57 protein-coding genes and 1 tRNA gene (1 of these 58 cut by a window edge) are annotated in these 55486 nt (G+C 72.8%); 27 read left to right on the plus strand and 31 right to left on the minus strand.

Going from position 1 to position 55486, the window contains the following annotated elements; all coding sequences use genetic code 11:
- Window positions 1–223 precede the first annotated feature (223 nt).
- The 5 genes from acs (at window position 224) to E4U92_RS36840 (ending at window position 5701) form a co-directional block, all read left to right on the plus strand.
- The gene (gene acs, locus E4U92_RS28560; protein WP_137303308.1) at window positions 224–2179 is read left to right on the plus strand and encodes an acetate--CoA ligase; all 1956 of its coding nucleotides are present in this window, start codon (window positions 224–226) and stop codon (window positions 2177–2179) included.
- Between the two features lie 246 nt (window positions 2180–2425).
- The gene (nhaA, locus tag E4U92_RS28565; protein ID WP_137303309.1) at window positions 2426–3877 is read left to right on the plus strand and encodes a Na+/H+ antiporter NhaA; all 1452 of its coding nucleotides are present in this window, start codon (window positions 2426–2428) and stop codon (window positions 3875–3877) included.
- An 89-nt stretch (window positions 3878–3966) separates the two neighbouring features.
- The gene (locus tag E4U92_RS28570; RefSeq protein WP_137303310.1) at window positions 3967–4455 is read left to right on the plus strand and encodes a phage holin family protein; all 489 of its coding nucleotides are present in this window, start codon (window positions 3967–3969) and stop codon (window positions 4453–4455) included.
- A complete protein-coding gene (locus E4U92_RS28575; protein WP_137303311.1) occupies window positions 4452–5393 on the plus strand; it encodes an alpha/beta fold hydrolase in 942 nt (313 codons plus the stop codon). The genes E4U92_RS28570 and E4U92_RS28575 overlap by 4 nt, the downstream gene beginning before the upstream one ends.
- Before the next feature lie 128 nt (window positions 5394–5521).
- On the plus strand, window positions 5522–5701 hold the full coding sequence (locus E4U92_RS36840) for a hypothetical protein (RefSeq protein WP_137303312.1): 180 nt from the start codon (window positions 5522–5524) through the stop codon (window positions 5699–5701).
- Window positions 5702–5718: 17 nt separating this feature from the next.
- On the opposite strand, the gene E4U92_RS28585 is transcribed toward E4U92_RS36840, so the two are convergent.
- The 3 genes from E4U92_RS28585 to nth form a co-directional block, all read right to left on the minus strand.
- A complete protein-coding gene (locus tag E4U92_RS28585; protein ID WP_137303313.1) occupies window positions 5719–6918 on the minus strand; it encodes a MarP family serine protease in 1200 nt (399 codons plus the stop codon).
- Between the two features lie 96 nt (window positions 6919–7014).
- Window positions 7015–7704: an NUDIX hydrolase gene (locus tag E4U92_RS28590; RefSeq protein WP_137303314.1), complete on the minus strand. Its 690-nt coding sequence runs from the start codon at window positions 7702–7704 to the stop codon at window positions 7015–7017.
- 57 nt (window positions 7705–7761) lie between these two features.
- Window positions 7762–8724 carry an endonuclease III gene (gene nth / locus E4U92_RS28595; RefSeq protein WP_373311674.1) on the minus strand — a complete coding sequence of 321 codons (963 nt, stop codon included), beginning with the start codon at window positions 8722–8724 and terminating at the stop codon, window positions 7762–7764.
- 282 nt (window positions 8725–9006) lie between these two features.
- Here nth and E4U92_RS28600 point away from each other — a divergent pair, with 282 nt between their 5' ends.
- Both E4U92_RS28600 and E4U92_RS28605 read left to right on the plus strand, forming a co-directional pair.
- Window positions 9007–9681, plus strand: coding sequence for a Crp/Fnr family transcriptional regulator (locus tag E4U92_RS28600; protein WP_029382547.1), 675 nt, complete (start codon window positions 9007–9009; stop codon window positions 9679–9681).
- Window positions 9682–9717: 36 nt separating this feature from the next.
- Complete coding sequence (locus E4U92_RS28605; RefSeq protein WP_137303316.1) at window positions 9718–10551, plus strand: nucleotidyltransferase domain-containing protein; 834 nt, start codon at window positions 9718–9720, stop codon at window positions 10549–10551.
- Between the two features lie 28 nt (window positions 10552–10579).
- Here the strand turns inward: E4U92_RS28605 and E4U92_RS28610 are convergent, their stop codons facing one another.
- The 4 genes from E4U92_RS28610 to E4U92_RS28625 all read right to left on the minus strand — a co-directional run bounded on the left by E4U92_RS28610 (window position 10580) and on the right by E4U92_RS28625 (window position 13111).
- Window positions 10580–11410, minus strand: coding sequence for an MBL fold metallo-hydrolase (locus E4U92_RS28610; RefSeq protein ID WP_137303317.1), 831 nt, complete (start codon window positions 11408–11410; stop codon window positions 10580–10582).
- A gap of 85 nt (window positions 11411–11495) precedes the next feature.
- Window positions 11496–12374 (minus strand): NUDIX hydrolase, encoded by an 879-nt coding sequence (locus E4U92_RS28615; protein WP_137303318.1) that lies wholly within the window; start codon window positions 12372–12374, stop codon window positions 11496–11498.
- Window positions 12375–12491: 117 nt separating this feature from the next.
- Window positions 12492–12953, minus strand: coding sequence for a RidA family protein (locus E4U92_RS28620; RefSeq protein ID WP_137303319.1), 462 nt, complete (start codon window positions 12951–12953; stop codon window positions 12492–12494).
- Window positions 12950–13111, minus strand: a complete 162-nt coding sequence (locus tag E4U92_RS28625; RefSeq protein ID WP_003975360.1) for a Sp36 family protein — start codon at window positions 13109–13111, stop codon at window positions 12950–12952. The genes E4U92_RS28620 and E4U92_RS28625 overlap by 4 nt, the downstream gene beginning before the upstream one ends.
- 127 nt (window positions 13112–13238) lie before the next feature.
- Between E4U92_RS28625 and bagA the strand changes: the two genes are divergently transcribed.
- Window positions 13239–14216 (plus strand): ATPase BagA, encoded by a 978-nt coding sequence (gene bagA / locus E4U92_RS28630; protein ID WP_137303320.1) that lies wholly within the window; start codon window positions 13239–13241, stop codon window positions 14214–14216.
- Window positions 14213–15640 carry an ATPase BagB gene (gene bagB, locus E4U92_RS28635; protein WP_137303321.1) on the plus strand — a complete coding sequence of 476 codons (1428 nt, stop codon included), beginning with the start codon at window positions 14213–14215 and terminating at the stop codon, window positions 15638–15640. The genes bagA and bagB overlap by 4 nt, the downstream gene beginning before the upstream one ends.
- Before the next feature lie 294 nt (window positions 15641–15934).
- Here the strand turns inward: bagB and wblA are convergent, their stop codons facing one another.
- Entirely contained in the window at window positions 15935–16273 is a 339-nt protein-coding gene (gene wblA / locus E4U92_RS28640; RefSeq protein ID WP_137303403.1) for a transcriptional regulator WblA, read from the minus strand.
- Window positions 16274–16681: 408 nt separating this feature from the next.
- Between wblA and E4U92_RS28650 the strand changes: the two genes are divergently transcribed.
- A complete protein-coding gene (locus E4U92_RS28650) occupies window positions 16682–19015 on the plus strand; it encodes a transglycosylase domain-containing protein (RefSeq protein ID WP_137303322.1) in 2334 nt (777 codons plus the stop codon).
- Between the two features lie 243 nt (window positions 19016–19258).
- Here the strand turns inward: E4U92_RS28650 and E4U92_RS28655 are convergent, their stop codons facing one another.
- Window positions 19259–19723 (minus strand): GatB/YqeY domain-containing protein, encoded by a 465-nt coding sequence (locus E4U92_RS28655; RefSeq protein WP_137303323.1) that lies wholly within the window; start codon window positions 19721–19723, stop codon window positions 19259–19261.
- A gap of 175 nt (window positions 19724–19898) precedes the next feature.
- Between E4U92_RS28655 and E4U92_RS28660 the strand changes: the two genes are divergently transcribed.
- From E4U92_RS28660 to E4U92_RS28685, 6 genes are all read left to right on the plus strand, one after another.
- Window positions 19899–20825 (plus strand): metallophosphoesterase, encoded by a 927-nt coding sequence (locus E4U92_RS28660; RefSeq protein ID WP_137303324.1) that lies wholly within the window; start codon window positions 19899–19901, stop codon window positions 20823–20825.
- A 147-nt stretch (window positions 20826–20972) separates the two neighbouring features.
- Window positions 20973–21782: a Pr6Pr family membrane protein gene (locus E4U92_RS28665; protein WP_137303325.1), complete on the plus strand. Its 810-nt coding sequence runs from the start codon at window positions 20973–20975 to the stop codon at window positions 21780–21782.
- A 33-nt stretch (window positions 21783–21815) separates the two neighbouring features.
- Window positions 21816–21889 (plus strand) — tRNA-Pro (locus E4U92_RS28670).
- Window positions 21890–22047: 158 nt separating this feature from the next.
- Complete coding sequence (locus tag E4U92_RS28675) at window positions 22048–22467, plus strand: hypothetical protein (protein WP_137303326.1); 420 nt, start codon at window positions 22048–22050, stop codon at window positions 22465–22467.
- A gap of 237 nt (window positions 22468–22704) precedes the next feature.
- A complete protein-coding gene (locus tag E4U92_RS28680; protein WP_168725218.1) occupies window positions 22705–24960 on the plus strand; it encodes a tetratricopeptide repeat protein in 2256 nt (751 codons plus the stop codon).
- A gap of 223 nt (window positions 24961–25183) precedes the next feature.
- Entirely contained in the window at window positions 25184–26017 is an 834-nt protein-coding gene (locus E4U92_RS28685; protein ID WP_137303328.1) for a PIG-L family deacetylase, read from the plus strand.
- 67 nt (window positions 26018–26084) lie between these two features.
- Here E4U92_RS28685 and E4U92_RS28690 read toward each other — a convergent pair whose 3' ends face one another.
- Both E4U92_RS28690 and E4U92_RS28695 read right to left on the minus strand, forming a co-directional pair.
- Window positions 26085–27242: a hypothetical protein gene (locus tag E4U92_RS28690; protein WP_137303329.1), complete on the minus strand. Its 1158-nt coding sequence runs from the start codon at window positions 27240–27242 to the stop codon at window positions 26085–26087.
- Entirely contained in the window at window positions 27235–27618 is a 384-nt protein-coding gene (locus tag E4U92_RS28695; protein WP_174864046.1) for a hypothetical protein, read from the minus strand. Before E4U92_RS28695 ends, E4U92_RS28690 begins: the two co-directional genes overlap by 8 nt.
- Before the next feature lie 134 nt (window positions 27619–27752).
- Here E4U92_RS28695 and E4U92_RS28700 point away from each other — a divergent pair, with 134 nt between their 5' ends.
- Entirely contained in the window at window positions 27753–28079 is a 327-nt protein-coding gene (locus tag E4U92_RS28700) for a hypothetical protein (RefSeq protein ID WP_137303330.1), read from the plus strand.
- A gap of 91 nt (window positions 28080–28170) precedes the next feature.
- On the plus strand, window positions 28171–28611 hold the full coding sequence (locus E4U92_RS28705; protein WP_137303331.1) for a VOC family protein: 441 nt from the start codon (window positions 28171–28173) through the stop codon (window positions 28609–28611).
- 22 nt (window positions 28612–28633) lie between these two features.
- On the opposite strand, the gene E4U92_RS28710 is transcribed toward E4U92_RS28705, so the two are convergent.
- A complete protein-coding gene (locus tag E4U92_RS28710) occupies window positions 28634–29770 on the minus strand; it encodes an MFS transporter (RefSeq protein WP_137303404.1) in 1137 nt (378 codons plus the stop codon).
- Window positions 29771–30030: 260 nt separating this feature from the next.
- Here E4U92_RS28710 and E4U92_RS28715 point away from each other — a divergent pair, with 260 nt between their 5' ends.
- A complete protein-coding gene (locus E4U92_RS28715) occupies window positions 30031–30411 on the plus strand; it encodes a hypothetical protein (protein WP_137303332.1) in 381 nt (126 codons plus the stop codon).
- Between the two features lie 51 nt (window positions 30412–30462).
- Here E4U92_RS28715 and E4U92_RS28720 read toward each other — a convergent pair whose 3' ends face one another.
- Together E4U92_RS28720 and E4U92_RS28725 are read right to left on the minus strand one after the other, a co-directional pair.
- The gene (locus E4U92_RS28720) at window positions 30463–31302 is read right to left on the minus strand and encodes a TIGR03943 family putative permease subunit (RefSeq protein WP_137303333.1); all 840 of its coding nucleotides are present in this window, start codon (window positions 31300–31302) and stop codon (window positions 30463–30465) included.
- Complete coding sequence (locus tag E4U92_RS28725; protein ID WP_137303334.1) at window positions 31299–32324, minus strand: permease; 1026 nt, start codon at window positions 32322–32324, stop codon at window positions 31299–31301. The genes E4U92_RS28720 and E4U92_RS28725 overlap by 4 nt, the downstream gene beginning before the upstream one ends.
- Window positions 32325–32504: 180 nt before the next feature.
- Between E4U92_RS28725 and E4U92_RS28730 the strand changes: the two genes are divergently transcribed.
- Window positions 32505–34493 carry an NAD-binding protein gene (locus tag E4U92_RS28730; protein WP_137303405.1) on the plus strand — a complete coding sequence of 663 codons (1989 nt, stop codon included), beginning with the start codon at window positions 32505–32507 and terminating at the stop codon, window positions 34491–34493.
- Window positions 34494–34536: 43 nt separating this feature from the next.
- Here the strand turns inward: E4U92_RS28730 and E4U92_RS28735 are convergent, their stop codons facing one another.
- On the minus strand, window positions 34537–36354 hold the full coding sequence (locus E4U92_RS28735; RefSeq protein ID WP_137303335.1) for a S9 family peptidase: 1818 nt from the start codon (window positions 36352–36354) through the stop codon (window positions 34537–34539).
- A 155-nt stretch (window positions 36355–36509) separates the two neighbouring features.
- On the opposite strand from E4U92_RS28735, the gene E4U92_RS28740 reads away from it, so the two are divergent.
- Window positions 36510–37376 (plus strand): SURF1 family protein, encoded by an 867-nt coding sequence (locus E4U92_RS28740; RefSeq protein ID WP_137303336.1) that lies wholly within the window; start codon window positions 36510–36512, stop codon window positions 37374–37376.
- Here the strand turns inward: E4U92_RS28740 and E4U92_RS28745 are convergent.
- The 6 genes from E4U92_RS28745 to E4U92_RS28770 all read right to left on the minus strand — a co-directional run bounded on the left by E4U92_RS28745 (window position 37346) and on the right by E4U92_RS28770 (window position 43050).
- The gene (locus E4U92_RS28745; protein WP_137303337.1) at window positions 37346–38395 is read right to left on the minus strand and encodes a hypothetical protein; all 1050 of its coding nucleotides are present in this window, start codon (window positions 38393–38395) and stop codon (window positions 37346–37348) included. The two genes, E4U92_RS28740 and E4U92_RS28745, sit on opposite strands and share 31 nt — an antisense overlap.
- A 110-nt stretch (window positions 38396–38505) precedes the next feature.
- Window positions 38506–39180, minus strand: a complete 675-nt coding sequence (locus E4U92_RS28750) for a SigE family RNA polymerase sigma factor (protein ID WP_266805422.1) — start codon at window positions 39178–39180, stop codon at window positions 38506–38508.
- A gap of 385 nt (window positions 39181–39565) precedes the next feature.
- Window positions 39566–40624 carry an aspartate-semialdehyde dehydrogenase gene (locus E4U92_RS28755; protein WP_137303338.1) on the minus strand — a complete coding sequence of 353 codons (1059 nt, stop codon included), beginning with the start codon at window positions 40622–40624 and terminating at the stop codon, window positions 39566–39568.
- A gap of 15 nt (window positions 40625–40639) precedes the next feature.
- Window positions 40640–41911, minus strand: coding sequence for an aspartate kinase (locus tag E4U92_RS28760; protein ID WP_067240939.1), 1272 nt, complete (start codon window positions 41909–41911; stop codon window positions 40640–40642).
- A 177-nt stretch (window positions 41912–42088) separates the two neighbouring features.
- On the minus strand, window positions 42089–42277 hold the full coding sequence (locus E4U92_RS28765) for a DUF397 domain-containing protein (RefSeq protein WP_137303339.1): 189 nt from the start codon (window positions 42275–42277) through the stop codon (window positions 42089–42091).
- A complete protein-coding gene (locus E4U92_RS28770; RefSeq protein ID WP_137303406.1) occupies window positions 42274–43050 on the minus strand; it encodes a helix-turn-helix domain-containing protein in 777 nt (258 codons plus the stop codon). The genes E4U92_RS28765 and E4U92_RS28770 overlap by 4 nt, the downstream gene beginning before the upstream one ends.
- Window positions 43051–43152: 102 nt before the next feature.
- Between E4U92_RS28770 and E4U92_RS28775 the strand changes: the two genes are divergently transcribed.
- Entirely contained in the window at window positions 43153–43599 is a 447-nt protein-coding gene (locus tag E4U92_RS28775) for a hypothetical protein (protein WP_373311670.1), read from the plus strand.
- Here E4U92_RS28775 and E4U92_RS28780 read toward each other — a convergent pair.
- From E4U92_RS28780 to E4U92_RS28790, 3 genes are all read right to left on the minus strand, one after another.
- Window positions 43547–44212 carry a DUF5063 domain-containing protein gene (locus E4U92_RS28780; protein WP_137303341.1) on the minus strand — a complete coding sequence of 222 codons (666 nt, stop codon included), beginning with the start codon at window positions 44210–44212 and terminating at the stop codon, window positions 43547–43549. The genes E4U92_RS28775 and E4U92_RS28780 overlap by 53 nt on opposite strands.
- Complete coding sequence (gene recR, locus E4U92_RS28785) at window positions 44205–44804, minus strand: recombination mediator RecR (protein ID WP_067240942.1); 600 nt, start codon at window positions 44802–44804, stop codon at window positions 44205–44207. The genes E4U92_RS28780 and recR overlap by 8 nt, the downstream gene beginning before the upstream one ends.
- Before the next feature lie 112 nt (window positions 44805–44916).
- Window positions 44917–45261, minus strand: coding sequence for a YbaB/EbfC family nucleoid-associated protein (locus E4U92_RS28790; RefSeq protein WP_137303342.1), 345 nt, complete (start codon window positions 45259–45261; stop codon window positions 44917–44919).
- Between the two features lie 224 nt (window positions 45262–45485).
- On the opposite strand from E4U92_RS28790, the gene E4U92_RS28795 reads away from it, so the two are divergent.
- Window positions 45486–46232, plus strand: a complete 747-nt coding sequence (locus E4U92_RS28795; protein ID WP_137303343.1) for an SLATT domain-containing protein — start codon at window positions 45486–45488, stop codon at window positions 46230–46232.
- 15 nt (window positions 46233–46247) lie between these two features.
- Here E4U92_RS28795 and E4U92_RS28800 read toward each other — a convergent pair whose 3' ends face one another.
- The 3 genes from E4U92_RS28800 to E4U92_RS28810 form a co-directional block, all read right to left on the minus strand.
- Window positions 46248–48065 carry a serine/threonine-protein kinase gene (locus E4U92_RS28800; protein ID WP_137303344.1) on the minus strand — a complete coding sequence of 606 codons (1818 nt, stop codon included), beginning with the start codon at window positions 48063–48065 and terminating at the stop codon, window positions 46248–46250.
- 80 nt (window positions 48066–48145) lie between these two features.
- Window positions 48146–48604 carry a MarR family winged helix-turn-helix transcriptional regulator gene (locus E4U92_RS28805; protein WP_137303345.1) on the minus strand — a complete coding sequence of 153 codons (459 nt, stop codon included), beginning with the start codon at window positions 48602–48604 and terminating at the stop codon, window positions 48146–48148.
- A complete protein-coding gene (locus E4U92_RS28810) occupies window positions 48601–49206 on the minus strand; it encodes a DJ-1/PfpI family protein (protein ID WP_137303346.1) in 606 nt (201 codons plus the stop codon). Before E4U92_RS28810 ends, E4U92_RS28805 begins: the two co-directional genes overlap by 4 nt.
- Window positions 49207–49407: 201 nt before the next feature.
- On the opposite strand from E4U92_RS28810, the gene E4U92_RS28815 reads away from it, so the two are divergent.
- From E4U92_RS28815 to E4U92_RS28825, 3 genes are all read left to right on the plus strand, one after another.
- On the plus strand, window positions 49408–50766 hold the full coding sequence (locus E4U92_RS28815) for an aspartate aminotransferase family protein (protein WP_137303347.1): 1359 nt from the start codon (window positions 49408–49410) through the stop codon (window positions 50764–50766).
- A 124-nt stretch (window positions 50767–50890) separates the two neighbouring features.
- The gene (locus E4U92_RS28820) at window positions 50891–51592 is read left to right on the plus strand and encodes a GntR family transcriptional regulator (RefSeq protein WP_137303348.1); all 702 of its coding nucleotides are present in this window, start codon (window positions 50891–50893) and stop codon (window positions 51590–51592) included.
- A 129-nt stretch (window positions 51593–51721) separates the two neighbouring features.
- Window positions 51722–52372: a hypothetical protein gene (locus E4U92_RS28825; RefSeq protein ID WP_137303349.1), complete on the plus strand. Its 651-nt coding sequence runs from the start codon at window positions 51722–51724 to the stop codon at window positions 52370–52372.
- Window positions 52373–52384: 12 nt separating this feature from the next.
- Here E4U92_RS28825 and E4U92_RS28830 read toward each other — a convergent pair whose 3' ends face one another.
- From E4U92_RS28830 to E4U92_RS28840, 3 genes are all read right to left on the minus strand, one after another.
- Window positions 52385–52675, minus strand: a complete 291-nt coding sequence (locus tag E4U92_RS28830; protein ID WP_137303350.1) for a hypothetical protein — start codon at window positions 52673–52675, stop codon at window positions 52385–52387.
- Window positions 52676–52785: 110 nt separating this feature from the next.
- The gene (locus E4U92_RS28835; RefSeq protein ID WP_137303351.1) at window positions 52786–52998 is read right to left on the minus strand and encodes a hypothetical protein; all 213 of its coding nucleotides are present in this window, start codon (window positions 52996–52998) and stop codon (window positions 52786–52788) included.
- A 67-nt stretch (window positions 52999–53065) separates the two neighbouring features.
- Window positions 53066–54349 carry an adenylosuccinate synthase gene (locus E4U92_RS28840; protein ID WP_137303352.1) on the minus strand — a complete coding sequence of 428 codons (1284 nt, stop codon included), beginning with the start codon at window positions 54347–54349 and terminating at the stop codon, window positions 53066–53068.
- Between the two features lie 212 nt (window positions 54350–54561).
- Between E4U92_RS28840 and E4U92_RS28845 the strand changes: the two genes are divergently transcribed.
- Complete coding sequence (locus E4U92_RS28845; protein ID WP_137303353.1) at window positions 54562–55395, plus strand: diacylglycerol kinase family protein; 834 nt, start codon at window positions 54562–54564, stop codon at window positions 55393–55395.
- Window positions 55396–55422: 27 nt separating this feature from the next.
- Here E4U92_RS28845 and E4U92_RS28850 read toward each other — a convergent pair whose 3' ends face one another.
- Window positions 55423–55486, minus strand: partial view of a Uma2 family endonuclease gene (locus E4U92_RS28850; RefSeq protein ID WP_137303354.1) — the 3' portion only. It continues 539 nt past the right edge of the window; only the last 64 of its 603 coding nucleotides appear in the window; its start codon lies off the right edge, out of view — the gene reads right to left on this strand; its stop codon occupies window positions 55423–55425.

The following is a 55486-nucleotide window of genomic DNA, read 5'->3' on the forward strand; positions in this document are numbered from 1 at the left end:
CCGGCGCCGCGCAGGAGCGACCGGGCAGTGCGTGTGAGCGGGGTTACACCCACTGAACTGCTGAACTCTCCCCCACTGGGGTCCGTGCCTACCGACGACGGCCCGGCCGTCGCCACTCGACCCACAGGTCTAAACCAATTCCCGGGCGGCCCTTGTCACCGGCCCCCGGGTCTGATGAGCTGTGGCCCGGGACACAACGGACACCCTGAGAAAGGGAGATGTCGTGAGCAACGAAAGCCTGGCCAACCTCTTGAAGGAGGAGCGACGCTTCGCGCCGCCCGCTGACCTGGCCGCGAACGCCAACGTCACGGCAGAGGCGTACGAGCAGGCCAAGGCTGACAGGCTCGGTTTCTGGGCCGAGCAGGCCCGCCGACTGACCTGGGCCAAGGAACCGACCGAGACGCTCGACTGGTCGAACCCGCCGTTCGCCAAGTGGTTCGCGGACGGCGAGCTGAACGTCGCGTACAACTGCGTCGACCGCCATGTGGAGGCCGGACACGGCGACCGCGTGGCGATCCACTTCGAGGGCGAGCCCGGCGACAGCCGCTCCCTCACCTACGCCGAGCTGAAGGACGAGGTCTCCCGGGCCGCGAACGCCCTGCTGGAGCTGGGTGTGCAGAAGGGCGACCGGGTCGCCGTCTACATGCCGATGATCCCCGAGACGGCCATCGCCATGCTGGCCTGCGCCCGGATCGGCGCCGCGCACTCCGTCGTCTTCGGCGGCTTCTCCGCGGACGCCCTCGCCACCCGCATCCAGGACGCCGACGCACGCGTCGTGATCACCTCCGACGGCGGCTACCGGCGCGGCAAGCCGTCCGCGCTCAAGCCGGCCGTCGACGAGGCGGTGGCCAAGGCCGACAACGTCGAGCACGTGCTGGTGGTCCGCCGTACCGGGCAGGACGTGGCGTGGAGCGACGAGCGGGACGTGTGGTGGCACGACCTGGTCGGGCGGCAGTCGGCCGAGCACACCCCGGAGGCGTTCGGCGCGGAGCACCCGCTGTTCATCCTCTACACCTCGGGGACGACCGGGAAGCCGAAGGGCATCCTGCACACCTCCGGCGGCTACCTCACCCAGACCGCGTACACCCACCACGCGGTCTTCGACCTCAAGCCGGAGACCGACGTCTACTGGTGCACGGCCGACGTCGGCTGGGTGACCGGCCACTCGTACATCGTGTACGGGCCGCTGGCCAACGGCGCCACCCAGGTGATGTACGAGGGCACCCCGGACACCCCGCACCAGGGCCGGTTCTGGGAGATCGTGCAGAAGTACGGGGTCACGATCCTCTACACGGCGCCGACGGCGATCCGGACGTTCATGAAGTGGGGCGACGACATCCCCGCCAAGTTCGACCTGTCGAGCCTGCGTGTCCTCGGCTCGGTCGGCGAGCCGATCAACCCCGAGGCGTGGATCTGGTACCGCAAGAACATCGGCGCCGACCGCACCCCGGTCGTGGACACCTGGTGGCAGACCGAGACCGGCGCCATGATGATCTCCCCGCTGCCGGGCGTCACGGAGGCGAAGCCGGGTTCGGCGCAGCGTCCGCTCCCGGGCATCTCCGCCACGGTCGTCGACGACGAGGCGAACGAGGTCCCGAACGGCGGGGGCGGCTACCTGGTGCTCACCGAGCCGTGGCCGTCGATGCTGCGCACCATCTGGGGCGACGACCAGCGGTTCCTCGACACGTACTGGTCGCGCTTCGAGGGCAAGTACTTCGCGGGTGACGGCGCGAAGAAGGACGACGACGGCGACATCTGGCTGCTGGGCCGGGTCGACGACGTCATGCTCGTCTCCGGCCACAACATCTCGACCACCGAGGTGGAGTCCGCGCTGGTGTCCCACCCGTCCGTCGCCGAGGCGGCGGTCGTGGGCGCGGCGGACGAGACGACCGGCCAGGCGATCGTGGCGTTCGTCATCCTGCGCGGTTCGGCGGCGGAGAGCGAGGGGCTGGTCGACGAGCTGCGCAACCACGTCGGCGCGACGCTCGGCCCGATCGCCAAGCCCAAGCGGATCCTTCCGGTGGCGGAGCTGCCGAAGACCCGCTCCGGCAAGATCATGCGGCGCCTCCTGCGGGACGTCGCGGAGAACCGGCAGCTCGGCGACGTCACGACCCTCACCGACTCCACGGTGATGGACCTGATCCAGGCGAAGCTGCCCGCGGCGCCCTCCGAGGACTGACGGCCGGCCGAGGAGGACCGAGGAGCGGCGCTCCGGGTGCGGGGGCCCCGCGTCCCCGCACCCGGAGCGCCGCCCGCACCTGCACCGGACATGCACCCGGCTCGTCGGGTGTAGGGCGGCCCGCTCGGGTAAAACTGAACGAAGCGACACGCAACACGCGAAGACCGCAACACGAGAAGACCACGGTGTGCCGGGAAGTCTGGTCGGCAGGTGCTCTGTCCTGCCCACCGACCGGAGGTTCCCCCCGTGGCCGCGCCCCGCTCCACCGCCCCCCGCCCGAGCTCGCCCCGCAAGCTCTTCGGCCGGCTGTCCCTGCCGGAGCGCACCCTCGTCGGGGACGCCCTGCGCACGGAGACGGTCGGCGGCGTGCTGCTCCTGCTGGCCGCCGTCGCGGCGCTCGTGTGGGCGAACGTCCCCGCGCTGCACGACAGTTACGAGAGCGTCAGCGACTTCCACTTCGGCCCGGAAGCCCTCGGCCTGCACCTGTCGGTCGCCCACTGGGCGGCGGACGGCCTGCTCGCGATCTTCTTCTTCGTGGCCGGCATCGAGCTCAAGCGGGAACTGGTCGCCGGTGACCTCCGCGACCCGAGGGCGGCCGCCCTGCCCGTCGTGGCGGCGCTGTGCGGGATGGCCGTACCGGCGCTGGTGTACACACTGACCAACACGGCCGAGGCGGGTTCCCTGGCGGGCTGGGCGGTGCCCACCGCCACCGACATCGCCTTCGCGCTGGCGGTGCTCGCCGTGATCGGCACCTCGCTGCCGAGCGCGCTGCGCGCCTTCCTGCTCACCCTCGCCGTCGTCGACGACCTGTTCGCGATCCTGATCATCGCGGTCTTCTTCACGGACACGATCAACTTCGCGGCCCTCGGCGGTGCCGTCGTCGGCCTCGGCGTGTTCTGGCTGCTCCTGCGCACGGGCGTGCGCGGCTGGTACGTCCACGTCCCGCTCGGGGTCGTGATCTGGGCGCTGATGTACAACAGCGGCGTCCACGCCACCATCGCCGGCGTCGCGATGGGGCTCATGCTGCGCTGCACCACCCGCGAGGGCGAGCGGTGCTCCCCCGGTGAGCGCGTCGAGCACCGGGTGCGCCCCCTGTCGGCGGGACTCGCGGTGCCGCTGTTCGCGCTGTTCAGCGCGGGTGTCACCGTCTCCGGCGGGGCGCTCGGCGACATCTTCACCCGGCCGGAGACCCTCGGCGTGGTGCTCGGTCTGGTCGTCGGCAAGACGATCGGCATCTTCGGCGGCACCTGGCTGACCGCCCGCTTCACCCGCGCCTCGCTCAGCGACGACCTGGCGTGGCCGGACGTCTTCGCGGTCGCCTCGCTGGCCGGCATCGGCTTCACCGTGTCGCTGCTCATCGGCGAGCTCGCCTTCGAGGGCGACGCGGTCATGACCGACGAGGTGAAGGCGGCCGTGCTCGTCGGCTCGCTGATCGCGGCGAGCTGGTCGACGGTGCTGTTGAAGATACGGAACGCCAGGTACCGCAGGCTCTGCGAGGCGGAGGAGCGCGACGACGACGGGGACGGCATCCCGGACGTCTACGAGGAGGACGACCCGGAGTACCACCTGCGGATGGCCGCGATCCACGACCGCAAGGCCGCCGAGCACCGCAAGATCGCCGCCGAGATGGCCGCGGCGCGGCGCGCACGCGCCGAAGTGCCGGGCGGGGCGGGCGAGGAGGGCGGCCGTCCGGCATGATCTGACGGGACGGTACAAAAGACGGGACCGTACGTGGTCCGGCCGAACGGCCGGGCGGCGCACCCCCGAGGAGAACGAGGGAGACCGCGATGAGCGCACCCGACGGCAGCCCGGTCGGCGCGGAACGCAGCATCGGCCAGCTGTTCGCCTCGGCGACGACCGAGATGTCGGCGCTGGTGCACGACGAGATCGCGCTGGCGAAGGCGCAGCTGAAGCAGGACGTCAAGCGCGGGGCGACGAGCGGCGGCGCGTTCTCGCTGGCCGGGGCGCTGCTGGTGTTCTCCCTGCCGATGCTCAACTTCGCGCTGGCGTACGGCATCCGCACCTGGAGCCACTGGAACCTGGCGGTCTGCTTCCTGCTGTCCTTCGCGGCGAACGTCCTGGTCGCGGGCGTGCTCGGGCTGATCGGCGTGGTGTTCGCGAAGAAGGCCAAGCAGGGCAAGGGCCCGCAGAAGGTCGCCGCGTCGGTGAAGGAGACGGCGGGCGTGCTGCAGAACGCCAAGCCGCACCCGCGGCCGGAGCTGGACGTGGACCGGACCCCGGAGGCCATCGAGGCTGTGGCACGCTCGTCCTCATGACGGACCCGGCCCCCACCCCTTCGGCGCAACCCGCTTCGGTCGTACGACCCGACGGTCCCTGGACCCACCGGGACGTGGCGGCCAACGGCGCCCGCTTCCACATCGCGGAGGCCGGCGACGGGCCGCTGGTCCTGCTGGTGCACGGCTTCCCGCAGTTCTGGTGGACGTGGCGGGAGCAGCTCACCGCGCTCGCCGACGCCGGTTTCCGCGCGGTCGCCGTCGACCTGCGGGGCGTCGGCGGCAGCGACCGCACCCCGCGCGGCTACGACCCGGCGAACCTCGCCCTCGACATCACCGGCGTGATCCGCTCGCTGGGCGAGCCGGACGCCGCGCTGGTCGGTCACGACCTGGGCGGCTACCTGGCGTGGACGGCGGCCGTGATGCGCCCCAAGCTGGTCCGGCGGCTCGTGGTGGCCTCGATGCCGCACCCGCGGCGCTGGCGCTCGGCGATGCTCGCCGACTACCGGCAGTCGGCGGCGAGCTCCCACATCTGGGGCTTCCAGCGGCCGTGGATCCCGGAGCGCCGGCTCACCGCGGACGACGGCGCACTGGTCGGCGAGCTGATCCGGCAGTGGTCCGGCCCTAACCCGCCGGACGACAAGGCGATCGAGACGTACCAGCGGGCGATGTGCATCCCCTCCACCGCGCACTGCTCGGTCGAGCCGTACCGGTGGCTGGTGCGCTCGCTGGCCCGGCCGGACGGCGTCCAGTTCTACCGCCGGATGAAGCGCCCGCTGCGGGTGCCGACGCTGCACCTGCACGGTTCACTCGACCCGGTGAGCCGTACGCGCAGCGCGGCCGGCTCCGGGGAGTACGTCGAGGCCCCGTACCGGTGGCGGCTGTTCGACGGGCTGGGGCACTTCCCGCACGAGGAGGACCCGGTCGCCTTCTCCTCCGAACTGGTCAATTGGCTGAAGGATCCCGAACCCGACCGGTGACCGTTCGAAAGCGCCCGGTACCCGGAGCCGGACCTACTGTCCTATGAACGGCCACATGCCTGCCGCATAGGCCAATTGGCTGTCTCCCAGGCGGTTATGGACCTTGGGGCGGGGGCAGACGTCGAGGTATGGGCTGGACGCACGACTACAGTGACGCAGCACGCAACCGTCGCTCGGCCTCGGGCCTGAGCACCCACCAGCGGGACGGCTCCCCGCAGTCGGGCAGCGACCTCCGGGTGGGCATTCCGGGCATCCTGCGCCGCCGGGCCCGCTGGGTCTCGGTACGCCTGCGTCACCCCCGCCCCTGACACCTGCGCGGACCGCGCTACAGGGCGCAGCTGTCGCTGTCCACCTGCTGGTTCGCGGTGCGGCCCTTGGTGATGTCCCGCTGGATCTCGTCCGCGGTGAGCGCGTACCCGGTGTCCGCGTCGTCGAGCGACTTCGCGAAGACCACGCCGTACACCCGGCCGTCGGGCGTCAGCAGCGGGCCGCCGGAGTTGCCCTGGCGGACGGTCGTGTACAGCGAGTACACATCGCGGCGCACGGTGCCGCGGTGGTAGATGTCGGGGCCGTTGGCCGTGATCCGGCCGCGCACCCGGGCGGCGCGCACGTCGTACGCGCCGTTCTCCGGGAAGCCGGCGACGATCGCGCTGTCCCCGCTGGAGGCGTCCTTGGCCGCGAAGTGGAGCACCGGCGCGTGGAGGTCGGGCACGTCCAGGACGGCGATGTCGCGCTTCCAGTCGTAGAGGACGACGGTCGCGTCGTAGCGCCGGCCCTCGCCGCCTATCTGGACGGTGGGCTCGTCGACGCCGCCGACCACGTGCGCGTTGGTCATCACGCGGCGCTCGCCGAAGACGAAGCCGGTGCCCTCCAGGACCTTGCCGCAGCTCTCGGCGGTGCCCATCACCTTGACGATGGAGCGCTGCGCGCGGGTGGCCACCGGGCTGCCCGCGAGGGCGGGGTCGGGCGGCTGGACGTCGGTGATCGGCTCGTTGGAGAACGGGCTGAAGACCTGCGGGAAGCCGTTCTGCGCGAGGACGGAGGAGAAGTCGGCGAACCAGGTGTCGGCCTGGTCGGGCAGCGCCCGGGAGACCCCCAGCAGCACCTTGGAGCTGCGGACCTCCTTGCCCAGGGTGGGCAGCGTGGTGCCGGCGAGGGCGGACCCGATCAGCCAGGCCACCAGCAGCATCGCGACCACGTTGACGAGGGCGCCGCCGGTGGCGTCCAGGGCGCGGGCCGGGGACCAGGTGATGTAGCGGCGCAGCTTGTTGCCCAGGTGGGTGGTCAGGGCCTGGCCGACGGAGGCGCAGACGATCACGATGACGACCGCGACGACGGCGGCGGTCGTGCTCACCTCGGAGTTGTCGGTGAGGGCGTCCCAGGCGACCGGCAGCAGGTAGACGGCGACGAGTCCGCCGCCGAGGAAGCCGATGACCGACAGGATGCCGACGACGAAGCCCTGGCGATAGCCGACGACCGCGAACCACACGGCAGCGACCAGCAACAGGATGTCCAGCACGTTCACCGCTTGGGGCCTCGCCTCGTCGTCTCGCCGTCGGAACCGGTCGGCCGGCAGCTCCGGGGGCGCCCCCCGGGCTGACACGGCACGGGGGACACCCTGTCATGACCTCCAGTCGAGCGGGACCTGCTTGTCCCGGTCCCAGGGCAGCTCCCAGCCCGCGTAGTGCAGCAGGCGGTCGATGAGGCCGGCCGTGAAGCCCCACACGAGGGCCGATTCGACCAGGAATGCCGGACCGCGGTGGCCGCTGGGGTGCACGGTGGTGGCGCGGTGGGCGGGGTCCGTGAGATCCGCCACGGGCACGGTGAAGACCCGCGCGGTCTCGTTGGGGTCCACCACCCCGACCGGGCTCGGCTCCCGCCACCAGCCGAGCACCGGGGTGACCACGAACCGGCTCACCGGGATGTACAGCTTCGGCAGCACGCCGAAGAGCTGGACGCCGGACGGGTCGAGGCCGGTCTCCTCCTCGGCCTCGCGCAGGGCCGCCCGCAGCGGCCCGTCGCCCTCCGGGTCGCCGTCCTCCGGGTCGAGCGCGCCGCCCGGGAACGACGGCTGGCCCGCGTGCGAGCGCAGCGAGCTCGCCCGCTCCATCAGCAGCAGCTCGGGCCCCCGCGCGCCCTCGCCGAACAGGATCAGCACCGCCGACTGCCGTCCGGTGCCGTCGCGCGGCGGCAGGAAACGGCTGAGCTGGAGCGGTTCGACCGTCTCCACGGCCCGCACCACCGGGTCCAGCCAGTCCGGCAGGCCCTCCTTGCTCAGCGTCACGTCCTGGATGTCACTCGCCCGCGTCATCCGCGCACCACCCCCCGCTCACCCAGCACAACGCCCGACGCCCCCGAGATCGTTCCGTCATCCGGCCCCCAGCGGCGGGGCCGGCCGGCCGCCCGCGTCCAGGTACGCCTGGGGCGGGTTCAGCCGCTGGCCGGGGAAGCCGCCCTTCTCGTACTTCAGCAGCTTCTTCGCCTTCTCCGGGTCGGTCTCGCCCTCGCCGTAGGCCGGGCAGAGCGGGGCGATGGGGCAGGCGCCGCAGGCCGGCTTGCGGGCGTGGCAGATGCGGCGGCCGTGCCAGATGACGTGGTGGGACAGGTCCGTCCAGTCGCTCTTGGGGAACAGCGCGCCGATCGCGGCCTCGATCTTGTCGGGGTCGGTCTCGTCGGTCCACCGGAAGCGGCGCACCAGCCGCTGGAAGTGGGTGTCCACGGTGATCCCGGGGCGCCCGAAGGCGTTGCCGAGGACGACGAACGCGGTCTTGCGGCCGACGCCCGGGAGCTTGACCAGGTCCTCCAGCCGGCCGGGCACCTCGCCGCCGAAGTCCTCCACGAGGGCCTTGGACAGCCCGATCACCGACTTCGTCTTGGCCCGGAAGAACCCGGTGGGGCGGAGGATCTCTTCCACCTCCTCGGGATTCGCCGCGGCCAGGTCCTCGGGGGTGGGGTACTTGGCGAAGAGCGCGGGCGTCGTCTGGTTCACCCGCAGGTCGGTGGTCTGTGCGGACAGCACGGTGGCGACGATGAGCTGGAAGGGGCTGTCGAAGTCCAGCTCCGGATGGGCGTACGGGTACACCTCGGCGAGCTCGCGGTCGATGCGCCGGGCGCGGCGGACCAGAGCCGTGCGGGACTCACCGCCGAGCGGGCGCACCTCCACCGTCCTGGCGGCACCGGCCTTCTTCACCGGGGCGGCCGCCTTCGCCGGAGCGGCCTTCTTCGCTGCGGCCTTCACCTTCTTGGCGGCCGCCTTCTTGACCGGAGCAGCCTTCGCCGCTTTCGTTGCTTTTGTCGTTTTTTCATCACCGCCCGGGGCTTGTTCGCCCACAGCGGAATCACGACGTGCAACCACCCGCCCAGCCCCCTTGGCCTGTGCTCTCACCGGCGATTTGGACACCCGGCCAGCCTAAAGCCCGGCACCGACATCCGCCGTGGGGCCGAAGGATCGGCCCCCGATTGGACCCCTGCCGCGTACCCCCGGACACGTGTACGGCATCCTTGTGACAGATCACACTGTTTGGACCGTCCGGCAAAATGGGCACCACGGACCCCTGGTACACGGGTACACGGGGGGCAAGATCCCCTGAGCAGGTCGACAAGGAGAGAACTCGTGGACGACGTTCTGCGGCGCAACCCGCTCTTCGCGGCTCTCGACGACGAGCAGGCCGCGGAGCTGCGCGCCTCCATGAGTGAGGTGACCCTCGCGCGTGGCGACTCCCTGTTCCACGAGGGAGACCCGGGTGACCGGCTCTACGTCGTCACCGAGGGCAAGGTCAAGCTCCACCGCACGTCCCCGGACGGCCGCGAGAACATGCTGGCCGTCGTGGGCCCCGGCGAGCTGATCGGCGAGCTGTCGCTGTTCGACCCGGGCCCCCGTACGGCGACGGCGACCGCCCTCACCGAGGTCAAGCTGCTCGGCCTCGGCCACGGCGACCTCCAGCCCTGGCTGAACGCCCGTCCCGAGGTGGCCGCCGCGCTGCTGCGCGCCGTCGCCCGGCGCCTGCGCAAGACCAACGACGCCATGTCCGACCTGGTCTTCTCGGACGTCCCCGGCCGCGTGGCCCGCGCCCTGCTGGACCTGTCGCGCCGCTTCGGCGTGCAGTCCGAGGAGGGCATCCACGTCGTCCACGACCTCACCCAGGAGGAGCTGGCCCAGCTCGTCGGCGCCTCCCGCGAGACGGTCAACAAGGCCCTCGCCGACTTCGCCCAGCGCGGCTGGCTGCGCCTGGAGGCCCGCGCGGTGATCCTCCTGGACGTGGAACGCCTGGCCAAGCGGTCGCGCTAGCGCGCGCAGGGGGCCGGGCAACCGGCCCCCATCCGCATGTCCGAGACACCGCACCGGACCGCCCGCGGTCTGGATCCCCAGGGTCACATCGCTCGCGAAGGCGCTCTGACGCGGGTGCCACCCGCCTTCCGCCCGGTGGTCGCCGCGGCCCGCGAGCGGCTGCGCGACGTCCTCGGCGCGCGGCTGCACAGCGCGTACCTCTACGGGTCGGTCCCCCGCGGCACCGCACGCGTGGGACGCAGCGACCTGGACCTGCTCGTCGCCCTCCACGAGGAGCCGACGGACGCGGACCGGGAGGACGTGCGGGAGTTCGAGCGGACCCTCGACGCGGAGTTCGAGCAGGTCGAGGGCGTGGCGACGCTCCTCTACAGCCGGGCACGAGTGCTCAGCGAGCCGGAACGGTACGACCTGGCGTGGTTCGTCGCGTGCCTGTGCACACCGCTGCTCGGTGACGACCTCGCCGCGTACCTCCCGCGCTACCGGCCCGACAGCCTCCTCGCCCGCGAGACCAACGGCGACCTGGCGGCGCTGCTGCCGCGCTGGCGGGAGCGCGTCGCCGGCGTCGCGGACACGGAGGAGGCGCGGCGGCCCCTGGTCCGTTTCCTGTCGCGTCATCTCGTGCGCACCGCCTTCACCCTGGTCATGCCCCGCTGGAACGGCTGGACCAGCGACCTGCACGAGATGGCGGAGGCGTTCGCGGGGTACTACCCCGAGCGCGCCGACGAGGTCCGTGCCGCGGCGGAACGGGGACGGGAGCCGATGGGCGATCCGGACGTGCTGCGCTCCTACGTCGATGATCTCGGCCCCTGGCTGGCCGACGAGTACGCGCGCGTGCACGGGGTGAAGGCGCCCCGGCCCGACGGTCCGTGACGTCCCGGCCGGCCGGAACGGCAGGGGTTCAGATCAGGCCGTGTTCCTGCAGGTACTCGAGCTGGGCCCGGACCGAGAGTTCCGCCGCGGGCCACAGGGAGCGGTCGACGTCGGCGTAGACGTGGGCGACGACCTGCTCCGGGGTGCGGAAGCCGTCCTCGACGGCCGTCTCGACCTGGGCGAGGCGGTGGGCGCGGTGCGCGAGGTAGAACTCGACGGCGCCCTGCGCGTCCTCCAGGACGGGGCCGTGGCCCGGCAGCACCGTGTGCACGCCGTCGTCCACGGTCAGCGACCTCAGGCGGCGCAGCGAGTCCAGGTAGTCGCCCAGGCGGCCGTCGGGGTGCGCCACGACCGTCGTGCCGCGCCCGAGGATCGTGTCCCCGGTCAGCACCGCCCGGTCGGCCGGGAGGTGGAAGCACAGCGAGTCGGCCGTGTGGCCCGGCGTCGGCACGACCCGCAGCTCCAGGCCGCCCACCTCGACCACGTTCCCGGCGGCCAGCCCCTCGTCCCCGAGCCGCAGCGCCGGGTCCAGCGCCCGCACTGCGGTGCCGGTCAGCCCGGCGAAGCGGGCGGCGCCCTCGGCGTGGTCGGGGTGGCCGTGCGTCAGCAGCGTCAGGGCGACGCGCTTGCCGGCCTCCTCCGCGGTGTCGATCACCCGGCGCAGGTGGCCGTCGTCCAGCGGGCCGGGGTCGACGACCACGGCGAGCGCGGAGTCCGGCTCGGACAGGATCCACGTGTTGGTGCCGTCCAGCGTCATCGCGGACGCGTTGGGCGCGAGGACGTTGACCGCGCGGGACGTGGCGGGGCCCGACAGCACCGCGCCGCGCGGCTGACCGGGCAGGGCGGCTGCTTCCGTCATCGGAGGGCTCCTTCCGGACGCGGGCGGACCCGGGCGGCGCGGCCGGCGGGCGGCCGCCCCGTACGGGTACGCGCGTGTGCGTCGCTCATGCGGACGCCCCACCGGTCGGCGCGGCCGGGACGTGCCGCGTGAACTCGTCGTGGCCCGGCCAGCTCAGCACGACCTCGTCGCCGTCCAGGCGGGCGCGGGCCAGCACGGGTGTGAGGTCACGCGCGGGTGCCGCCGCGAGCGCCTCGGCCGCGGAGCCGTACGGCGCGAGCTGGCGCAGCGTCGCGATCGTGGGCGGCATCATCACCAGCTCGCCCCGGTCGTACGACGCGGCCGCCTCCGCCGGGCGGATCCACACCGTGCGGTCCGCCTCCGTGGAGGCGTTGCGGGTGCGCTGGCCCTCGGGCAGCGCGGCCACGAAGAACCAGGTGTCGTAGCGGCGGCTCTCGAACTCGGGCGTGATCCAGCGCGTCCACGCGCCCAGCAGGTCGGAGCGCAGCACCAGGCCGCGGCGCTCCAGGAACTGCGCGAAGGACAGCTCCCGGGCGACCAGCGCGGCCCGGTCGGCCTCCCAGTCGGGGCCCGTCGTGTCGCCGACGACCGTCCCGGCGGTCGGCCCGGCGAGCAGGACGCCGGCCTCCTCGTACGTCTCCCGCACGGCCGCGCAGACGATCGCCTGGGCGGCCGCCTCGTCGACCCCGAGCCGCTCGGCCCACCACGCGCGCGTGGGGCCCGCCCAGGCCACGTGGTGCTCGTCGTCGCGCGGGTCGACGCCGCCGCCCGGGTACGCGTACGCGCCCGCGGCGAAGGCCATGGAGGCGCGCCGGCGCAGCATGTGCACGACGGGACCCGCGCCGGTGTCCTTCAGGAGCATGACGGTGGCGGCGCGTCTGGGCACGACCGGCTCGAGCGTGCCGTCCGCGAGCGCGCGGATGCGTTCCGGCCAGTCCGGGGGGAACCACTGCCCATTCGCCATGGCCGGAGGCTATCCCGTGGTGCGCGAATGTTCGAGAGGGGCCCGCGACCCGGGGCCGGGCGGCCGGAGACAGCTCTCAGCCGCGCGCCCGGGCCCGCCGGCCCCTCCCGGTACGCCTCAGGCCAGCTCCACCTGGATCTCGACCTCCACCGGCGCGTCCAGCGGCAGCACGGCCACGCCGACGGCGCTGCGCGCGTGCACGCCCTTGTCGCCGAGGACCTCGCCGAGCAGCTCGCTCGCTCCGTTGACCACGGCCGGCTGGCCGGTGAAGTCCGAAGCAGAGGCGACGAAGCCGACGACCTTCACCACGCGCGCGATGCGGTCCAGGTCACCGGCGACCGACTTCACCGCGGCGAGGGCGTTCAGCGCGCAGGTGCGGGCCAGCTCCTTGGCCTCCTCCGGGGTGACCTCCGCCCCGACCTTGCCGGTGACGGGCAGCTTGCCCTCCACCATGGGCAGCTGGCCGGAGGTGTACACGTACGCACCCGACTGCACGGCCGGCTGGTAGGACGCGAGCGGCGGCACGACCGCCGGCAGCGTCAGGCCCAGCTCCGCGAGCCTGTCCTCGACCGCGCTCACGCCTGCTTCTCCCGCTTCAGGTAGGCCACGAGCTGCTCGGGGTTGTTCGGCCCGGGCACGACCTGGACGAGCTCCCAGCCGTCCTCGCCCCAGGTGTCCAGGATCTGCTTCGTGGCGTGGACGAGCAGCGGCACGGTTGCGTATTCCCACTTGGTCATGGGCCGACTGTAGCCGCTGGCCGGGGCCGTGCCGCGCCCCGGTCGCACCCCATGTTCGTCGTACTGTCGGCCCGGTTGTCCACAGGCTGCTGATTGGTCCCGGCGCCGAGTGGTTACGCTCGAAGACGTGAGCAGGCTCCAGGTCGTCAGCGGTAAGGGCGGGACCGGAAAGACGACGGTCGCCGCGGCCCTCGCGCTGGCCCTCGCCGAGGAGGGGAAGCGGACGCTTCTCGTCGAGGTGGAGGGCCGGCAGGGCATCGCACAGCTCTTCGAAACGGAGGCGTTGCCCTACGAGGAGCGCAAGATCGCCGTGGCCCCGGGGGGCGGCGAGGTCTTCGCGCTCGCCATCGACCCCGAACTGGCCCTTCTGGACTACCTCCAGATGTTCTACAAGCTGGGCGGCGCGGGCCGCGCCCTGAAGAAGCTCGGCGCCATCGACTTCGCCACCACCATCGCACCGGGCGTGCGGGACGTCCTGCTGACCGGCAAGGCGTGCGAGGCCGTGCGGCGCAAGGACCGGGCCGGCCGGTTCGTGTACGACTACGTCGTCATGGACGCGCCCCCGACCGGCCGCGTCACCCGCTTCCTGAACGTGAACGACGAGGTGGCCGGGCTGGCCAGGATCGGCCCGATACACAATCAGGCGCAGGCGGTGATGCGGGTGCTGAAGTCGTCCGAGACGGCCGTGCACCTGGTGACGCTGCTGGAGGAGATGCCGGTCCAGGAGACCGCCGACGGCATCGCCGAACTGCGCGCGGCCCGGCTGCCGGTGGGCCGGGTCGTCGTCAACATGGTCCGGCCCGAGGTGCTGGACGCGTCCGACCTCGACCTCGCGCGCACCACGTCGCGCGCGGCGATCGCCCGCTCCCTGTCCGCGGCCGGCCTCGGCGGCGCGCGCCGCGGCGGCACCGCGGAGAAGCTGGTCGGCCCGCTGCTGGCCCAGGCCGAGGAGTACGCCGAGCGGTACGCGCTGGAGCAGGAGCAGCGCGCGGTGCTCGGCGAGCTGGGCCTGCCGCTGCACGAACTGCCGCTCCTCGCCGAGGGCATGGACCTGGCAGGTCTGTACGAACTGGCTACCGAGCTGCGGAAGCAGGGAATCGCATGAGTCCGGACCCGGCCACCACCCAGGAGCGCCGCCTCGGCCCCGCGCGCGTGCTCGACGTCGACCCGCTGCTCGACGACCCGGACACCCGGATCGTGGTGTGCTGCGGCTCGGGCGGGGTCGGCAAGACGACGACCGCGGCGGCGCTCGGGCTGCGCGCGGCCGAGCGGGGACGCAAGGTGGTCGTGCTCACCATCGACCCGGCCCGCCGGCTCGCCCAGTCCATGGGCATCGACTCCCTGGACAACACCCCGCGCCGGGTCAAGGGCGTCGAGGGGGACGGCGAGCTGCACGCCATGATGCTCGACATGAAGCGCACCTTCGACGAGATCGTCGAGGCGCACGCGGACCCGGAGCGCGCGGCCGCCATCCTGGGCAACCCCTTCTACCAGTCGCTCTCGGCGGGCTTCGCGGGCACGCAGGAGTACATGGCGATGGAGAAGCTGGGCCAGTTGCGGGCCAAGGAGGAGTGGGACCTCATCGTGGTCGACACGCCCCCGTCCCGCTCGGCCCTGGACTTCCTCGACGCGCCGAAGCGGCTGGGGTCCTTCCTCGACGGCAAGCTGATCCGGGTGCTGCTGGCGCCCGCCAAGGTCGGCGGCCGCGCGGGGATGAAGTTCCTCAACGTCGGGATGTCGATGATGGCCGGCGTGCTCGGCAAGGTGCTGGGCGGTCAGCTCCTGAAGGACGTGCAGACGTTCGTGGCGGCGATGGACTCCATGTTCGGCGGCTTCCGCACGCGCGCGGACGCCACCTACAAGCTGCTCCAGGCGCCCGGCACGGCGTTCCTGGTGGTGGCGGCGCCCGAGCGGGACGCGCTGCGGGAGGCGGCGTACTTCGTGGAGCGGCTGGCCGCGGAGGACATGCCGCTGGCCGGTCTGGTGCTCAACCGGGTCCACGGCAGCGGTGCCCCGCAGCTGTCGGCCGAGCGGGCGCTGGACGCCGCGGAAAATCTTGCGGACGCCCGCATTGTGGATCAGAGCGGCGGGAAAGCTGGACTTCGTAACTCTCCCGAAACACACGGCAGTTCAGAAAGTCCCACGTCATCCGACCCGTCCGGGCCCGGGGCCGCCCCCACGGCTTCCGACGACCCGTCCGGGACGGCACCGGCTCCCGGTGGCGACGGTGGGGACGGCGACATCGATGACGGCAGCGACAACGCCAACGGCAGCGACGTCGGCGGCTCCGGCGAGGAGCGGCCGGTCGACCAGCTCACCGCCGGTCTGCTGCGGCTGCACGCCGAGCGCATGCACCTGCTCTCCCGGGAGCAGCGCACGCGTGACCGCTTCACCGCGCTCCACCCGGAGGTGGCGGTGGCCGAAGTGGCCGCGCTCCCCGGCGACGTGCACGACCTGGCGGGCCTGCGGGACATCGGCAACCGCCTCGCGGACAACCGGCCGGAACTGCCCGACCCGGCCGGAACCTGACCCGACACGCCGAACGACGTCCGCGCACACGCCGCGGAACGGCCGTGCGGGAGACGACCGTGCGGGGCACGACCGTGCAAGGGGCCCCGTGAAGGCGCCCTGGGGACGGCGCCTCGGCACACGGGCACAACAGGCTCATGAGCACACAGGCTCATGAGCACAACGGCTCATGGCCACACGGTGTCACCGAGGTGACGGACGGCAGGCGTGGCGGACAGGTGGCGTGGCCTGGCCTGGCCACCCTGAGGCCGTACGGCCCACCGCGGCCGCGACGACCGCCGCGGCCGTACCGGCTCAGCTCACGGCGGCGTAGTTCTCGTACACCTGGTCGTCGTCGAGCGGCACGATGCCCACGCCGCGCTCGTACTCCGAACGCGCCGTCTCCAGCAGGCGCCGCCACGAGGTGACGGTCGGCCGGCGGCGCAGCAGGGCCCGCCGCTCGCGCTCCGTCATGCCTCCCCACACGCCGAACTCCACACGGTTGTCGAGCGCATCGGCCAGACATTCGGTGCGCACCGGGCAGCCCGTGCACACCGCCTTGGCCCTGTTCTGCGCTGCTCCCTGAACGAACAGTTCATCCGGATCGGTAGTGCGGCAGGCAGCCTGCGCACTCCAGTCGGTAACCCAGCCCATACCGGCGCCGTCCTCTCCCGAATCGAGGCTCCCCCACGGCGGCAAGCGGCATATTCACCGCCGCCAGTTGAGGACGTTACGGAAGGTGGACGCAGCGCAACACCCCCTCCGGGCCCAATCTTGAATGGCCCGAACGGACTATGGGTAAGCGGCAGATCACCCGGGGGAGTGAGCCCGCGACATGCGCGACCATCCCGGCAAAGCGGGACAGTTCTGGTGCGTCACACCGGACGCCGGATGACACAGAAGGCGGATTCGGACACGCCCCCACCAGAAAATCAGGGAACCTCCGGAACGATTCGGGGTCGCCGGACGTATTGATACGTAGCCCTGCTGCTGTGACAGTTGGCAGCAGCTTAGGCCAAGGCATATACGCGTGTCCGGCGAATGAGAACGTAGGCTGCCCCTATGCCAAAGAAGCGCTCGGGCGGTGGCCTGTCCCCCACGCAGCAGGCCGCCAAGTTCCTCGGTGTCAGCGTGCTCGCGGGAGCGGTGCTGGCCGGCATCGCGCTGCCCGCGGTGGGCGCGCTCGGCCTGGTCGCCAAGGGTTCCGTCGAGTCCTTCGACGAACTTCCGGCCAACCTCAAGACCCCACCGCTGAGCCAGCGCACCTCGATCCTGGACGCCGAGGGCAACCAGATCGCCTCGGTGTACTCGCGCGACCGCACGGTGGTGCAGCTCAAGAGCATCTCGCCGTACATGCAGAAGGCGATCGTCGCGATCGAGGACTCGCGCTTCTACGAGCACGGCGCGGTGGACCTCAAGGGCATCCTGCGCGCGCTGAACAAGAACGCCCAGAGCGGCGGCGTCAGCCAGGGCGCCTCGACGCTCACGCAGCAGTACGTGAAGAACGTCTTCATCGAGGAGGCCGGCGACGACCCGACGAAGGTCGCCCAGGCCACCCAGCAGACCATCGGCCGCAAGATCCGCGAGCTCAAGTACGCGATCCAGGTCGAGGAGGAGCTGGGCAAGAAGAAGATCCTCGAGAATTACCTGAACATCACCTTCTTCGGCCAGCAGGCCTACGGCGTCGAGGCGGCCGCCCAGCGCTACTTCTCCAAGCACGCCAAGGACCTGAACCTCCAGGAGTCGGCGCTGCTGGCGGGCATCGTCCAGTCCCCCAGCGTCTACGACCCGATCAACGACCCCAAGCAGGCCACCCTGCGGCGCAACATCGTGCTGGAACGCATGGCCGAGCTCGGCGACGTGTCCCAGGCGGAGGCCGACGCGGCGAAGGAGACCCCGCTCGCCCTGAAGGTCACCCAGCCGCAGAACGGCTGCATCACGGCGACCAAGGGCGCCAGTTTCTTCTGCAAGTACGTCGAGAAGGTCTTCCTCGGCGACCCGGTCTTCGGCCGGACCAGGGAGGAGCGGGCCAAGATCTGGAACCAGGGCGGCCTGACCATCCGCACGACCCTCGAGCCGCAGGCCCAGGAGTCGGTGCAGGAGTCGATCAAGGACCACATCTACAAGTCGGACAAGGTCGCCGCGGCCGCCACGCTGGTCGAGCCCGGCACCGGCAAGATCCTGGCGATGGGCCAGTCCAAGCCGTACGGCTACGGCAAGAACGAGACCGAGATCAACTACTCGGTGGGCTCGGACCGGGGCGGCTCGAACTTCGGCTTCCCGACCGGTTCGACGTTCAAGCCGTTCGTCGCGGCGGCCGCGCTGGAACAGGGCCGCCCGCCCACCCAGGAGTACTCCTCGCCGTACCAGATGGAGTACCCGAGCCCGGTCCAGACGTGTGACGGCAAGCAGTGGGTCAACACCGACCGGGCCCGCCTGGAGAACGAGAGCGAGTCGGAGCACGGCCCGTACCGGCTGGGCGAGGCGATGGCTAAGTCGGTGAACACCTACTTCGTGCAGATGATCAGCGACATCGGCCTGTGCCCGGTGATGAAGATGACCGACGCGCTGCACGTGGTCCAGGGCAACGGCGACCGGCTCCCCCAGGTCCCCGCCATCGCGCTCGGCTCCAAGGGCATCTCGCCGCTGACCATGGCCACGGCGTACGCGGCCTTCGCCTCCCGCGGCATGTACTGCACGCCGATCGCCATCGAGTCGATCACCCAGAAGGTCGGCGACCAGCAGAAGTCGCTGGAGGTCCCCAAGTCCACCTGCTCGCGCGCGATGAGCGAGAAGACCGCGGACACCATCAACACCCTGCTTCAGGGCGTGATCGACTCCGGTACGGGTCAGGCGGCCGGCCTGAAGGACCGCGACAACGCCGGCAAGACGGGCACGACCGACTCCCGCAAGAACGCCTGGTTCGTCGGCTACACGCCGAAGCTCTCCGGCGCCGTGTGGGTCGGCAGCGCCAGCCAGAAGGTGGAGATGTTCGACATCACCATCGGCGGCCGGTACCACGCCCAGGTCTACGGCGCTGACACTCCCGGCCCGATCTGGAAGGACGCCATGTCCGGCGCCCTGGAGGGCAAGGACTCCGGTCAGTTCCACACCGTCCACCTCCCGAGCGACAAGAAGGACGGCGGCGAGGGCGACGGCGACGGGAACGGCGACGGGAACGGTGACGGCGGGGACGACAACGGCAACAACGGCGACGGCGGCGGCTTCATCGGCGGCTTCCTGAACGGCGGCACGGCCAACGGCGGCACCACCGGGAACACCGGCAACGGCGGCGACAACGGCCTGCCCACCCCGACGATCTCCCTCCCGGACAACCTGTTCCAGGGCCAGAGCAACGGGGGCGGCCACGGGAACGGAACGGGCGGGCGACGCTGAGGCGACGGGCGCCGTGCGGTGCCGTGCGGTGCCGTGCCGTCGAGATGACGCGGTGACGGCGTCCTGATGGGACGAGAACGGGAACGGGGAACGGCCCCTGCTCCGGGTGAGCAGGGGCCGTTCGTGCGTCGCGGCGGGCGTCGCGGTCGGCGTCGTGGGGCGGGCGGGTGGCCCGCCGACGCCGGGCTCGCCGGACTCAGCCGGACGCCGGACGTAGCCGGGCTCAGCCGGACTCAGCCGGGCTCAGCCGGCGAGGAGCTTCTTCACCACGGCAGCGACGCGGCCGCCCTCGGCCTGACCGGCCACCTTCGGGTTCACAATCTTCATGACGGCGCCCATGGCCCGCGGCCCCTCGGCGCCGGCGGCCTTGGCCTCCTCGACGGCCTGAGCCACGATCACGTTCAGCTCGTCGTCGCTCAGCTGCTTGGGCAGGTACGCGGCGAGCACCTCGCCCTCGGCCAGTTCCCGCTCGGCCTGCTCGGCCCGGCCGCCCTGGGCGAAGGCGTCGGCGGCCTCGCGGCGCTTCTTCGCCTCCTTGGTGATCACCTTGAGGACCTCGTCGTCGGAGAGCTCGCGCTTCTCCTTGCCGGCGACCTCCTCCTTGGTGATCGCGGCGAGCGTCAGCCGGAGCGTCGAGGAGCGGAGCTCGTCGCGCTCCTTGATCGCGGCGTTGAGGTCTTCCTGCAGCTTCGACTTGAGCGTGGTCATGGGGTCGATTGTCGCAGGTACGGGAGGACGGCCGCCCGCCGATTTCCGGGGGCGGCCGGGGACGGCGGGCGGTGCGCCGTTTCGAGCTGTCTCCGCGGGCGCCCCGTCCGGCCCGGGCTGCCGGCGGCGACCGCCGCGGCTCCGTCCCGCCTCCCGGGTCTGAGACGATGGACGTATGCGCGCGCGATACAAAGTCCCCCTGGGAATCACGGCGGTTGGCGCCGCCGGTCTGGTGTACGCGGCGGGTTTCGAGGCCCGCTCCTTCCGCCTGCGCCGGGTGACGGTCCCGGTGCTGCCCTCGGGCATGCGCCCCCTGCGCGTCCTGCAGGTCTCCGACATCCACATGGTGAGCGGGCAGCGCAAGAAGCAGCGCTGGCTGCGCTCGCTGGCGGGCCTGCGCCCGGACTTCGTGATCAACACGGGTGACAACCTGTCGGACCCGGAGGGCGTGCCCGAGGTACTGGACGCGCTCGGCCCGCTGATGGAGTTCCCCGGGGCGTACGTCTTCGGCTCGAACGACTACTACGGCCCCACCAAGCGCAACCCGGCCCGCTACCTGCTGGAGAAGGTCAGCGGCCGGCACGGGCTGAACGGCAACCCGCCGGTGGTCGGCGCGGTCCACAACCCGTGGGAGGACCTGCGCGACGGCTTCGACGCGGGGGGCTGGCTCAACCTCACGAACACGCGGGGCGTGCTGAAGGTCGACGGCGTGGCGGTGGAACTGACGGGGGTGGACGACCCGCACATCAAGCGGGACCGCTACGAGCGGGTCGCGGGCGGCCCGTCCGGCTCGGCGGACTTCTCGATGGGCGTGGTGCACGCGCCGTACCTGCGGGCGCTGGACGCGTTCACGGCGGACGACTACCCGCTGGTCCTGGCCGGCCACACGCACGGCGGCCAGCTGTGCATCCCGTTCTACGGCGCCCTGGTCACCAACTGCGACCTGGACACGGACCGGGTGAAGGGCCTGTCCACGCACACGGCGGAGGGCAGGACGGCGTACCTGCACGTCTCGGCGGGCTGCGGGACGAGCCGGTACACGCCGGTGAGGTTCGCGTGCCCGCCGGAGGCGACGTTGCTGACGCTGGTGGGGCGGGAGTAGCAACAGGGGCGAGGAACCACCGGCCCCCAGTTTCACCTTCTTCCGTCTTCATCCGGCGTCATCTTCATCCGGCGTCATCTTCATCCGGCTTCACTCGAACGGTTCTCCCCTATAGCCGGTCATGCCCCTTTTGCCTAGCTTGGGGGCATGACGGCACCGATACCCAGGGACATCCCGGAGCTGCCGGCGATCCCCCGCACGCACGCGCTGATCCCCTCCTACGTCCCCGCGGCGGCGGTGGTAGCCCCGGTCCGGCGCCCCCTGGTGGGGGTGTTCCGCCTGCTGATCGCGGCGTTGGCGGCAACGACGGTGGCGCTGACCCTGCTGCTGGGGAGCCCGGTGCGGGTACTGAGCCACTTCGCGGTGCAGAGCACGATCCTGCTGGCGCTGGTGACGGCGGCGTCGGCACGGCGGGCCTGGACGGCCCGCAAGCCGCTCCCGTCGGCGCTGACGGGAGCGGCACTTCTCTACGTGGTGATCACGGCGCTGGTGGACCACCTGCTGCTGGCGGACACGACCCCGCCGTTCTCGGTGACGACCCCGGGCACGGCATCGACGGGCTGGCACCACCTGCTGACGGACGTCCTCCTGCACACGGTGGTCCCGGCGGCGGCGGTCCTGGACTGGCTGCTGCTGACGGCACCGGGCACGCTGCGGCTGCGCCAGGCGGCGTCGTGGCTGGTGTACCCGGTGGCGTACCTGGCGTTCACGCTGGCGCGGGGGGCGCTGGACATGCCGGGCACGGTGGCGGCGAAGGGCGAGGCGGGGACGCGGTACTTCTACCCCTTCCTGGACGTCGCCGCCCACGGCTACCGGCACGTCCTGGCCAACGCCCTCCTCCTCGGCCTGGCCTTCTACGCCCTGGCGCTCGTCCTGGTCGCCCTGGACCACACCCGCCCGAACCCCACCCGTCACCGCACCAAAACCGGATTTCGTCTCCAGCCTCCGGTGGGCTAAAGTAAACGACGTCGCCGCGATGAGCAGCGACACCGGGGTGTAGCGCAGCTTGGCAGCGCGCTTCGTTCGGGACGAAGAGGTCGTGGGTTCAAATCCCGCCACCCCGACAGCCGAAACAGCAGATCAGGCGGGTACTGGATCCAGTACCCGCCTGATCTGTTTCTGTCTGCCTGCCATCTGTCACACGGCGTCGCATGATCTCCCCCACGCTCGACACCGGCGCATCCCTGGATGTGCGCGTGCAGTCGGGGTGTTCCGTGTCAACATGAGCCTGTTCAGGGCGTGTTGGCGACAGCGGCTCTCGGGGGATGCGGTGCACGCAGTAGTGCGGTGGCTCGTGGCGGTTGCCTCTTCGGTGCTGGCCTTCTTCGTCGTCGCGGTGCCCTGGGCGATGGTGTCCGGCGGAGGCAAGGACCCGTGGGAGGTCATCGGGCCCGTCGCGGGGGTGGTTGCCGCAGGCGTTCTGGCGGCCGTCGGCTGGTGGGCGGCACAGGCCGGCGCCGCCCCGGCGGGAGCCTCCCCGACGCGCACGGTGCGGCAGTCGGCGCGCGGGCAGGGGAACGTGACGCAGACCGGAGGCGACCGGGGCGGGGCCGCCGCTTCCCGTCGTGTCCGGCGCGAGAGCGTCCGGCAGAAGGCGCGCGGCGGTGGTGACATCGACCAGGTCGGCGGCAACCGCGCCTAGTGGGGGATGCCAGCGGTGAAGCAGGGCCCGGCGCGGCGCCACACGCGGCAGAACGCCCGCACGCAGGGGAGCGTCACCCAGATCGCGGGCGACGTGCATGTCCAGGTGCCGCCGGTCAGGACGTCCGAGGTCGAGTGGCCGATTCAGGTGGGTACCGTCCCGCGGCTGGCCGCGGCCTTCCAGGCGCGTGCCCGAGCCCGCGAAGACGTCGCTCAGGCCCGCCGCGAGGGTGGCAGCGTGGTGCTCTCGCAGGTGCTGGCCGGCGACGGCGGGGTCGGCAAGAGTCAGCTCGCCGCCGCGCTGGCCCGCGAGCTGCGCGACCAGGACCGGTCGGAGGACAGCGGACTCGACCTCCTGATATGGGCGAACGCGACCGAACCCGATCAGATCATCACCGCCTACGCCGATGCCGCCGACCAGCTCGGCCTTCCAGGCAGTGCCTCCGGCGATGCCGCCGCCGCGGCCAGAGCGTTCCTGGCCTGGCTGCCCGCCACCGAGCGGCGGTGGCTGATCGTGCTGGACGACATCACGGACCCGGAAGCCGTTGATCCCTGGTGGCCCGACGGCAGCGACCGCAACGGCTGGGTCCTCGCCACGACCCGGCGCAGCGACGCCCTGCTCAGCGGGCAGGGCCGCAAGCTGATCCGCCTGGACCTCTACACCGTGGAGGAAGCCCGCGCCTACCTCCACCGCCGCCTCGCCGACGCCGGGCACCCGCACCTCTACGACGCCGATCAGGCCGACCTGTTGGCCGACGAGCTGGGCCGTCTGCCGCTCGCTCTCGGCCACGCCGCCGCCTACATGATCAACAAGCGGTGCGGTATCGCCGACTACCTGGAGCGCTTCCGCGACACCGGGAACAAGCTGAGCGATCTCCTGCCACCGAACGCCGACACCGAGGGCTACGGCCGCCCGGTCACGACAGCCCTCCTCGTGTCCCTCACCGCCGTGCAGGCCGCCGACACCACCCACCTCGCCCGTCCGCTTCTCGAACTCATCGCACTGATGGACCCGCTCGGTCACCCCGCCGACCTGTGGACCACGCCGCCCGTGATGGCGTATCTGCGCGCTTCGCGACCCGGCCACCGCCGGTGGCTGCGCAGGCGCCGGCCTGCCGTTACCGAGCACGACGTCCACGCCGCGCTCGAGTGCCTGCGCACCTATGCCCTCATCGCCCAGGACACCGGCCAGGCACCGATCCGCATCCACGCCCTGACCGCCAGGGCCATACGCGAGACGACTCCTGCGCAGGTGCTGCCCACGATGCCGCGCACCGCCGCTGACGCCATCCTCAGCCTCTGGCCCGACCCCGATTTCAACGATCGGGATCTCTCCGCGTCCCTCCGCGCGAACACCGTGCTGCTCGACCAGCACACTTCCCCATGCTTGTGGAGGCCCACCACGCACGGGTGCATCCACAAGGTCAGCAGCAGCCTGAGAGCGGTGGGCCTTTACGGGCAGGCCGTCGAGTACGGCCGACGGATGCTGGAGAAGAGCTGCGAGGCACACGGCCCCGATCACCCCTACACCCTCACCTCCCGCAGCAGCCTCGCCAACTCCTACAGCGATGCCGGACGCGCCCGGGAAGCCCTGGAACTGCGCGAGCAGGTGCTGGACGACCGCGAACACCTCCTCGGCCCCGATCACCCCGACACCCTCGGCGCCCGCCACAACCTCGCCAACTCCTACAGCGATGCCGGACGCGTCCAAGAGGCTCTGGAACTGCGCGAGCAGGTGCTGGCCGACCGCGAACGTCTTCTCGGCCCCGACCACCCCGACACCCTCGGCGCCCGCAACAACCTCGCCAACTCCTACAACGATGCCGGACGCGCCCGGAAAGCCCTCGTACTCGACGAGCAGGTGCTGTACGAGCGCGAGCGCCTCCTCGGTCCCGACCACCCCGACACCCTCACCTCCCGCAGCAACCTCGCCATCTCCTACAGCGATTCCGGGCGGGCCCAGGAAGCCCTGGAACTGCGCGAGCGGGTGCTGGCCGACCGCGAGCGCCTCCTCGGCCCCGACCACCCCGACACCCTCACTTCCCGCAGCAACCTCGCCGACTCCTACCGGGCTGCCGGCCTCGCCGACCCCGACCGGGCTGCCGGCCGCATGGACGAGGCCGTCGCGCTCGACGAGGGGGTGCTGGCCGACCGTGAACGCGTCCTCGGCCCCGACCACCCCGACACCGTCCGCGCCCGCAGCAGCCTCGCCGACTCCTACAGCAATGCCGGGCGCATTCAGGAGGCCCTGGAACTGCGCGAGCGGGTACTGGCCGACCGCGAACGCCTCCTCGGCCCCCACCACCCCGACACCCTCCGCGCCCGCGCCAACCTCGCCGACTCCTACAGCGACGCCGGACGCATTCAGGAAGCTCTCGAACTCGACGAGCAGGTGGTGGCCGTCCGCGAACTCCTGCGGAAACTGAGTGAGCAGATGCGGACCAAGCGCGAACGCCCCGGCCCCGACCACCCCGACCCTCCGCGCCCGCAATAGTTCCCGCCGGCGCCCTCATGACCCGGCGCTGAGACGCGCAGCCCCGCCCCGCCGGGAACAGCAGGTCCGCTCGGTGATGTTGCACCGGCCGAGGGGCCGGCGTCCCACGGGCGGGCAACCCGGCAACCGCAGGGTCACCCGCCCGACCGGATCCGGGCCCCCGGACGGCGGTACGCCCGCCGCGCCCTCGGACCACGACGTATCGCTGCAGGAGGATTACCCGATGACTGACCGGCCCTTGACGCTCATGGCAGTACACGCCCACCCCGACGACGAGGCCACCGGAACGGGAGGGGTCCTCGCGCGGTATGCCGCGGAAGGCATCCGCACGGTCCTCGTGACCTGTACCGACGGCGGGTGCGGTGACGGACCGGGGGGCGTGAAGCCCGGTGATCCCGGGCACGATCCGGCGGCCGTCGCCTTGATGCGCCGTCAGGAGCTGCAGGCGAGCTGCGACGTCCTGAAGATCAGCGATCTGGAGATGCTGGGGTACGCCGACTCCGGGATGATGGGCTGGCCGAGCAACGACGCCCCCGGATCCTTCTGGCAGACCCCTGTGGAGGAGGGCGCGGCCCGGCTCGCGGACCTCATGCGGCACTACCGACCCGATGTGGTCGTCACCTACGACGAGAACGGCTTCTACGGCCACCCCGACCACATCCAGGCCCACCGCATCACCATGGCGGCGCTGGAGATGACCGAGCTGACACCGAAGGTGTACTGGACCACGATGCCCCGCTCGGGCATGCAGCGGTTCGGCGAGATCATGCGGGAGTTCCAGCCGGACATGCCGGAGCCGGATCCCGCCGAGGCCGCTGCGATGGCAGAGATCGGCCTCCCCGACGACGAGGTCACCACCTGGGTGGACGCCACCGCGTTCAGCGACCAGAAGTTCGACGCGTTGGCCGCGCATGCCAGTCAGGGCGAGAACATCTTCTTCCTCAGGATGGGCAAGGAGAGGTTCAGCGAGTTGATGGGCGTGGAAACCTTCCTACGGGTCCAGGACCCGACCGGCGCGGCCGTGCCCGAGAACGATCTGTTCGCCGGGCTGCGCTGAGCCTCGCGCACGGCCACCGTCATCGGCCGGAGCCTCGCCGCCTCGTCCCCTGCCGCCGACTCCCCGCTCAACCGACGTCGTCGGACGCTCCCCCGCCCGCCATGAGCTGCTGGATCGCGGCCAGGATCTCCTCCGCGGCGTCGGGGTCGGCTGCCAGGGAGGTCAGGGTGATCGACGGCCAGCCCTTGTATCCCTTCTCGCGTTCCGCCTCCAGCTTCTTCTGCAGTTCGGGAACGGCAGGCAGGGACTCCGCGAACGCCGCCGCCCGGCCGGGGCCGAGGTGATGCGTGATCGATCCGAAGCTGAAGGCGAGTTCCTCCTTGGCGGGGTCGTCGTACAAGGACAGGGTCCACAGCGGTACCTGGCGGCCGGCGACGGGATAGCGGACGGACATGCTCGGGTACTTGGCCGTTCCGCCCTCCAACCGGCCCCTGGCTGCCGCGTGATCGAGCAGTGCGGTCGCGATCCGCCTCGGCTCCGGGGCGAGCCGGGTCCGGATCACCGCGTCCATGTCGTCCCGGGTGGTCCGCTGCGTGGTGCGTCGGCCGGAGGGAGACTTCGCGGCCGTGGCCACCTCCCCGTGGATCCGTGGGACCAGGACGCGGAGGTCTCCGTCTCCCCGGTACTGGGTCAGCTCGACCGCGTACACGTCGGTCTGCCGCATCTGCCGGTTGAGGAACTCGACGATCGCCCTCAGCTCCAGCGGGATCCGGTCCGCGACGAACAGCAGCCGCATCTGCCCGGCGGCCAGCCGTTCCTCGACCAGCGACCAGAACTCCTCCGGGGAGCGTTCGCCGAGGAGTTCGCCGTACGCCTCTTCCAGGGACCGGCCGTCCGCGACGCAGGTCTCCTCGAAGGAGCGCTGCAGCAGTGGTCCGGGCCAGTAACGGGCTCCGTTCGCCGCGTAGTCCAGCATCTGGCCGACCACCTCGCGCCGGATCCGGGTGTCGCTCGCCCGCTTGACCTCCACCAGGGTCGGTACGCCATCGGCGTCGACGAAGAGGTGGTCCAGCCAGTACGCCGGACCGCGCTCGGCGCTCGTCGGGACGCCCATCTCCCGTGCGACCAGCACCAGCCGCAACGGCTGTCCGTCGGCCAGCGAGCCGAAATCCAGCACCCGCGGGTGGCGCGCGAGGAGCTCCTGGAACTCCTCCTCGGTCTCGAACGTGGCCGGTTCCAGGGCCTGCAGATCGCCGCCCAGGACGAATACCGGCTGATCAGTCACTTGATCCCCCACCCTGTGGTCTGGTCCGGCGACCGTGGCCGACGATCGCCTCGGTCAGGCGCCAAGCCTCTCGTTGCGCGCAGGCCGTCGGGCGGCGGCGCGCGCGGAGCCACCGCGTGGCCTGCACCGCGTAGCCCGGGGTCATCAGGGCGAGGCCGGCGAGCGGGAGCCAGGACCAGGACTTCGCTCCTTCGAGGTGGAGCAGCAGGCCGCCGAAGAGGAGCAGCGTGCCGGCGATCTCCAGCAGGTCCCAGCGCGCCTTGGTGCGCAGCGATGCGTCGGGGCCGCGCAGTCGGCCGAGCGCGGGGCCGAGGGCGAGGATCTGGAAGAGGATCGCGCTGAGGCAGATCCAGACGAACCAGCCGGGTGTGTCCACGGCGCGCACTGTACTGCGTCCCGAAACGCAGCGGGTGTCCAAGTGCCTTCACATGCGCCGCCGTTGGGGTGTCGTGGCGCGGTCGGGTGTCAATCCAGGTGCGGTCCGGAGGGGCCGGCGGTCAAGCTGGGGGCATGTCTCGCCGCATCATGTTCCTGCAGCTCAAGACGGGCTACGACACCGACCGTGGGCCCTCCTGGATCGGGTGGGTGACCTTCTCCAAGACCTGGAGGACCGCCTGCTTCCAGGGGCGGACGCTGCGGCGGGCCACGGGGCTCGGGCTCTTCGACGCCAACTTCTACGACGTCGAGACCGACGAGGAGTTCTGGGTGTCCGGGCCGAAGCGCGACCGGAGCGACACGCGGTACGGGGCGGGGGCACCGGTCGTGGAGGACGACGCCGCAGATGCCTACCGCGCGTTCCTTCGGGGCGCGCCGCTTCCCGGTCGGGAGGGCGGGTAGCGGGCGTCGGGGTCGTTCGTCGCGCCGCTGTCGGTGTCCCGCGCTACCGTGCGAAGTGTGGGTTCGTTCGTCACGGTTCGCGGAGGTTGTCATGGCGTCGCGGCTCAATCCCTACCTGACGTTCGACGGGGATGCCCGGCAGGCGATGGGGTTCTACCGGGAGGTGTTCGGCGGGAGTCTCACGCTCAGCACGTTCGGGGAGTTCGGGCTGGAGGGGACTCCGCACGGCGGGCGGATCATGCACGGGATGCTGGAGACGGGCAGTGGGTTCACGCTCATGGGGGGTGATCTGCCGCCCGGGGCCGAGTTCAGCGCCGGGTCCAACTTCGCCGTCGCCCTCAGCGGGGACGACGACGCCGAGCTGCGGGGGTACTGGGCGGCGTTGTCCGAGGGCGGTTCCGTGTCCGTGCCGCTGGAGAAGCAGATGTGGGGGGACGTCTTCGGGGCGTGCACCGATCGGTTCGGGGTTCCCTGGGTGGTGAACATCGGGGAAGAGGAAGGGGAAGGGGAAGCGGGCGCCGGCCAGGGTTGATCCGTGTTCCCGTCGCCGTAGGTCAGGGGGCGGGTCTCGTGCTGGTCGCCCACGACGCCACGGCCGCCAGCCCGATCAGGGCCGCCAGCGTCGCGTAGCCGTACGTCAGGGTCCCCACCGACGCCACCCCCGCCACCAGCAGCGGGCCGCCCGCGTCGCCCAGCTCCCTGCCCAGTTCCGCGGCCCCCATCGTCTGGCCCAGGCGTTCCTGCGGGGTGTGCGTGGACAGGGACGCGAAGCCGAGCGGGGTGATCAGGCCCGTCCCGGTGCCCGTGAGGGCCGCCGCCGTGAGGATGCCGGTCAGGCCGGGGAGGGCCGCGCAGGCCAGGCCGATCGCGGTGAGGAAGAGGCCCGCGGTCAGGCCCGTACGGGTCGACAGGCGGCCCTCGTCCAGGGCGCGGCCCGCCCGCGGCTGGACCAGTGCCGCGGACGCCGCCAGCAGCGACACCGCCGCCCCCGTCGCCACCGTGCCCAGGCCCGCCGCGCGCCCCGAGACCGGCAGGAAGCCCACGCCCACGGACAGCGCCGCCGTCGCCGCGGCCAGGGCCGCCGTCGGCGCGAGGAACGCCGGGTCGGCCAGGCGGCGGGCCAGGTCGAGCACCGTCTGGCGGGCCTTGGGCAGCGGCGGTACGGCCGGGACGGCCAGCGCCGCCCACACCGCCACCCCCGCGCCCAGCACCGTCAGCACCGCGAACAGCAGGCGCAGTCCCCCGGCCCACACCAGGACCCCGCCCAGCAGCGGGCCGAGCGTGTAGCCGATCGACTTGTGGAAGCCGTAGCCGCCGAAGGCCCGGCCCCGCTTCGCCGCCGGGTTCAGGCGCGCGACCAGGGCCGAGGCGGACGGCGAGAACGCCGAGGCCGCCGCGCCCTGGCCCAGCCGGGCCGCCCACAGCCACCCCGGGCTGTCCGCCACGACGTACACCGCGGACGCGGCCGCGAAGGCGACCAGGCCGCCCAGCAGCACCGGACGGGCGCCCACCCGGTCGGCGAGGGTGCCGAAGAGCGGCTTGAGGACGACCTCCGCGCCGTCGTAGAGGGCCAGCAGGCCGCCCAGGACCAGGAGCGAGGTGACGGCGTCGGAGGAGAAGCCGCCGAGGTTCGCGGCGATGCCGTGCGCGCCGAACGCCGTGGTGAAGCCCGCGGCGTACAGCGGCCACATCCGGCGGGGCGGGGCGGCCGCCGGTTCCTGCGGGGAGGGGCCGGACGCGGCGGCCCGGGTACCGTTGTCACGGGCGGTCATCGGGACTCCGGGAGATTCTGTCGAGCGGTGACGGCGCGTTCGGCGTCGTCCGCGCCTTCGGCGTGGTCGGCGCGGGTCGCGGCGCACTCTGCCAGATCAGCTCCCCCGTCCGCTCCCGTCAAGGCGCATCCGCCCCCCTTCCCCGTCGGCCGGGGGCGCGCCCGACTAGGCTCCTCACCATGTCGCACCCTGACGAACTGCTCGTCGGCATCGCCGAGCTCGTGGAGTCGCAGCACACCAGTCGGATGTCCCTGACCGTCGTGGTCCCCGGGGCCGTCATCACGGGCCGGCTGGCCCCCGAGGCCATGTGGAAGGAGCGCGTGGCGGAGGTTCTGCGGGATTCCGTCCAGCTCGGGGACTTCGCCGCCGTCTTCTCCCCCGCCGCCCGCGAGGGCACGGTCGCGCCCCGGCGCGACGGGCCGCCGACCCACCTCCACTTCCATGTCGCCCGCATCCTCCAGGGCAGCTACGGCATCCCCGATTCCGGCGGGATGTACCGCGTGGCGCTCTCCGACGTGAGCGCCTGGACCATCGGGGACATCGGGTATTCGGACCAGTAGGAGGGACGGGAGTTCACCGAGGGCTCAGCGAGGACTCGGTGAACTCCCCGGTCAGGTGTTCCAGCTCTCGTCGTACGGGTCGTGCGGCACCGGTACCGGTGTCGCCGCCGTCACCCGCAGGAACGGGATCGGGCCGCCGTTCACCGGGTCCTTCGCCGTGCGGGGCGTGTAGGTGCCGGTGACGGTCAGCCAGGTGTCCGGCTGCAGGACCGGCGGGATCGCTCCGATGAGGCCGATCTTCACCGGCTGGGCGTCCGCCGCGCAGCAATTGAGCGCCATGCGCACCAGGTACGGCGTGCCCGCCCGGTCCACCGCCACGAAGCCGGTGACCTGCACCCGGCGGCCCTCCAGCGTGCGGCCCCTGCCGTAGACCGCGCGGCCCGCGTAGTCCACCACGCTCAGCCGCAGGGGGTCGGTGGCGGGCAGCGCCGGGTAGGCGAGCGGCTGCTGCAGGGCGGTACCCGTACGGGTCGCGCTGTACGAGCCCAGGGCCGGCGGCGCCACCAGGATCAGCGCCAGCAGGGGCAGGAGCAGCAGCCAGGAGACGTGCGGGGCGTGGTGCCCGTGCCCCGCCGACCCGGCCGGACGACCGGACCCGGACTCGGACCCGGACTGAGGCCCGCACTCAGGCCCGGACTCGTACTCGTACTCGTACTCGGACTCGTACTCGGACTCGGACCCGGACCCGGGCCCGGTCGCAGCTCCCCGCCGCGCTGCCCGCCACCCGTACCCCACCGACGCCACCGCCGCCGCGACCAGCACCACCGCCGCCGCCAGCAGCAGCGGGCGCAGGCCCGCCTTGACGTAGCGCAGGTACAGGTCCGTCGTGCCCGCGTGCCACAGGGCCGCGCCCAGCAGGAACAGCACCGCGGACTGTGCCTGCCGGTTCACAGCAGCACCGTCCCGACCAGCACGGACACCGCCACCGCCAGGACGAACGTGGCCGGCGCGAACCGTACCGCGAAGGCGCGGCCGAACGTCCCCGCCTGCATCGCGAACAGCTTCAGGTCGATCATCGGGCCCACCACCAGGAACGCCAGCCGTGCCGTCAGGGAGAACTGGGTCAGCGACGCCGCCACGAACGCGTCCGCCTCCGAGCAGATCGACAGCACGACCGCGAGGACCGCGAGGGCCAGGACCGAGACCACCGGGTTCTCCGCCGCGGTGCGCAGCCAGCTCTGCGGGGCGATGGCCTTCAGCGTGGCCGCGGCCGTCGCGCCGAGCACCAGGAAGCCGCCCGCGTGCATCACGTCGTGCCGCACCGAGTTCCAGAAGGTCTCCCCCCGGGTCGCGCCCTCGTGCGGGGCGTGCCGGGGCGGGCGCAGCCAGTCCGTGCGGCCCAGCCGCTGCCACAGCCAGCCCATCACGCACGCCACCAGCAGTCCGCCGGCCAGCCGGGCCACCACCATCCGCGGCTCGCGCGGGAAGGCCACCGCCGTCGCCGTCAGGACGACCGGGTTGATCGCGGGCGCGGACAGCAGGAACGCCAGAGCCGCCGCCGGGGTCACGCCCCGCCGCACCAGTGCCCCGGCCACCGGGACCGACGCGCACTCGCAGCCGGGCAGCACCGCTCCGGCGAGGCCGGCCACGGGGACCGCCAGCGCCGGGCGGCCGGGCAGGGCGCGGGCGAAGAACGACGGCGGTACGTAGACGGCGATCGCCGCCGACAGCAGCACGCCGAGGACCAGGAAGGGCAGCGCCTGCACCACCACCGCCACGAACACCGTGGTCCAGCTCTGCATCACGGGCGCCGACAGGGCCCGGCGGACGGGACCCTGGAAGGTCACGAGGAGCAGGAGGACGAGGATCAGGACGAGGGGCGAGGTGACCCGCCGTTGGGGGCCGGTCGGCGCGCTCCCCCCGGGCTCGTCGTGCGGAGTCGCCTCCTGCGGGGCCGACTTGGTGAGGGCCACGTGCGGGTACCTCCGGTCGTGTCGTCGCCTCCCCTTCCGTACGGGCGGGCGCCGCACTCCGTTCAGTCATGCGTTCGGCCGGCCGGTGGAACCACCCGCCCCGGTGGGGCACTCTTCTCCCTCGTGGGGAGCGTTCCTGACCAGGGTGTGCGGCCGGGGTCGCCGGACGACGGCGGCCACATGGTGGTGTGCGGCGACGACGGGCTCGCGCACCGCCTCGCCGCCGAACTGCGGGGCGTGTACGGGGAGCAGGTCACCCTCGTCGTACCGGCCTCCGAGCGCACGGTACGGCCGCCCGTCGTCGGGCGCGCCCGCGCGGTGTCGGCCGCGCTGCTCGACCGGGTGGTGAGCGCGGCCGTCAGCCGGGCCGGCGGCGCCCCCAACGGCGGTGCCGGCGGCGGGAGTACCGATGCGACCGCCGTCGGGGAGCCGGCCGCGGGCCAGCGGACCCTGGAGGCCGCCGAGCCGAGCGAGGGCGTGCTCGCCGAGGCGGGCGTGGAGCGGGCCGCCGCGCTGGCGCTGGTCTACGAGGACGACGAGACCAACATCCGCGCCGCCCTCACCGCCCGGCGCCTCAACCCGCGGCTGCGGCTCGTCGTCCGGCTGTACAACCGGCGGCTGGGCCAGCACATCGAGGAACTCCTCGACCAGGCAGCCGCGTTGGCGACCGGGCACCCGGCCGGGACGGATGCCGCCGGGTCCGATGCCGCCGGGGCGGACGCGGCCACGACGACCGTGCTGTCCGACGCCGACACCGCCGCGCCCGCGCTGGCGGCGAGCGCCGTGGTGGGCACGACCAAGGTGGTGCAGACGGACGGGCTGCTGCTGCGGGCCGTCGAGCGGGCGCCGGGCGAGACGGCCGGCCCGGGCCTGGCCACCCTCGCGCTGCTGTCCGCGGCGGCCAACGGGACGACTGCGGCGGGCTCCTCCGCCGTGGGCGAGGACCAGGGGCCGACGCTGCTGCCCGACGCGGACGCCGTGCGGTCGGCGGCCGGGCGCGGGACCGTCGTGCTGGAGCAGGTGTCGTACGCCGCGGACGCCCCGTCCGGCGGGTCCCGTCGGCGGGGGCGCAGCGCACGCGGGGACGGTGGGCCGTTCGGGCTGGTGTCGGGGGTCGTGTCGCGGCTCGCCTCGCTGTTCTCCCGGCGGCTGCGGTGGTCCCTCGCCGGGCTGGTGGCGTGTGTGGTCGCGCTGGCGGTGGCGCTGTGGCTGGCCACCGGCATCCATCCGCTCGGCGCGCTGTACCTGACCCTGCTCGACCTGTTCGCCATCAACGACCCGGCGGTCGGCGCGTCCACCGAGCGCCAGGTGCTCCAACTGCTGTCCGGGCTGGTCGGGTTGCTGCTGCTGCCGGTGCTGCTGGCGGCGGTGCTGGAGGCGCTCGGGACGTTCCGCGGGGCCGGGGCGCTGCGGCGGCCGCCGCGCGGCATGGGCGGGCACGTGGTGCTGCTGGGGCTGGGGAAGATCGGCACGCGGGTGCTGATCCGGCTGCGGGAGCTGGACATCCCGGTGGTGTGCGTGGAGGCCGGGGCCGACGCGCGCGGGCTGGCCGTGGCACGGCGGCTGCGGGTGCCGGTGGTGCTCGGGGACGTGACGCAGGAGGGGGTGCTGGAGGCCGCGAAGATCCACCGTGCGCACGCGCTGCTCGCGGTGACCAGCTCCGACACGACGAACCTGGAGGCGGTGCTGTACGCGCGGTCCGTGCGGCCGGACCTGCGGGTGGTGCTGCGGCTGTACGACGACGACTTCGCCACGGCGGTGTACCGGACGCTGCGGGTGGCCTACCCGGGGGCGCAGACCCGCAGCCGGAGCGTGTCGCACCTCGCGGCGCCGGCGTTCGCGGGGGCGATGCTGGGCCGGCAGATCCTGGGGGCCATACCGGTGGAGCGGCGGGTGCTGCTGTTCGTGGCGCTGGAGGCGGGGGCGTACGCGCAGTTGGCGGACAAGACGGTCGGCGAGGCGTTCCGGGCCGGGTACTGGCGGGTGCTGGCGCTGGACACGGGCGTCGGGGCGTCGGGGCTGGTGTGGGACCTGCCGGACGCGTACGTGCTGCGGGGGCAGGACCGGGTGGTGCTGGCCGCGACCCGGCAGGGGCTGGCGGAGCTGCTGCGCCGCCGGCGGCGGGAGACGACGGCCCGGACCGCCGCGCCCCGCCCGCAGGTGCCCTGAGGGAGCCGGCCGCCCCCAGCCGCCGGCCCCCTCCCGTCATCGGCTACTTCGGCAGGTGCCGTGCCGCGAAGTCGAGTTCGAGCTTCACCTGCTTGATGCGCTCGTCCACCACCAGGGAGCCGTGCCCGGCGTCGTAGCGGTACACCTCGTGGGGCGCGCCGCGGGACTCCAGGCGCTTGACGTAGTTGTCGATCTGGCGGATGGGGCAGCGCGGGTCGTTGACGCCCGCCGAGATGTGGACGGGGGCCTTGACCTGGTCCACGTAGGTCAGCGGGGAGGAGGCCGCGAAGCGCTCGGGGACCTCCTCGGGGGTGCCGCCGAGCAGCGTGCGGTCCAGGGCCTTCAGGGCCTCCATCTCGTCGTGGTACGCCGTGACGTAGTCGGCGACCGGGACGGCGGCGATGCCCAGCGTCCAGGCGTCGGGCTGGACGCCGAGGCCCAGCAGGGTGAGGTAGCCGCCCCAGGAGCCGCCGGTGAGGACCAGCCGGGCCGGGTCGGCGAGCCCCGAGCCCACCGCCCACTCGCGCACCGCCGCGATGTCCTCCAGCTCGATCAGGCCGACGCGGTGCTTGAGCGCGTCCGTCCAGGCGCGGCCGTAGCCGGTGGAGCCGCGGTAGTTGACGCGGACGACCGCGTACCCGTGGTCGACCCAGGCGGCCGGGGCCGCCGCGAAGGCGTCGCTGTCGTGCCAGGTGGGGCCGCCGTGGATGTCGAACACCGTGGGCAGCGGGCCCGTGGCGCCCCTCGGCTTCTGCACCAGGGCGTGGATGCGGCCGCCGGGGCCGTCCACCCAGACGTCCTCCACCGGCACCGAGCCGGGGCACTTCATGCCGGGCGGGTCGAGCACCACGGCACCCGTGGTGGAGCGGACCACGGGCGGCTCGGCGGCCGAGGACCACAGGTACTCCACGCTGCCGTCCGGGCGGGCCGTCGCCCCCGAGACGGTGCCGGGCGGGGTGGGGATGCGGGTCAGCGTGCCGCCGGCGAGGTCGTAGCGGAACAGCTCGCTGCGGGCCTCGAAGCCGTGCACGACGAGCAGCGCGGAGCCGTCCGGGTACCACTCGGCGCTCACGTCGCCCGGCAGGTCCAGCTCCAGGTCGGTCTGCTCGCCGGTCCGCACGTCCCACACCAGCGGCTCCCAGCGGCCCCGGCGCTGGTGTCCGACGAGGAGGCGGGTGTCGCCGTCGACGGGTGCGAAGCCGAGCACGTCCAGGCCGAGCTCCCGGCGGCCGCCGTCGGTGTCGTCGAGCTCGGCGACCGTGGTGCCGTCGGGGCGCAGCACGCGCAGCGCCGAGTGCATGGCGTCGCCGTGCTCGGTGTGCTCGACCGCGATGAGCGAACCGTCGTGGGAGAGGTCGCCGACGCCCGCCGACTCGCGGTGCCGGTACAGCTCGAAGGGTGCCTCGCCCTCGCGGGCCAGGTGGATCGTCGTGCCGTCCTCGTCGGTGGAGCGGCCGACCACCGCGGTGCGGCCGTCGCGGCTCAGGGCGAGGCCGGCCGGGTAGGACGGGTCGAGGCCGGGGGCCGCCAGCTCGTCCTCGCCGCCGGTGAAGGGCTGGCGGCGCCACACGCCGAACTCGTCGCCGTCCTTGTCGTCGAACCACCAGATCCAGGCGCCGTCCGGGGAGAGCACGCCGTCCGTGGTGCCGTTGGCCCGGTCGGTTACCTGGCGCTGCTCGCCGGTGGCGCGGTCCCACGCGTACAGCTCGTACGTCCCCGTCGCGTTCGACACGAACAAGGACCGGTCCGGTGCGTCCTCCGCCCAGTCGGGCAGGGACACCCTCGGCGCGCGGAAGCGCTTCTCCCAGTCCGGCATCTGCTCGGTCGGCTCGGCCGCGTCCGGCCCGTTGCTCTCAGTCATGGCCCCATAGTGCCTGCTCGGACGACTTGTGTGCGGCCGCGCTCCCCAGCCTGTGGACAACTTTCGTCATGTACTTACCAGGCCCCTCCACGGACGGTCCATGAACCCGCCCCCCGCGCCCCGGCACAGCGCGGCGGCCCCGTACCGTTGAGGGCGTGTACCGGTTCCTGCTGACGCCCCGCTGGTGGGGGATCAACGTCTTCCTGCTGCTGGCCGTGCCGTTCTGCATCTTCATGGGGTCCTGGCAGCTCAGCCGGTTCGAGGCGCGCGTCGACGACCACCGCACCGCGCAGGCGCAGGTCTCCGAGGACCGCACCGAGGCGGCGCGCCCGCTCTCCGAGATGCTGCCGGTGGACAAGGCGACCTCGGGCAAGCGCGTCACCGCGACGGGCCGCTACGGCACGCAGCTCCTCGTGCCCGACCGCACGCTGGACGAGCGCACGGGGTTCTACGTGCTGACCCTGCTGCGCACCGACGGCGGCAAGGCGCTCCCCGTGGTCCGGGGCTGGCTGCCGGGCACCGCCGACGCGGCAGCGGCGCCCGCCCCGCCGGCCGGCGAGGTCACCGTCACCGGTGCGCTGCAGGCGTCCGAGACGCCCGGGGACAACGGCGTCAGCGCCCGGGGCGGGCTGCCGGCCGGGCAGACGGCCGCGATCAGCGCGGCCTCCCTGGTCAACCTCGTGCCGTACGACGTCTACGACGCCTGGGTCACGCTGGACACGGCGGATTCCGGGATGACGGCGGTGCCCGCGACCGCGCCCGCCGGGACCGGCCTGGACCTGAAGGCGTTCCAGAACCTCGGCTACACCGGCGAGTGGTTCGTCTTCGCGGGCTTCGTGGTGTTCATGTGGTTCCGCCTGCTGCGCCGCGAGGTCGAGTTCCAGCGCGACGCGGCCCTCGGCCTGCTCCCCGAGGCGGAGGGCGGGGAACCGGCGACGGCGGAGGCCGGGGAACCGGCGACGGGCGAGGAGCCCGCCGCCCCCGGGACTTCCTACGACGGCGCCAGCACGCCCGTCCGGTAGACCGTCCCGGCGCACGCGTCGGGCACGGTCGCGGTGACCGTGGGCCCGCCGCCGTCCGGGGTGTACGACACGGCGACGCTGCCGTCGGCCGTGCCGTCCTCGGTGAACAGCTGCGGGGACGTGTCGTTCGCGCCGGACCCGCCGGTCGCGCCGGTGGTCGTGGCGCCGTTCGCCGCGCTGCTCTGCTCGGTCGGGCTCGGGCTCGGTGACGAGGAGCCGCCGGAGTCGCCGCCGTTCGTCGGGCAGGTCTCCGAGGGCACCCAGGCGAACCGCACGTCGTAGGCCGAGCCCGGCGTGAGGACCAGCCGGGAGACGTACAGCGACGGGTCGGGCAGGGCGGCCGCGGCGTCGCCGGAGGTGTGCTCGGTGACGCTGATCTTCGCCGGGTCGGCGGCGCCCTGCGGGGTGGTGGTGAGGGCGACCCCGCCGTCGACGGCGCAGCTCTTGCCGGAGACGTTGGTCACGCGGAAGCTGCCGTAGACGATGCCGGCCGCGTCGGCGCCCTGAACGGCGGCGGTGGCGGAGCCGAGCTGGTCGGCGGCGCAGGCGGGGGCCTCGGCGGAGCTGGGCGCGGACGGGTCGCTGCCGCCGCCGGCGCCGGCCGCGCTGCCGCCGCTCTTGCCGTCGTCGCCGCCCTTGGTGCCGCCGGTCCCCTGGTCGCCGGTCGGGCCGCCGGTGTCGGCCTTGCCCGCGGATCCGCCGTCGGGCTGCTTGCCCTCGCCGGTGCCGCCGTGGGCCTGGGAGGCCTGGCCGGCGATGGCGGGGTTGGCGTCGGTGCCGCCGGAGTTCGAGACGTGGATGAGGGCCGGGACGGCGGTGCCGACGAAGAGCGCCGCGGCCGCCATGCCGACGGCGGCCTGGCGCTTGCGGGCCCGGCGGGCCGGTACGGCCTTGCGCAGGTGGTCGAGGGTGCCGTCGCGCGGTTCGACGTCGGCGACCGCCTGCTGCAGCATGCGCCGCAGGGCCAGCTCGTCCGAGCCGAACCCCTCGGGGCCCTGGTCGTCGAGGTGGTGGTTCACGTGTCCGTTCCCAGCGTGCGTGTGCTTCGGGTGGCCGGCCGGGTCCATCGGCTCGTGCCACGCGTACGGTTCGTGTCGCTCATGGGAGTCGCGTCCCTCGCCGTCCTGGTTCACGCCGACGCTCCCATCGCGCCCCGCAGCGCGGCGATGCCGCGTGAGCCGTACGCCTTGACCGAGCCGAGCGATATGCCGAGGGTCTCGGCGACCTGGGCCTCCGTCATGTCCGCGAAGTAGCGCAGGACGAGGACCTCGCGCTGGCGGCGCTGCAGGCCCTTCATCGCCTTGATCAGGGCGTCGCGCTCCAACTGGTCGTAGGCGCCCTCCTCCGCGCTCGCCATGTCGGGCATCGGCTTGGAGAGCAGCTTCAGGCCGAGGATGCGCCGGCGCAGCGCCGAGCGGGAGAGGTTGACGACGGTCTGGCGCAGGTAGGCCAGGGTCTTCTCCGGGTCGCGGACGCGCTTGCGCGCGGAGTGGACGCGGATGAATGCCTCCTGGACGACGTCCTCGCAGGAGGCGGTGTCGTCGAGCAGGAGGGCGGCGAGGCCGAGCAGCGAGCGGTAGTGCGCCCGGTAGGTCTCGGTGAGGTGGTCGACGGTGGTGCCGGCCGCCACGGTCTCGTCGGCGCCGTCACGCGGGCTGGGGATGCGGGCGGGCCGCGCTGCGGGCATGGGCGCGATCACCGGCATGCCGCCGGGCGCCCCGGCCGCGCGGGGTCGGACGATCCGGCGGGGCGGCCGCAAAGCGGTGCCCCGGGTCGTCGCGGGGAAGTCGAGTACCTCTGCCACGCCAGTTGGACACGCCTACCCCCTCGGGGGTTGTACGCGTGATGCCCACCTCTTGCGCGGGGTGGCGCCGCCGGTCTCCCCCCGGACGCCCCGGCCGGCCCGTCTCCGGCGCCGGGCAGCACAACCGACGGCGTGTCCCATGCCCTCATGCGTCCCGCTCTTCCCCTGTGTCCACCAACGATCGGGCGTCCCCACGCCCGCGGCCGCGGCGCCCCCTGCGCGCCGTGGCCGTCTGCTTCCGCACCCTGGAAGGGCGACCGCAAAGACGCTCCCCGCGCTCCGCACGGTTGCGGAGAGCGGGGAGGAAACAACCAGTGAGCAAATCCTACAAACGTTTTCGGCCCTGGCCAGGGGTTACTTACGGCAACCCCCGCCGGTCTGGCGTTCACTGACGCTCAGCCACGACCAGTTCCGCGATCTGCGCGGCGTTGAGGGCGGCGCCCTTGCGCAGGTTGTCGCCGCAGGCGAAGAGCTCCAGGGCGGTCGGGTCGTCGAGGGCGCGGCGCACCCGGCCCACCCAGGTGGGGTCGGTGCCGACGACGTCGGCGGGGGTGGGGAACTCGCCGGCCTCGGGGTCGTCGCACAGCACCACGCCGGGCGCGGTGGCGATGATCTCGCGGGCCCGGCCGACGGTGACCTCGTCCTGGAAGCGGGCGTGGACGGTGAGGGAGTGCACGGTGACCACCGGCACGCGCACGCACGTCACGGCCACCGGCAGGGCGGGCAGTCCGAGGACCTTGCGGGTCCCGTCGCGCACCGCCATCTCGTCCGAGGACCAGCCGTCCGCGCGCAGCGACCCCGCCCACGGCACGACGTTCAGCGCGACCGGCTCCGGGAACGGCCCGGTGCCGTCCCCCACGGCCCGCCGTACGTCACCGGGGCTGGTGCCCAGGTGCGTGCCGGCGACCAGGGAGAGCTGCCGGCGCAGGGTGCCGACGCCGTCGCGTCCGGCGCCGCTGACCGCCTGGTACGAGGAGACGACCAGCTCGCGCAGCCCGAACTCGGCGTGCAGGGCGCCGAGGGTCACGATCATGGTCAGGGTCGTGCCGTCCGGGCCGGCGAGGATGCCGCGCGGCCGCATCCGTACGGCGTGCGGGTTGACCTCGGGCACGACGAGCGGCACCTCGGGGTCCGCGCGGAACGCGGCGGAGGTGTCGACCACGACGGCGCCGCGCGCGACGGCGACCGGCGCCCACCGGGCCGCGACCTCCTCGGGCACGGCGAACAGCGCCAGGTCGACGCCGTCGAGGGCGTCCTCGCTCAGCGCGGCCACCTCGACCTCCTCGCCGCGCACGGCCAGCTTGCGGCCGGCCGAGCGCGGCGAGGCGACGAGACGGATCTCACCCCAGATGTCCGCCCGGTGGGACAGGATCTGGAGCAGCACGGTCCCGACGGCGCCGGTCGCCCCCACGACCGCCAGCGTCGGACGTTGCGATGCGGGCATCTGCGGTCCCGGGCGTCAGCGCCCGGTGCCCCCGTAGACGACGGCCTCGTCGCTGTCGGAGTCGAGCCCGAAGGCGGTGTGCACGGCGCGGACGGCCTCCGGCACGTCGTCGGCGCGCGTGACGACCGAGATGCGGATCTCGGAGGTCGAGATCAGCTCGATGTTCACCCCCGCCTCCGACAGGGCCGTGAAGAAGTCGGCCGTGACGCCCGGGTTGGTCTTCATGCCCGCGCCGACCAGGGAGATCTTGCCGATCTGGTCGTCGTAGCGCAGGGAGTCGAAGCCGATGCCGGACTTGTTCTTCTCCAGCGCGTCGATGGCCTTGCGGCCCTCGGTCTTCGGCAGCGTGAAGGAGATGTCCGTCAGGCCGGTGGCCGCGGCGGACACGTTCTGCACGACCATGTCGATGTTGACCTCGGCGTCGGCGATCGTGCGGAAGATGGACGCCGCCTCGCCGGGCTTGTCGGGCACGCCGACGACCGTGATCTTGGCCTCGGAGGTGTCGTGCGCGACACCGGAGATGATGGCCTGCTCCACCTGCTGGTCCCCAATCGGCTCACTGCTGACCCACGTGCCCTGCAGTCCGCTGAAGCTGGACCGGACGTGGATCGGGATGTTGTAACGGCGGGCGTACTCCACACAGCGGTGGAGCAGCACCTTGGAGCCGGAGGCCGCGAGCTCCAGCATGTCCTCGAAGGAGATCCAGTCGATCTTCTTCGCCTTCTTCACCACCCGCGGGTCGGCGGTGAACACGCCGTCGACGTCGGTGTAGATCTCGCACACCTCGGCGTCGAGCGCGGCGGCCAGCGCGACCGCGGTGGTGTCGGAGCCGCCGCGGCCCAGCGTGGTGATGTCCTTGGTGTCCTGGCTGACGCCCTGGAACCCCGCGACGATGGCGATGTTGCCCACGTCGAGCGAGTCGCGGATGCGGCCCGGCGTGACGTCGATGATCCGGGCTTTGTTGTGGACCGAGTCGGTGATGACACCTGCCTGGCTGCCGGTGAACGACTGGGCGTTGTGCCCCAGGTTCTTGATCGCCATGGCCAGCAGGGCCATGGAGATCCGCTCTCCGGCGGTCAGCAGCATGTCGAGCTCGCGCCCGGCAGGGATGGGGGATACCTGCTCGGCGAGATCGATCAGCTCGTCCGTCGTGTCGCCCATCGCGGAAACCACGGCGACCACCTGGTGGCCGTTCTTCTTGGCTTCCACGATCCGCTTGGCGACGCGCTTGATGCCCTCGGCATCGGCTACGGAGGAGCCTCCGTACTTCTGCACGACAAGGCCCACGTGCGCTCCTCGCTCAGTTTGTCTGTTTCCGCACGTACGCCCTTGTACTGCGGGTCGGCTCAGTCTAACGAGCGCCCGAATCCCGCCCCTGGGGTATCGCATCGTGAGATGCCCCGGACACCCGCCGCGGGGGCTCCTTCCCAGGCGGTCCGAGGGACAAGCGGAATGTGCCCCGGCTCACGCGTCGCCGGTCCGCAGGGCGGTGACGAAGGCGGTCCAGGCGGGGGTGGGGAGGGTGAGGTGGGGGGCTTGGGGGGTCTTGGAGTCGCGGATGTGGACGGTGGCGGGGGTGGCGGCGACTTCTACGCAGTTGCCGCCCTCGTCGTCGCTGTAGCTCGACTTGCCCCACGTCAACGGGTCGCTCATGGCCGATCCACCATCCCCTTGATGAAATGGGCCGACTCAGCCGTGCTGAGGGCCTGGGTGCGGATCATGCTAAGCCGCCCGATCACCCGGCTGACAACCCCCGGATCGGCCGACAGTTCGCTGGCGAACGGACCTTCCGCGAAGGCGAGCCGCTCGTGGTCGCGCGTCTCCAGAAGCACCATGGCGCCCGCGAGGGCGGAGGGGACGACCCGCTCGAACGGCAGCACCTGCACCTCGACGTTGCGCAGGGTCCCCACTTCCAGCAGTCGGCCCAACTGCTCGGCGTCCACGAGCGGGTTGCACAAGGCCGCCTCGTACAGCACGAAGCTCAGGTGCACGGGTGGCTTCCTCTCGGTGAGGATGGCCTGCCGCTCCATGCGGGTCGCGACGCGCTCCTCGACCGTGTCGTCGTCCAGGGGCGGGTAGCGGTTCTCCATCAGGGTCCGCGCGTACGCCTTGGTCTGCAACAGGCCCGGGATGAGGGTGGCTTCGTACGACCAGTGACTCACCGCCTCCCTCTCCCGCTCCATGAACTCCTGCGCCCGGGGCGGGAACTTCTCCCTGCTCAAGTAGTCCTTCGCCGCGCTCAGCATCCCCTCCGCGCCGCACAACTCATCGGCCACGTCCAGGACTCGGGGGGTCGGCATGCGGACCCCTTGCTCCATGGCCTTGATCGTGTCCGGGGAGTAGTTCGACGCGGCCGCCAGCTCCTCGCGGGAGACGTTCGCCTTCGTGCGCCAGCGCTTCAACTGGTTGCCGCTGAAGCGCCACATGGGGGGCGACTGGGTCACTGCACGCACCTCCGGCCGGTACACCGCGCTGTGTCACACCTGGGTCACTACCGAGCGTAGCCACCCGGACGCCAGCGTGTGACCATGATGAACACAATGCAGCACCGGCACCGGCCCTCCTGGGTGCCGGTGCGCGGACACCGGCTGCGCCTCGCCGGCGTGCACTTCGACGCCGTGCGGATCGCCGGCCGGTGGGGTGAGGCCGTCGCGGACGAGCTGATCGAGCGGACCGAGGACGACGCCGGGCCGATCGTGTGCGCGGGCGGCGCGGACACCCGGTGGGTGTACTTCCTGCTGCCGCCCGGGACGGTGCACCGGCACGACTGGCCGCTGGGCGTCCAGCGGTACGGCTGGCGCCCGCACCGGAGCGTCACCTACGTCGGCGTACCGGCCCTGGAGGGCAACACCTGGCCGCTGCGCTGGTACAGCGAGCCCACGCGCACGGCACCGTTCGTCGCGGCCGGGGCGCTGCTGGCGGTCACTTCTTCGCCGGGCGCAGGCCCAGCGGCCCCGCGATCTCCTGCACCATGACCCGGCCCGCCTCGAACTCCAGGGTGTCGTCGCCGAGGTCGGACTGGTCGGTGTCGAGGCCGTCCAGCTCCTCCAGGGGCTGGTTGAGGCGGACGTGGATGAGGACCGACTGCAGGGCGCGCAGCACGGCGGACGCCGTGGGGCCCCAGTTGGAGAAGTAGGAGAACTGCCACCACCACAGCGCCTCGGTGACGCGGCCGGCCCGGTAGTGGGCCATGCCGTGGCGCAGGTCGCTGATCACGTCGGCGAGGTCGTCGGACAGGCGGGCCGGCACGGGCGCCTTGCGGGGCTCGTAGGGGTCGAAGACCTCGGAGTAGACGTCGACCGGCTCCAGCAGCCGCCCGAGGTTCTCGCGCAGCTCGTCCATGTCGGTGTCCGGGCCGGCGTCGGGCTCGTAGCGCTCGTCGGGGACGAAGTCCTCGTGCGCGCCGAGCCGGCCGCCGGCCAGGAGGAGCTGGGAGACCTCCAGCAGGAGGAACGGGACGGCCGAGCCGGGCTCGTCGCCCCGGGCCACCTCCGTGACGGCCACCAGGAAGCTCTCGACCTGGTCCGCGATCTGGACCGCGAAGTCGTCCGGGTTGTGGTCGGTCGCGTGCAGCGTGGCGTCAGACATCTAGGAGTCGTCTCCCCTCGAAGGCGCGGCCGAGGGTCACCTCGTCCGCGTATTCCAGGTCGCCGCCCACCGGGAGGCCGCTGGCCAGGCGGGTGACCTTCAGGCCCATGGGCTTGATCATGCGGGCGAGGTACGTGGCCGTCGCCTCGCCCTCGAGGTTGGGGTCGGTGGCGAGGATCAGCTCGGTGACCGTGCCGTCGGCCAGCCGGGCGAGGAGTTCCCTGATGCGCAGGTCGTCCGGGCCGACGCCCTCGATGGGACTGATCGCGCCGCCGAGGACGTGGTACCGGCCGCGGAACTCGCGCGTGCGCTCGATGGCGACGACGTCCTTCGGCTCCTCGACCACGCAGATCACCGACGCGTCGCGGCGGGGGTCGCGGCAGATGCCGCACAGCTCCTCCTGCGCGACGTTGCCGCAGGTCGCGCAGAAGCGGACCTTCGCCTTGACCTCCATCAGGGCCTGCGCGAGCCGCCGCACGTCGGTCGGCTCGGCCTGGAGGATGTGGAAGGCGATCCGCTGCGCGCTCTTGGGACCGACGCCGGGCAGCCGCCCCAGCTCGTCGATGAGGTCCTGGACCACGCCTTCGTACAACGGACTGCCTTCTTCCTCGGGGTTCCTGCAGTACGTACGGTAGTTGGCCGCCGCCCCTCCTAGGAAGGCGGCGGCGGTGTCGCGCGGGGGGCGAACAGGGGAACGACCCGGGTCAGAAGGGCAGGCCCGGGATGCCGCTGCCGCCGCCCAGGCCCTGGGCCAGCGGGCCGAGCTTCTGCTGCTGGAGGGCCTGCGCGTTCTCGTTGGCCGCCTGGACGGCCGCGACGACCAGGTCGGCGAGGGTCTCGGTGTCCTCCGGGTCCACCGCCTTCGGGTCGATCTTCAGGGCGCGCAGCTCGCCCGCGCCGGTCACGGTGGCCTTCACCAGGCCGCCGCCCGCCTGTCCGTCGACCTCCGTGCGCGCCAGCTCCTCCTGGGCCTGCTGGAGGTCCTGCTGCATCTTCTGGGCCTGCTGGAGCAGCTGCTGCATGTTGGGCTGGCCACCACCGGGAATCACGATCACTCCTAGCGTCCGTACGGGTTGTTTCCCGCTCGGCACGAGCCTACGTGGTCCGGGTGACGCTCGCCCCGCCACTCTTTCGAGTGAGCCGATCGGCGGGTCTCCACCTGATCCAGGGCCTCTTCCGGGCGGAAAAGGTACGGAAGCGATCCCCGGACCGTCCGGGGAGCGGTAGGAAGGGTCCGGCGCAGGGTCAGGGCAGAGTCGTGAGGGAGTGCCGGGTGGGTCAGCCGGAGATGCAGCCCGAGGGTCCCCCTCAGCAGGGGCGGGGCGACGGCGCGGCCGGACTGCGGCCGGGCGACCTGTCCGGGCGGGCGTTCCCGCTCGGCGACTGGGGCGAACCGGCCGCCCGCCTCGACGAGCTGTACCGGTGGGTGGAGCGCGGCGCGCTGGAGACGGTGACCTGGTACCTCGCGGACCGGACGGGGAAGCGGCGCGGGGCGCGGGCGCTGCGCGCCGGGACCGCGGCGGGGGCGGTGACCGGCGCGGCGCTGCCGTTACTGGACCTGACCGGGGTGCTGGACGGCGCGGCGCGGTGGGGGTACCTGGCGCTGCTCGTGGCGGTGTCGTGCGTGGGCGCGGACCGGTTCTTCGGGGTGACGTCCGGCTGGATGCGGGACGTGGCGACGGCCCAGGCGGTGCAGCGGCGGCTCCAGGTGCTCCAGTTCGACTGGGCGGCGGAGAGCGTGCGCGAGGTCCTCGGGCCGGCCGAGGGCACGGCGGCGGAGGCGGCGGAGCGGTGCCTGGGGGTGCTGCGACGCTTCTCGGAGGACGTCACGGAGCTGGTCCGCACCGAGACCGCGGACTGGATGGTCCAGTTCCGCACGGGCCCGGCCCCCCTCGGCATCCAGTCGGCCCTGACCGCGGGCGGCCGGAGCGCCGACCTGCCCGACCGGGCCCGCTTCGCCGCCCACCCGAACGGCAGCCGCCCCAACATGCCGAGGCAGCGCCCGCCGGAACCCAGGTGAGCCCCGGGGTCCCCGTCACCCCTTGGCGTACGTCAGCTTCTCCCCCGTGCTCGTGTTCACCCGCTGCAGCCGCCCGTCCGACAGCAGCGTGACCTCCGTCGGCGCCCCCGGGGTGCACGACGTCCGCGGCTCCCCCGTGGTGACCTTCGAGGGACCGATCTCCAGCGGGCCGTTCCCGGAGGGCCGCGCCGTCAGGGCCGCGGTGAACTCGCAGTGGTAGTCCGCGCCCTCCGCGACCAGCGTGAGCACCGCGTCGCCCACGTCCCCCTGGACGAGGGTGAGGCGCCGCGTGTTGGTCCCGCCCGCGGTGTCGATCGTCGTGGTCCACGTGCCGAGGTACCCGTCCGGGACCGCCCCGTCCGTGCTCGCCGAGGGCGACGGCGACCCGGACGCCGACTCGGAGGGCGCCGGACCGTCCGACGACGTGGTGAGCGTCGGGCTCGGTGTCGTGCCGTGCGCCTGCCCGCCCCCGCCGTCGTCCCCGCCCCCGAGGAACGCGTACACCGATCCCCCGGCGGCCAGCGCCACCACCAGCGCGATCACGACGAGCAGCGCGGTCCGCCCCCCGCGCCGCTGCTCCTCGGGCTCGTCGTCGCCGGGACCGTACGGGCCGCCCGGACCGACGGGTCCGGGCGGGTCGTACGGCCCGTACGGCTGGGTGAGCGGCTGCCCGCCGTGGCCGGTGTACGGCGGCTGCGGCGCGGTCACGGAGGCGTACGGGTTGTCCGGCACGGGCTGCCCGGTCCAGGCGCCCTGCTGCGGGTGGCCGTAGGCCGGCTGCGGATGCGGCTGGGCGTGCCCGTACGCGGGCGGCGCGGGCGGCGGGACAGGCTGCGCGGGCACGCCGACGGGGCCCGGTGCCGGGGCGGGCCGGCCGGGCGAGCCGTGCTCGGGCACCGCCCCCTCCGGGTCCTCCGTGTCGAGCAGCCGTACGGCGTGCCGCCCGAGCTGCGCCACCAGCGCGCCCGGCAGCCACGGGTCGCGGGAGCGGCCCTCGAAGACGGTGTCCTCGGCGCCGGTGCGCTCCAGGATCCACTCCAGCGTCGGCCGGGCGGCCGGGTCCTTGCGCAGACAGGCCCGGACCAGGTCGGCGAGGCCCTCGGGCAGGCCCGTCAGGTCGGGTTCGCCCTCGGCGATCCGGTACATCAGGGCGTGCGCCCCGCTGTCGGCGGAGCCGAAGGGCGGCGTGCCGGTGGCCGCGTAGGCGAGGACCGAACCGAGGCAGAAGACGTCCGAGGCGGGCGTGATCCGCTCGCCGCGCACCTGCTCGGGCGCCATGAAGCCGGGCGAGCCGATCACCGCGCCGGTCCGGGTGAGGCCGTCGGTGCCGGGCGCGCCGGACGTCTCCAGCGCCCGGGCCACGCCGAAGTCGATGACCCGGGGCCCCTCGATGGTGACCATCACGTTGGACGGCTTGAGGTCGCGGTGGACGATGCCGGCCGCGTGGATGTTGGTGAGCGCGTGGGCGAGCCCGGCGGCGAGGATGCGCACCGACCGCTCGGGCAGCGGCCCGTGGTCGCGGCCCACGACCTGCTCCAGGCTGGGCCCGGCGACGTAGCCGGTGGCGACCCAGGGCACCGGCGCCTCGGTGTCGGCGTCGAGCACGGGCGCGGTCCAGTAGCCGCCGACCCGCTGGGCGTTGCGCACCTCCTGCCGGAAGCGCGCTCGGAACTCCTCGCGGGCCGCCAGGTCCGCCCGCACCAGCTTCACGGCGACCGTCCGCCCGCGGTCCGAGCGGGCGAGGTAGACCTGGCCCATGCCGCCGGCGCCCAGCCGCCCGAGCAGCCGGTAGCCACCGATGCGCTGCGGATCCCCCGGTCCCAGCTTCTCCATGGCCGCCTCACCTTCCCCCCACACACGTGTGATCGGGGCGAGGATAATCCCGCCGTCCGGGGAGTCGTGCGGCACGGTGTCTACGGTTCCGTAACGGGTGGCCCGAGCGCGTCCAGGACCTTCGCCAGCCGTTCCAGCGCGGCGACGGCCGCGGCCAGCTCCGCCTCCCCGTGCGCCTCGGCCAGCCGGTCGGCGAAGGCCGCGTGTCCCGGGCCGATGCGGGCGACGGCCTCGCGCCCGGCCGTGGTGGGCGCGAGGAGCTTGGCGCGGCGGTGCGCCGGGTTGGGCCGGTACTCGGCGAGGCCGCGCTCCACGAGCAGGTCGGCGATGCGCTGCACGCTCTGCCGGGTGATGCCCATGGCCCGGGCGATCCCGGCGACCGGCAGCGGCGCGGGCAGCACCGCGCCCAGCACCTGCCACCAGGCGGCGGTCAGCCCGGCGGGCCGGGCCAGTTCCTCGGCGACCGCGAGGAACTGGCCGTTGAGCCGGAACACCCCGAGCGCACCGCGGCTGAGCAGCTCCTGGCGCTCCCGGCTCACTCTGCGGCCGCCTGCTGGAGCACCGCGTAGGCGCCGGCGTCGGAGTCGTGGAACAGCCGGTACCAGGCGTCCAGCACCTCGCCCTCGTACACGCCGAGCAGCGCCAGCACCTCGCGGGCGAAGGCGACGGGCTCGGTCGGGCCCGCGGTGACCAGGCCGCGGTCGGTGACGGCGTCGGCCTCCACGTACCGCCCGCCGCCCGCGTAGCCGGAGGCGGCGAGGTAGAAGGAGACCGCGCTGGTGTGGTCGCGGTCGTCGAGCAGTCCCTCGCGGGCGAGGCCGAGGGTGGCGCCGCAGATCGCGGCGACGGGGACGCCGGCGTCCAGGAAGGCGCGGGCGGCGCGGGCGAAGGGGGCGAGGTCGTCGCCCGCGTCCCACAGGTCGGCGCCGGGCAGGATCAGCAGCGCCGCGTCCTCGGGGCGCAGGTCGGCCAGCGCCAGGTCGGGCCGCACGCGCAGCCCGCCGAGGGAGCGGACCTCGTCGGTGGTGGGGCCGACGGTGCGGACGGGGAAGCCGGCGCGGGCGAGGTGGGCGGTCGCGTGCCCGGTCTCCCAGTCGGCGAGGGTGTCGTACACGGCGAGGTACACGGGCTTGCGGTTCATGAGTCCTCCTCGGACCTCGCGACGAACCTGCATGACAGAATGCTGTCACTTAGACAGCGTGCTGTCAAAGTGGTACCGGCGACCGGCGACCCCGGTCGCTCCCGTACGCTCCCCACGCCCGACAACCTGTCGCGGAAACCCCGGGTCCGCAGACAGGACGCCGATACCGCTTCCGCATCGGGGACACTTACGCTCGCGGGCATGACCCCTCAGACCGACCCCCGGGCCGGCGCCGCCGTGAAGGCCGCCGACCGCGCGCACGTCTTCCACTCCTGGTCCGCGCAGGAACTCATCGACCCGCTCGCCGTGGCCGGCGCCGAGGGGTCGTACTTCTGGGACTACGACGGCAACCGCTACCTCGACTTCACCAGCGGGCTCGTCTACACGAACGTCGGCTACCAGCACCCCAAGGTCGTCGCCGCGATCCAGGAGCAGGCCGCCCGCCTGACCACCTTCGCGCCCGCGTTCGCCGTCGAGGCCCGCTCCGAGGCCGCCCGGTTGATCGCCGAGCGCACCCCCGGCGACCTCGACAAGATCTTCTTCACCAACGGCGGCGCCGACGCCGTCGAGCACGCGGTGCGCATGGCCCGGCTGCACACCGGCCGCCCCAAGGTCCTGTCGGCCTACCGCTCGTACCACGGGGGCACCCAGCAGGCCGTGAACCTCACCGGCGACCCGCGCCGCTGGGCCAACGACAGCGGCACCAACGGCGTCGTGCACTTCTGGGCGCCGTTCCTGTACCGCTCCCGCTTCTACGCCGAGACCGAGGAGCAGGAGTGCGCCCGGGCGCTGGAGCACCTGGAGACCACGATCGCCTTCGAGGGGCCCGGCACCGTCGCGGCGATCCTGCTGGAGACCATCCCGGGCACCGCGGGCATCATGGTCCCGCCGGCCGAGTACCTGGCCGGGGTGCGCGCGCTGTGCGACCGGTACGGCATCGTCCTCGTGCTGGACGAGGTCATGGCCGGCTTCGGCCGCACCGGCACCTGGTTCGCGGCCGACCTGTTCGACGTCGTGCCCGACCTGATGACCTTCGCCAAGGGCGTCAACTCCGGGTACGTCCCGCTCGGCGGCGTGGCGATCTCCGGGGAGATCGCGGAGACCTTCGGCAAGCGGCCCTACCCCGGCGGCCTGACGTACTCCGGGCACCCGCTGGCCTGCGCGGCCGCCGTCGCGACGATCGACGCCATGGCCGAGGAGGGCGTCGTCGAGAACGCCGCCCGGCTCGGCGCGTCGGTCGTGGAGCCGGGCCTGCGGGCGCTGGCCGAGCGGCACCCGAGCGTCGGCGAGGTGCGCGGCGTCGGCATGTTCTGGGCCCTCGAACTGGTCCGCGACCGCGAGACCCGCGAGCCGCTCGTGCCGTACAACGCGACCGGCGAGGCCAACGCGCCGATGGCCGCCTTCGCCGCCGCGGCCAAGCAGCACGGCCTGTGGCCGTTCGTGAACATGAACCGCACCCACGTGGTCCCGCCCTGCAACGCGAGCGAGGCCGAACTCAAGGAGGGCCTGGCGGCGCTGGACGCGGCGCTGTCGGTGGCCGACGAGTACACCGTGTCGTAGCGGTACGCCCCGAACGGGCCGGGCTCCTCCCGATTCGAACGCGTAAGGTGGCGTGCTCGTAGGACACAGACGAGCACGCCGCACGCGTGCGACCGGTCGCGACCACGAGGGAGACGTCCCGCCCATGCCCGGCACCAGCGGCACCGGCGCCGTGACGCGCAGCACCCTGCGGCAGCAGATCGCGGACGCGCTCCGCGACGAGGTGCTGGCGGGGCGCCTGCGGCCGGGCCAGGCGTTCACCGTGAAGGAGATCGCCGACCAGTACGGCGTCTCCGCGACCCCGGTCCGCGAGGCCCTGGTGGACCTGTCCGCGCAGGGACTGCTGGAGGCCGACCAGCACCGGGGCTTCCGGGTGCACGCCTACTCGGTGGCCGACCACCGGGGCATGGTCGAGGCGCGCAGCCTGATCACCGACGGCATGTTCCTCGCCCTGGAGGACGGCCACCCGGGCCTGCAGGACCTCGACGACCCGCGCACCGCCGCCGCCGTCGCGGGCGTACGGCGCCGCGGCGAGGAGGCCCAGCGCGCCGCGGCCGCCGGCGACCTCACCGTCCTCATCGGCTACGACCTGCGCTTCTGGCGCGAGTTGAGCGCCCTGTTCGGCAACCCCTACCTGGCCGACTTCCTGCACCGGCTGCGCGTGCAGTCCTGGGTGTGCACCGTGCAGCACCTGCGCCGCCTCACCGACCTGCGCGGCCACCTGTGGGCCGGGCACACCGAACTGGTCGACGCCCTGCTGGCCAAGGACATCCCCGCGGCCCGCTCGATCCTCACCGCGTACCACGCGCACTCCGCCGAGCTGGTCGAGCGCCTGGCCGAGGGATGAGACGGGCGGCCCCCGGGTGGGTATCCCGTGGGGGAAGGGGACCCGTACGACCGTGCCCGCCGCCGGGCGGCACCGACTACGCTTCCCTGACCGTACTGCGCACCGTACGCACCGAATGAGGAGCCCTCGTTGGCCTGTGACCTGTGGCTGGTACCGCTCGTCGACGTGTTGTGCCACACCCCCGACAACCCGTTCGCCGAGGAACTCGCGCAGTACAACAAGGCGCTCGCCGAGAACGGCCTCCCACCGGTCCCGGTGTACCAGTACATGCCGGGCCTGTCCGGCGAGGTCGCCCCGGTGGCCGGCTTCGACTACGACGCCCTGCACTTCCTGCGCCGCGCCTACCTGCTCCAGGTGTGCCGGCTGCCGGTGACGCCGGTCGACGAACTCGGCGGCGACTACGAGCAGTTGCTGGAGATGTTCGAGACCACGGCCCAGCAGTCCCACCTGGTGTGGCACTACGACCACGCGGGCGCCTACGTCCCGGTGGACTTCGCCCAGCCGCTGTCCAACGACGACCTGCTGGCCGGGGGCGGCCCGCTCGGCTCCTCGCAGGCACTGCTGCGCGAGCTGGAGCACGTCGCCCCGGCCATCGGCATCGATCCGGCCAACCCCCCGGCGGCCCCCCAGGCCCCCAGCGCTCCCACCGAGTTGGAGGAGCCCGCCGTCCCGGCGCCGTACGACCCCAGTCCCTTCGCCCGCGAACGCCACGTGTGGCTCGGGCTGCACGCGGCGGCCACCCGGTCGCTGGCGCAGGGCTCGATGATCGTCTTCAGCTGACCCGGCGCGGGGTCAGCCCAGTTGGGACAGACCCCGGTGCAGGTCGTCCACGTTCATGATGGGGTACACCTCGATCTCGGCGTTCAGCTGCGAGAAGAACGGCTCGCCGTTGCGCGGCATCTCGGAACTGTCCTGCATGTCGAGGAAGAGCAGGGCCGTCCGCCTGCCGCCGATGGCGCCGAAGTAGGCCGCCTCCGGCTTCAGCATGTCGAGGGTCTCCTGCAGCAGCTGGGGCATCTTGCCGCTGCGGATGACCTCGTTGGCCTTCTCCGTGTCCATGGTCGCCTTCATCAGCACGCGCATCGTGATCACCTTCTTCTGGCCGACGCACGCGAGTACGGGGTCAGAATATGCCCGAACGGGGCGTTTGGCACGGTTGGTGAAGGGGTAACGGGCGCGGCGCGGTGAGCGGGTCAGGGGCGGCCGATCAGGGTGATCTCCGGGGGCCACAGCACGCCGCTCGCCAGCAGCAACGAGGGGCCGAGGTGCACCGGGCACACCCGCAGCGGGGGCCTGTCGTGGCGGGCGACCTCGAAGACGGCCGGGTCGGAGCAGTCCGTGCCGTCGGTCCGGTCACCGTCACCGCCGTACGGTCCCCGGCACAACGCGCTCCGGTGGACGCCCATGAACCGATTGTCCCCCGGTCGGCGCGCTGCCGCCCGGGGGACGAACCGGTGCTGCCTCAGGCAGCGGTCACAGGAACGAGTTGATCTCGATCGTCTCGTCGCGGCCCGGGCCCACGCCGATCGCGGAGATCGGGGCGCCGGACATCTCCTCCAGCGCCTTGACGTAGTTCTGGGCGTTCTTCGGCAGGTCGGAGAACGACTTCGCCTTGGTGATGTCCTCGGACCAGCCCGGCAGCGTCTCGTAGACGGGCTTCGCGTGGTGGAAGTCCGACTGCGAGTAGGGCAGTTCCTCGACGCGCCTGCCGTCGATCTCGTAGGCGACGCAGACCGGGATCTGCTCCCAGCCGGTGAGCACGTCGAGCTTGGTGAGGAAGAAGTCGGTCAGGCCGTTCACGCGGGTCGCGTAGCGGGCGATGACCGCGTCGAACCAGCCGCAGCGGCGGTCGCGGCCCGTGGTGACGCCCCGCTCGCCGCCGATGCGGCGCAGCGCGTCGCCGTCCTCGTCGAACAGCTCCGTCGGGAACGGACCGGCGCCCACCCGCGTGGTGTACGCCTTCAGGATGCCGATGACCCGGCTGATCTTCGTCGGGCCGACGCCAGCACCCGTGCAGGCGCCGCCCGCGGTCGGGTTGCTGGAGGTCACGAAGGGGTACGTGCCGTGGTCGATGTCCAGGAGCGTGCCCTGGCCGCCCTCGAACAGCACCACCTTGTCGTCCTCCAGCGCCTGGTTCAGCACCAGCACGGTGTCGGCGACGTACGGAGCGAGCTTCTCCGCGTAGCCCACCAGCTCCTCGACCACCTGGTCGACGGCGATGGCACGCCGGTTGTAGAGCTTCGTGAGGATCTGGTTCTTGACGTCGAGGGCCGCCTCGACCTTCTGCGTCAGGATCGACTCGTCGTACAGGTCCTGCACGCGGATCCCGACGCGGTTGATCTTGTCGGCGTACGTCGGGCCGATGCCGCGCCCGGTGGTACCGATCTTGCGCTTGCCGAGGAACCGCTCGGTGACCTTGTCCACCGTCACGTTGTACGGCGTGATGATGTGAGCGTTGCCGCTGATCAGGAGTTTGGACGTGTCGACGCCTCGCTCGTTCAGACCGCTCAGCTCGGAGAGCAGGACCGACGGGTCGACGACGACGCCGTTGCCGATGACCGGCGTACAGGTGGGCGAGAGGATTCCGGAAGGGAGGAGGTGGAGTGCGTACTTCTGGTCGCCGACGACCACCGTGTGGCCGGCGTTGTTGCCGCCCTGGTAGCGCACTACATAGTCCACCGAGCCACCGAGCAGGTCGGTGGCCTTCCCCTTGCCTTCGTCACCCCACTGAGCACCGAGCAGCACAAGTGCGGGCACGCGCGTACACCCCTTCCGGGCGGGGCATGTCCAAGGTCAGGGGCGTGGGCGTAAGGTTCACCGCCGCGTGCCACCGCGACCGTCGTTGGCCGCACAACCGTCGGACCGGATGCCCCGGAATAGACGAAGCCCCTGGCGCAATAGCGCAAGGGGCTCTTGCACAAAGATGCTACCCGAGGAAGCGAGGCAGGACCGAGGTGGCGACTTCCGCGATGTCCGAACAGTTGCTGGTGGTCGTCGATCCGGTCGCCCGGCGGACGGACGGAGAGTCCGTACGCATCGCGAAAGACGTGCTCAGCGCGGGTGCGGCCACCAAGGTGTGCCTGCCCGAGGACGCCGAGGAGTTCGCCCGCGCCCTCACCCGGCGCGGCTCGCGCCGCCCGGTGGTGATCGGCGACGACCGCTCCCTGGTGCGCGCGGTGTCCCTGCTGCACCGGCGCCGCGAGCTGGCCGGCTGCGCCCTGTCGGTGGTCCCGGTCGGGCCCTGCCTGTCCGTGGCCCGCTCCCTGGGCGTCCCCGCGGGCACGGTCGCCGCCGCCCGGGCGGTCCTGGAGGGCAGGGAGCGCCGGCTGGACGTCCTGGTCGACGACAGCGACGGCGTGGTCCTGGGCGCCCTGCGCATACCGTCGGTGCCGCTGACGCCCTCCTGCGGGCCCGGTGAGCCCGCCGGGGCCCGGCCCTGGCTGCGCACCTGCCAGTCCCTGGTCCGCACCCTGGTCCCGGCCCGCCCCCAGCGGGTCGCCCCGGCGCCGGCGCCGGCCCCGCCCCGGCTGCGCGTCGAGGTCGACGACGAGACCCTGGTCGACCTCGGCCAACCCCTGGAGGCGGTCTCGGTGACCCCGGGCGCCGCCGGACTCGCCGACGTGGAGGTCCGGCCCCTGTCGGTCGGCGCGGAGGCGTCCCCGCTGCTGGCCCGGGGCCGACGGGTCACGGTCTCCGGCCCCGACTTCCGCTACCGCGCGGACGCGGGCGAGGCGGGCCCGGTCCGCCGCCGCACGTGGACGGTGTGGGAGGGGGCGCTGGGGCTGGTGCTGCCGGAGGGGTGAACGAGGCTGCCCGGTGGCTCGGGTGCGTCAGTCGACGTACTCCTTCAGCTTCTCGGTGTCGAGCTCGAAGCCGAGCGGCTGCGGGAGTTCC

Origin of the sequence: Streptomyces galbus, from assembly GCF_005280195.1 — a bacterium.
In the GTDB taxonomy this organism is placed as follows: domain Bacteria; phylum Actinomycetota; class Actinomycetes; order Streptomycetales; family Streptomycetaceae; genus Streptomyces; species Streptomyces galbus.

Coding starts and splice junctions, on each gene's coding strand:
- E4U92_RS28625 (WP_003975360.1), bottom strand. CDS start 13,111: ATGACCAAGTGGGAATACGCAACCGTGCCGCTGCTCGTCCACGCCACG.
- E4U92_RS28780 (WP_137303341.1), bottom strand. CDS start 44,212: ATGTCTGACGCCACGCTGCACGCGACCGACCACAACCCGGACGACTTC.
- E4U92_RS28700 (WP_137303330.1), top strand. CDS start 27,753: ATGTCTCGCCGCATCATGTTCCTGCAGCTCAAGACGGGCTACGACACC.
- E4U92_RS28820 (WP_137303348.1), top strand. CDS start 50,891: ATGCCCGGCACCAGCGGCACCGGCGCCGTGACGCGCAGCACCCTGCGG.
- E4U92_RS28770 (WP_137303406.1), bottom strand. CDS start 43,050: ATGTGGCGCTTCAGCGGCAACCAGTTGAAGCGCTGGCGCACGAAGGCG.
- E4U92_RS28655 (WP_137303323.1), bottom strand. CDS start 19,723: ATGACCACGCTCAAGTCGAAGCTGCAGGAAGACCTCAACGCCGCGATC.
- E4U92_RS28685 (WP_137303328.1), top strand. CDS start 25,184: ATGACTGACCGGCCCTTGACGCTCATGGCAGTACACGCCCACCCCGAC.
- E4U92_RS28590 (WP_137303314.1), bottom strand. CDS start 7,704: ATGACGCGGGCGAGTGACATCCAGGACGTGACGCTGAGCAAGGAGGGC.
- bagB (WP_137303321.1), top strand. CDS start 14,213: ATGAGTCCGGACCCGGCCACCACCCAGGAGCGCCGCCTCGGCCCCGCG.
- E4U92_RS28675 (WP_137303326.1), top strand. CDS start 22,048: ATGAGCCTGTTCAGGGCGTGTTGGCGACAGCGGCTCTCGGGGGATGCG.
- E4U92_RS28835 (WP_137303351.1), bottom strand. CDS start 52,998: ATGGGCGTCCACCGGAGCGCGTTGTGCCGGGGACCGTACGGCGGTGAC.
- E4U92_RS28800 (WP_137303344.1), bottom strand. CDS start 48,065: ATGGAGAAGCTGGGACCGGGGGATCCGCAGCGCATCGGTGGCTACCGG.
- E4U92_RS28710 (WP_137303404.1), bottom strand. CDS start 29,770: ATGTGGCCGCTGTACGCCGCGGGCTTCACCACGGCGTTCGGCGCGCAC.
- E4U92_RS28665 (WP_137303325.1), top strand. CDS start 20,973: ATGACGGCACCGATACCCAGGGACATCCCGGAGCTGCCGGCGATCCCC.
- E4U92_RS28845 (WP_137303353.1), top strand. CDS start 54,562: ATGTCCGAACAGTTGCTGGTGGTCGTCGATCCGGTCGCCCGGCGGACG.
- E4U92_RS28830 (WP_137303350.1), bottom strand. CDS start 52,675: ATGCGCGTGCTGATGAAGGCGACCATGGACACGGAGAAGGCCAACGAG.
- E4U92_RS28650 (WP_137303322.1), top strand. CDS start 16,682: ATGCCAAAGAAGCGCTCGGGCGGTGGCCTGTCCCCCACGCAGCAGGCC.
- E4U92_RS28765 (WP_137303339.1), bottom strand. CDS start 42,277: ATGAGCGACCCGTTGACGTGGGGCAAGTCGAGCTACAGCGACGACGAG.
- E4U92_RS28815 (WP_137303347.1), top strand. CDS start 49,408: ATGACCCCTCAGACCGACCCCCGGGCCGGCGCCGCCGTGAAGGCCGCC.
- E4U92_RS28660 (WP_137303324.1), top strand. CDS start 19,899: ATGCGCGCGCGATACAAAGTCCCCCTGGGAATCACGGCGGTTGGCGCC.
- E4U92_RS28575 (WP_137303311.1), top strand. CDS start 4,452: ATGACGGACCCGGCCCCCACCCCTTCGGCGCAACCCGCTTCGGTCGTA.
- E4U92_RS28615 (WP_137303318.1), bottom strand. CDS start 12,374: ATGGCGAATGGGCAGTGGTTCCCCCCGGACTGGCCGGAACGCATCCGC.
- E4U92_RS28715 (WP_137303332.1), top strand. CDS start 30,031: ATGTCGCACCCTGACGAACTGCTCGTCGGCATCGCCGAGCTCGTGGAG.
- E4U92_RS28730 (WP_137303405.1), top strand. CDS start 32,505: ATGGTGGTGTGCGGCGACGACGGGCTCGCGCACCGCCTCGCCGCCGAA.
- E4U92_RS28735 (WP_137303335.1), bottom strand. CDS start 36,354: ATGACTGAGAGCAACGGGCCGGACGCGGCCGAGCCGACCGAGCAGATG.
- E4U92_RS28610 (WP_137303317.1), bottom strand. CDS start 11,410: ATGACGGAAGCAGCCGCCCTGCCCGGTCAGCCGCGCGGCGCGGTGCTG.
- wblA (WP_137303403.1), bottom strand. CDS start 16,273: ATGGGCTGGGTTACCGACTGGAGTGCGCAGGCTGCCTGCCGCACTACC.
- E4U92_RS28755 (WP_137303338.1), bottom strand. CDS start 40,624: ATGCCCGCATCGCAACGTCCGACGCTGGCGGTCGTGGGGGCGACCGGC.
- E4U92_RS28810 (WP_137303346.1), bottom strand. CDS start 49,206: ATGAACCGCAAGCCCGTGTACCTCGCCGTGTACGACACCCTCGCCGAC.
- E4U92_RS28605 (WP_137303316.1), top strand. CDS start 9,718: ATGTCCGAGACACCGCACCGGACCGCCCGCGGTCTGGATCCCCAGGGT.
- E4U92_RS28570 (WP_137303310.1), top strand. CDS start 3,967: ATGAGCGCACCCGACGGCAGCCCGGTCGGCGCGGAACGCAGCATCGGC.
- E4U92_RS36840 (WP_137303312.1), top strand. CDS start 5,522: ATGGGCTGGACGCACGACTACAGTGACGCAGCACGCAACCGTCGCTCG.
- E4U92_RS28705 (WP_137303331.1), top strand. CDS start 28,171: ATGGCGTCGCGGCTCAATCCCTACCTGACGTTCGACGGGGATGCCCGG.
- E4U92_RS28775 (WP_373311670.1), top strand. CDS start 43,153: ATGATGAACACAATGCAGCACCGGCACCGGCCCTCCTGGGTGCCGGTG.